This window comes from Aquimarina agarilytica ZC1, assembly GCF_000255455.1.
Taxonomy (GTDB): Bacteria; Bacteroidota; Bacteroidia; order Flavobacteriales; family Flavobacteriaceae; genus Aquimarina; species Aquimarina agarilytica.
This window is the reverse complement of sequence record NZ_JH621269.1, coordinates 1-57,671: the sequence shown is the minus strand read 5'-3', so window position 1 is coordinate 57,671 and position 57,671 is coordinate 1. Positions and strand designations below refer to the sequence as shown.

Genomic DNA, 57,671 nt, shown 5'->3' with positions numbered 1-57,671 from the left:
GACCTGTGATTGGTATTCCGTTAAAAGGTCGTACATAGACCTCTCCATCTGGATTTCGTTCGAAATAAGTATACTTTTTTTCGTCTCCAATTTGAGTACATCCTTTTACTCTAAGAATACTTTTAGGTAGTGTTTGACATATATAATTAATACAATTTAAGTTAGGTAAAGTAGGCAGATCACAAGAGCAAGAAGACCAATGTGCTTTTTGGTGGTTAAGTAGTTGGGCTTTATTTTTTGATGGTGTGAGTCCAGGAAGGATTGAAATGTCAATAGTATCCATTGTTAAAATTTTAGCAAAAGGATTAAGTTTTTTTAATTCTTTAATGACTTGTGTCTGCCTATTGGCTGTTGTTTTTTCAATATGAGTAAGGATAATTAATGAGGCTACTTGAATTTGGTTTGCTTCAAGTTCATTGTGCTTTTCTCGTTTTTGCCAGTTCTTAACATCAACTACTCCTATTTGTATCGGAGGTAAAAACCTATCATTTAGTCCAACACATAAAAATTCCATTAAAGAACAAGCATCAGAAGTACCATTAGCTTCAATCAAAGTGATTCCATTAGTTCGCTCTGGAATACGATTTACATAATTTCTTAATTCATTAATACCACTACAACAAATACAACTACCTGTAAGTGCTCTAATCCATTTAGGTTTAATTTTATCGGTTAATTGTAGTGCATCAAGGTTTGCGTTTTCGTAATCATTTAAAATTATGAAAGGATTCCAATTATTATTAATGTAATTGATTATTAAATGCTTTAATAATGTTGTTTTTCCAGCTCCTAAAAAACCAACAATCGTAATGATAGCTTCCATATTTTTATAGACGTAGTTTATGAATTTTATGAGTAAAAGAAAACACGTTGGATAATCATCATTTTTGTATTTATAGAGCTTGCTTATTAATAAGGTTTAAAAACTCATTTCGATTATTTTTTTCAGAAAAGCATCCGCCATATTCTAAAGTTGTTGTAAAGCTATTTTTATCTTTTATACCTCTGGAAGAAACACAAAGGTGCTTTGCAGAAATCATTACTATTACATCATCTGTTTCTAGTGTATTTTGCAAGTCTTTTAATATTTGTAGTGAAAGTCTTTCCTGCACTTGAGGACGATGTGCGTAATAGTCAACAAGTCTATTTATTTTTGAAAGTCCGATGACTTTATTTTTAGGGACATATGCTATATGAGCTTCTCCGGTTATTGGTAAAAAATGATGTTCACAAGAAGAATCAATAGTAATGTTTTGTTCTACTAACATTTTCTTATAACCATACTTATTTTCAAAAACAGATAGTTTTGGCTTGTTTTTGGGGTTTAAACCATAAAAAAGTTCTTTAACATACATTTTGGCAAATCTGTAAGGGGTTCCAGATAAACTATCGTCCGATAAATCTAAACCCAATTCTTCCATTATTTTTCCAAAATAAAGTTGAATATTTTTAATTTTTTCGTCGTCCGATTTTTCAAAGGCATCAGCACGTAAAGGGGTATCTACACTTGTTGAGATATGATTATTCCCTAATAGCTCCATTTTATTTTTATCCATTGTGAATACAACATTTATTCGTTTTACATTGGCAATATTTCATATTGTAAATATGCAATGCGGCTAATGAAAACGCAGTTACATAAATTGTAATTTCGGGTAATGAAACTAATCGAATTTTCTCATTGATAATTAATAAGAATAAAGTTACCCAATTTAGACCTAAGCCTAATTTCATATAATTTTTAGAAGTATTTTTGATTGAACGCAATACTGCTAAAAGTGAAATAATCAAAAAAATATAATCTAAATTTGACCACCAAATAGGATTTGTTTCATTAATAGCATGCGTATGAGCAATAAAAATTAGCGGAGTAGCTAAGCAATGGATAATACATAGTGTACTTGTAAGGATACCTAATGCATCTGATTTTTGCAGTATTAATTTGATCATTTTTATCTGGTTAATGTAATTAAGCTGTAAATGTACATATAAAACAAAGTTATTGCAACAATGTTGCAATAACTTTGTTTTATATGTACATTAAATTAGATCTATAGCTTGATAAAGCTAATGTTCATGTGATGATAGATAAATATTATTTTTTTAATAAAGTTTGCCCTTACTAAAATTATGAATATATCCAACTTTCTATTTATTGAATACGATCAACCTTTTTCTATTAAACATTATATTTTCTATACTTTAAAATAAAGTACCTTATTTTTTGTTTTAATTAGCTTATCAAGCTAACACACTTAAATTTTATTACTAATGTAATTTGTTAAAAATTAAATGAAACTAAATTTTCTTGTTTGTATTGGCATTATAATGCCTTTTATAATGTTAGGTCAATCAAAAGAAACGTACACTAATGAAATAAGTATTATAACGGATAATGATGTTTTTGTTGGTTGGCAGAGTAAAGATGAATTTTTTTCATTTGGAGTAGGAGCAAATTATAAATTTAAGTCAGATAAGTTTATAAAAGCACATTTGTTATTTCCTAAAAGTAAGGATCATTATTATTCATTTCGGTTTAAAATGGAAGCCTTTACACCTTCAAATCGGGATATACCTAAGGAAATTTTAGAAAAAAGATTATTTCGTTTTGATAGACCGTTTGCAGGTATTCTTTTTGGTCAATTAGGATTAACTACAACTTACAAACGATCTTTTTTAAAAACACATATTTTGTTAGGAGTAATGGGTGAAAATTCATTTGCAGAAAATACACAAGATTGGTTTCATAGTAGGGTGTTAGATGAACGCACGTTAGAAGGTTGGGAATTTCAATTACCGAATCAATTCTTATTTAATATAAACGCGACCTATGCTTATGATTTGACTCCTAAACTAAAAGGATTAGATTTTTACAGTAGTATTCAAACCCGTTTAGGTAACTTATATACAGATGCTTCTGCAGAAATGGCTATGCGTATTGGTTGGTTCCAAAAATTACCTGTATCTACAGCAGAAGGGAATCAACTTTTAGCTCCAAAAAATAATAAATTAGAGTTGTTTTATAAAGTGACTTTATTGGGTAGGTTAAATGCATTTAATGGAACAGCTCAAGGGAATTTGGTTGGAAATGATACTTTGTATGAAATAGAAAAACTAAGTGTTTTTGATAAACATATAACTCATGGCGTGTATTTATCATGGAAACATTTTTTTATTAATGCAGAATATGTGTTTACTTATGATAGGGTAGTACCTAATTCGAGTCATATTTATGGAACAATTCATATGGGGACAAGGTTTTAATTTTTATTGTATTAAGCACTTCGGTGAGTTATCTATCATCGTGCACAGTTTGAAATTACTATAATGAATTGCTCCTTTGTGGTGGTAGTTACTTTGGCAAAAAAAACTTTAATTACGATGATGTTATTTATTTTTCTATTTCAACTAAAGGAAAATTATCAATTTATTTTCCAATAATAGTTAAACAACCATAGCATAAATTATTGGTTCTAAAATATTTATTCTATTTTAGAATTTCTAACCTAAAAATTATCATTTATGCTTTTTGGAATTGTTTTGGCTTTTGTATCGGCAATATTATTGGGATTATATGCTTTGCCATCAAAATATACAGCCGGATTTGAGTGGGAAAATACCTGGGGCGGATTTTTCTTTTTTGCTAATCTTGTAATTCCAATAGTATTAACATTTACTTTAGTAGATGACCTATGGGGCATTTATGCTCAAATACCAACATGGATATTTTTTACCATGTTTGGATTAAGTTTTTGTTGGGGAATTGGTAATATGCTTTGGGGGTATAGTATTTCCTCTATTGGAATGGCTTTAGCTTTTAGTTTGTTTTTAGGGGTTATTACTTCAATTGATACTATTATGCCATTAATTTTAATACCCGATGGTCAGGAAAGTGTTTTAGGAACAACAGTGGGCAATATTATGCTTACGGGTATTTTTGTTATAGTTTTTGGAATAGCCTTAAATGGATATGCAGGTATTTTGAGGGATAAAGGAAGAGGAGTTTTAGGTAAAGAAAATAACACAAAAATAATACGCCAAGGAATACTTTTTTGTGTGTTAGGAGCTATTTGTGCCGCAGGATTTAATCTTTCTTATCATATTGGAAATAATTTAGGAAAGATAGGAGAGGTAGCTGAAATTCAATTTGGAAATGCACCTTGGATAGCTCGATTGGCTGTACTATTACCTATTTTTATGGGAGGAACTACTTCAACAATGCTTTTTTATGGATATCGATTGACAAAAAATAAAACATGGGGTAATTATACTAAAAAGGGAATTGTATTAAGTGTTTTATTAGTCATATTAATGGCAGTATTTCATGATACAGCTTTAGTCATTTATGGGTTAGCTGCATATCATTTAGGAGAGTTAGGAACATCTGTTGGTTTTGCTATTTTGGAAACAGGAGCTATTATGGTTGCTAATGTTAATGGAATTTTAACAAAAGAATGGAAAGGAGCTTCCAAAAAAAGTATAACTGTTTTAGCTGTAAGCCTATCCATATTAATTATAGGCGTATTGATAATTGCTAAAGGAAATTACATAAAAATAGAGAATGATAAATTGTCAGCGGTACATATTAAAAAATAGTAAAATAATGGATCATATATTTTAGTAGAATGTATTGTTATTATATCAATATGCTAGCTGTATTAAGAATCAGATTTTTAATCTGAAAATAAAGAAAACAGTTTTAATAGATCTGAATAGGGTGGATGATAGGCTTAAAAATCTATTTAAAAGTTAAATAACAGGAGATAGGAACCTAACAAATAATAAAATCCAACCACTCAACAGGCATAAACCACCTAATGGAGTCACTGGTCCCAAAATTTTGATTTTTGTTCCTTTAGCCGAAGAAATACACAAACCATAAATACTAAATGAAAATAAAATAACGCCAGTAACAAAGCACCAAGCCATAGCTTGTTCCAAATTAGTTTCAAATTTTAATTGTAGGCCAATAACTAACAAAACAATGGCATGATACATTTGGTATTTAACCCCAGTTTCAAAACTTTGCATTTGATCAGTAGTAAATATTTTTTTTAAAGCATGTGCACCAAAAGCACCTAAAATTATAGCTAAGGCTCCAAACAAAGTAGCAGAAAGTAATATAATTTGTGGGATCATTGATTTTAATAATTTTATAAGTCTGCAATATATGGTTTTATAAAATTATCCCTGACGATTTTTTTTGTATTGTAATTTATCAAATTTTCCTCAAAATGAAACATCTAAAAACAATGATACTCAAAATATTAATAGGTCCTTGTGATAGATATTTTGAAGCTTTTTACCTTCAACTTGATTGGATGATAATTCTAAGTATGTATTAACACCTTCTTTACCAGTATTAAATTTATAAATCATAATTCGATCGTTTATTTAGAATTTAGTTTTAGTATTCCTGCAGTTGTTCTTGGGTTGCCATATAATTTCCCAAATGTTTCATCAAATATCCAATCTTTAAGATTTTCTTTTGTAAACACTTTTAAGTCATATTTTGATCGTTTATTTAGGTTTTAAATGTTTTATAAAACTCATATTATTGCCTAGAATACGTACTACAAATATTTTTTCTTCTAGTGGATAAAAGAATATAGTATGCGCCTTAAATCTATATCTCGAAAGCATTTTATCTTTGATAGCAATATACTCCCTACCTATTTCGGGGTGTTTACCTAATTTATTTAGGATTTCTACTAAACTATCTCTATAAATTTCAGACTGTTGTATACCAAATTTTTTTATAGTAAATACCGCAATTTCTTTAAGATCAATAGAAGCTTTTACACTTAGTGTGTAATTAATTTTTTTCTTCATTCTCTTTTATAGCTTGATCCCAAATACTTTCAACGGTTTCTTTCGACACTCCACTTTCTATACCATCAAGTAAAGCGTCATATAAATCGACTCCATTTTTCCTGTTTTCTTGGTCTTTACGAATAATATCTCTTACGTATTCACTATCGTTAGTATAAAAACCTTTTTCTATCAAGCTTTTTATATATGTGTCTTGTTGCTCTGTAAATGTTATAGATTTTCTTACAACTCCCATTTGAACCAAAATTATTATTATTGATGCAAATTACTAATTAATTATTAATCAAACAATTATAAATTACTTTTTTTTGTATTTAATGTGTTTCGGACAATAAGCATTGTCTGGCTCTTGATTCTTATCCCAAAACAAGCAACCAAAACCCTCATATTTGCAGTTTCTACGTCCTTGTATAGTTAGATAGCTATATAGTGTTTTTTTAGACTTTATACCGGTTAAAGTAAGTATTTCCTTTACTGAAAGATTCTTTGTTTCATCCCTGTAATACGTTTCTGCTAAGATTGCCTTTTCCTCTGCTTTTTTGAAAGACCTCTTTATCTTCCAATTTTAACTCCCCGACGTCTAGCACTTTCTTGTCCTGCGATTGTTCTTTCAATAAGAATATTCCTTTCAAGTTCAGTTATCCCAGAAAATATTGTAAAAATAAATTTTCCATAAGGTGAAGTAGTATTTAAGAAAGGTTCTCTAATACTTCTTAAATCAATTTCATTTTCTTTGAAATTATTTACAAGTTGAGTAAGATGCCGAACGCTTCGTGTAATACGATCGAGCTTCCAAATAATAAGGAGATCTCCTTCTCGAAGTTTAGAAATTAACTTCTCTAAACTTTCACGATCAGGCTTGGCTCCAGATCCAGTATCGACAAAATATTTTTTTGTGGGACCCCATATTTTAACCGGGCATCAATCTGTAAATCAACACTTTTAGATTCTGTACTTTTCGTGCGTATCAAATAACATAGTAGTAGTAAAAAGTGTTGTTTGGTAATCTTGTAAATTAACCAATTTTTTACTACTGTTTATATATGATTGTTGTTCTTCTTAAGAAGGTTTCTAAAAACCTCCATTTTATTAGACTCGTAACTATTTCCCAATACAAAAATTAGCAAAAATATTACCCAATAATTCATCATTAGTAACTTCACCAGTAATATTGCCTAAATGGAAAAGCGCTTCTCTCAGGTCAATAGCAAGTAGATCTCCACTTAAATTACTTTGCATTCCAGCTTGTACCGTTTGTATTTCTTCGAGTGATTTAATTAAAGAATCGTAATGTCTGGAATTGGTAACAATAGTTTCATCATTACGTAAAGAGCCGTCATTAACAAAACTGAGTAGCTTGTCGGTAAGCTGTTCCACACCCGTTTTTTGTTTGGCTGAAATAAATAGCAAATTTGGTATTTCTGTAAGTATCTTTTTTTTAGCCTCGGGATCAATTTTATCTGCTTTATTTCCTATAATCAGTAAAGGTTTTTGCGGGTGCTTATTTTTAATTTGAGCAATTTCATTTTTAAAATCATCAAGTTGATCAATTACTAATTGCGTACCATCCATTAAATAGATAACCACTTGAGCTTGATTAATTTTTTCAAAAGTTTTTTGAATCCCAATACCCTCAACCACATCCTTGGTTTCACGTATTCCGGCAGTATCAATAAATCGGAAACGTAATCCACCAATACTAATTTCATCTTCAACGGTATCACGTGTAGTACCAGCAATATCCGAAACTATGGCACGTTCCTCGTTTAATAAAGCATTTAAAAGGGTAGATTTTCCTACATTAGGCGCACCTACAATGGAAACAGGAATACCATTTTTAATCACATTACCTATAGCAAAGGAGTCAATAAGTCTTTTTAATATGAGCTCAATTTTAGAGAGTAAAGAAACAAATTGAGTTCTGTCCGCAAATTCCACATCTTCTTCAGCAAAATCAAGTTCTAACTCTAGTAGCGAAGCAAAATTTAAAAGCTGGTCTCTCAAGTGTTTAATTTCATTACTAAAACCACCTCGCATTTGCTGAATAGCAATTTTATGAGCCGCTTCACTATCACTAGCAATTAAATCGGCCACAGCTTCAGCTTGACTCAAATCCATTTTCCCGTTAAGGAATGCTCTAAGCGTAAATTCACCAGCATCGGCCATTCTGCAACCTTTACGGAGTAATAATTGCAAAATTTCTTGCTGGATATAGGCACTACCATGGCAGTTTATTTCAATAACATCCTCGCCCGTATAGGATTTAGGATTTTTAAAAAGAGACACCAATACTTCATCTAATACCTTATGTCCATCTTTTATATGGCCCAAATGTATGGTGTGTGATGCTTGTTTATTAATATCCTTGTGGCTTTTAGCCATAAAAATAGAAGAAACAATAGCAAAAGCATCCGGTCCCGAAACTCTAATAATAGCAACAGCTCCAGCTCCAGCAGCAGAGGCTAATGCAGTAATCGTGTCGTTTGTCTTTCCAATCATAGGGCAAAGCTATTATTATATAATTTAAAAATTAAGCGAAGTACAAAAATTATTTAGTAAAAAATATATGGGCGTGACCACAAGGGTCGGGCTTTTCAATACAATTCCTCACACTTCCTAGCGTCAGGTTCCGGGATTTCCATTACAATCCCTCACGCAAAAAATTATCAAACCATATAATTAATTTTAAGATTAAAAATTGTCAAAATCGCATTAAAATATAGGTATAATTATATTGTAGGATAAATAGCTCATTATTCATTGAGTAAATGATAAAATTAGTTTTAATTTATTGTAAATCAATAACTAATTAGCTCATGAATTTTCAGATCACAAAAAAAATAGTACTAGGTATAGTATTATTTGGTTCAACATTACATGCACAAATTTTTCAAGATGCTCGAAATTGTAATCGTGTAAGAGCGGATAACAATGGAGGGAATGATGTATGTGTAAGAACTGCACCAAGTCCAACAGGCAATGCAAATGATATTAAAACATTGTTACGAAATGCGCAAATACCTACAACAGTTATAAATTCTCGACTCACAGATGGTTTATTTGCAAATCATATTGCAGGTATGGCAGCAGTAAGAGAGACTGCAGCTTCATTAGCTGCTCGACGAAATACATATACAGGTCAAGGAACTGTCATAACCCAATCTAATTTAGAACAGAACAGAAATGCCATAGCAAACAATGGCGGAACATTTATTTTTAGAGGAAATATTACGATTGATGCCATTTCAAAATTTATTCAAGTAGGTAGTAATACCACTATTTGGATTGATGGAACAGTAACCTATACCGGACCACAACCTAATGGAACTACGCCAGATCAATTTTCGGTGTCCGATGTAGTAAATGGTGTATTTGAAGTAAGAGGAACTAATAATGGAAACCGAAAAAACAATGTCAATTTCTTTGGGACCAAACGTGGTAAAGTAATTACAAATGGTCGTTGTGCAGGGGTGTATACCCGATTTGTAAGAAATCTAGAAATATCGGGAATTAATTTTGAACGTTGCCGTAATGTGTTATTTATTAACAATACTGTCGATAGTAAGTTGGAAGGAAACTTTATCTACAACTCCGAAAGGAGAGCCGTACACATTAAGGCTACAAATAATGTTGAAGTTTCCAAAAATTTAGTTTTTGAAGCCAAAGTAGATGGAATTGATGTTGATGCTTTTGCAAAAAATACCGATGTAATCAAAAATGTAGTTTGCCATACAGGAGATCGTTTTATGATTTGGACAGAAATTGCAGTGGAAAATACTTTAGTAGATCAAAATGTGGGAATGTTTATGCCTAATGCAGACAGACGCGCTTTAGCTTTTCAAGAAAATGGAAGTGAAACTACACAACCACCAACAAGAGACAATACCTATTCAAATAATCATGTTTTTTATGCCGATTTAAATAAAGGGAACAGAGGTTTTGTTTTAAATCCACGTAGGAGAATTGTTAGAGAAAGTATAACATTTAGAAACAATTACGTATGGCAATCAATAACCAGGAAATTACCTTACGAGGATCCTAAAACAAATACGTTTGATGATGTGTATTACTATACCCCTGGGACAAATAATAATCCAGCACCATCAAACCCGCCAGTTGTGGTTAACCCACCAACACCAACGCCAACTCCGCCAACAAATGGAGGGGAGTCAAATTTAGCAATAGGTAAAACCGTATCTCAGTCTAGTACGTATCTAAATAATAATGATTTCAATGCTCAAAGAGCCATTGATGGTAATACAAATGTATTTACACACACAAATAATGATGCTAATGCTTGGTGGGAAATTGATTTAGGAAGTGTATCTCAGATTTCAAATATTCAAGTATTTAATAGAGCCGATTGTTGTCAAAATAGATTACAACAATTTCATGTATTGGTATCGGATAATGCTTTTACTACTAAAAATTTAAACCAAACAATTAATCAATCTGGGGTAGGTAACTTTTTTACTGCTGGACAAGCAGCCAATCCAACAAATATTGGGGTAAATAGAAGCGGACGTTATGTACGAGTACAATTAGCAGGAACAAATTTTTTACATATAGGTGAAGTACGTATCAATGGTACAGCCAATACAGGTGGTGGTAATAATGGAGGAAATAATACAAATACTTTTGTGTTAACAAAGAGTAATGCATCTGGTTTTTCTATTGATGGAAACATAGGTGGAGCAAACGAACAGAATGTGTATTTATGGAATCGAAATACAGGAAATGTGAATCAACAATGGGAAGAAATTGACAGAGGGAATGGTTTTTTTAGCTATAGAAAGAAAAACACTAATTTTTGTCTTGATGGAGGTATAGGTGGAGCTAATGGACAAAATGTAAAACTATTTACTTGTGGTGCAAATAACCAAAATCAACACTGGCGAAAAGTGAATGTCAATGGAAATTTCCGATTAGAAAAACGTAATGCACCAGGTTTTTCAATTGATGGAGGTAATGGAGGAGCAAGAGAGCAGAATGTATACCTGTGGGCTAGTAGTAACACCAACCAAAATCAGCTATGGAGTTTTGCAAGTGTATCAGGAGCAAAATTGTTAGATAATAATGAGCCAGAGCTTGTTTTTTATCCAAATCCAGCACAACATACGGTATTTATAAATAACATAGCGGAATTTGATACCGTTACTATTTATACTATGCAAGGATCAAAAGTGTTAAGTAAGCCATTAAACACAAATGATATAGATGTAAGTACGCTGTCTAACGGGGCATATATACTAGAGTTTAAAGGGGATACTTTTAAAAGAGTAGAACGAATTGTTATTAATAATTAATTAATACGATTTAAGTAGGTTACTTAAGCGAAAAGAGGCTTTCCGAAAAGGAAAACCTCTTTTTGTATTTCAATAATAAAATCATCAATGTTTAATGCTGATCAATTCTAAAATCAGGATAAGCATCCATGCCATGTTCGTGTAAATCAAGACCTTCAACTTCTTCTTCTTCCGATACACGGATTCCAATAGTTTTCTTTAAGGTAAATATGATCACAAAAGCAGAAATGACACAAAATAGTCCAATAGATACAATACCAATCAATTGAGTAACTAATTGATCCATACCAGCTAAATTACCAAAAATACCAACCGCTAAAGTTCCCCATATACCACAAATTAAGTGAACTGCGATGGCTCCAACAGGATCATCTAATTTTAAACGATCGACTAAAGCAACTCCTGCAACAATAAGTCCACCGGCAATAACACCAATTAAAATAGCATCCGTAGGACTCATTTGATCGGCTCCAGCAGTAATACCAACTAGTCCACCTAAAATACCATTTAAAAACATGGTTAAATCATAGTTTTTGTAGGCTATTGTTGAAATAATAAAGCAGGAAACTCCTCCAGCTGCTGCGGCAAGTGATGTGGTAACTAATACAAGTGAAGTCAACTCAGGGTCAGCCGAAAGTACTGATCCTCCGTTAAATCCAAACCATCCTAACCAAAGGATTAAAACTCCAGCGGCTGCTAAAGGAATATTGTGTCCTTGAATTACTTGAGGTTTGCCATCATCTTTATTAAATTTACCAATTCTAGCTCCCAAGAGTGTTACAGCAACCAAAGCAGCCCACCCACCAACAGAATGAACTAGTGTAGAACCAGCAAAATCATAAAATGGAGTGTCGCGCATTTCTAGCCATCCGCCACCCCAATCCCATGAGCCAGCAATAGGGTATACTAAACCAACGTAGATAAGTGTAAATATCATAAAAGTACCAAGTTTAATACGTTCGGCTACAGCTCCAGATACAATAGTTGCAGCAGTAGCAGCAAACATTCCTTGGAAAAGGAAATCTGTCCAATACGTATAACCTTCGTTGTAAGTCAAATCAAGTGCACCTGTGGCAGTCCGTGGAGAATCTAATCCAAAACCTGCAAATGCAAAAAATCCAGAAGAACCTTCGGCAAAACCAGGATACATTAAATTAAAACCAGCTAAACAGTATAGTAGGAGTCCTACACATATGATAAATACGTTTTTAAATAAAATATTAATAGTGTTTTTTTGGCGGGTTAAACCAATTTCTAAAAAAGAAAACCCTAAGTGCATAAAAAATACTAGTGCAGTACATAGCATCATCCATACATTATTTGATAATAATGTAGTTGTTTCCATTATAAATATATATTGTTGTAAATTTTTTTAGTTAGTTTAATGTTTCTCCACCCTTTTCACCAGTACGGATACGATAAGCATCTTTTATATCTGATACAAATATTTTACCATCACCTATCTCGCCTGTACCTGCGTATTCAATAATGGTATCAATGGTTACTTGTTCAAATTCATTATTAACAACAATAGATATATAGCGACGTTGGATATCACTTGTGCTATAGCTCACCCCTCTGTATACGTGTCCTGTTTTTTCATTTCCAATCCCGGTTACGTCCCAATAAGAAAAGAAGTTTACGCCTTTTGTATGTAATGCATCTCGAACGGCACGATACTTCGATCTTCTAATAATTGCTTCAATTTTTTTCATAAAATAAGTTAATTGTTAGTATTATATATATTAAAAGTATATCAATTATAATAAGTAAGCAAATTAAATGAGTTTTATGAAAGGAATTGTCAATATAATGGGGGTGATTTTATGAAAAATAAAAAAGGTTGTCTTGTTAAAGACAACCTTTTAAGGTAATAAATATGTATAAGTTGATTATTCAGCTGTGTAAACTGAAATACCATGTTCATGAACATCTAATCCTTCAATTTCTTCTTTTTCAGAAACTCTAAGTCCCATTACTTTCTTAAGTATAAATAAGATAATGAAAGTAGTTACTACTGCCCATCCAATGTATGATAAAGAACCTAATGCTTGAACACCAAGTAACTTAGCTCCACCACCGTTTAATAATCCACCATCTAAAGCAAATACACCTACTAATACAGTTCCTAAGAAACCACAAGTACCGTGAACAGAAATTGCTCCAACTGGATCATCAATACGTAATGTTTTGTCGATAAACTCGATAGATAATACCACAGCAATACCACAAATTAAACCAATAGCTAAAGCTCCACCTGCACTAACTGCACCACAACCAGCAGTAATACCTACAAGACCAGCTAAACCACCATTTAATGTCATTGAAATGTCTGGCTTACCATATTTGATCCAAGTAAAGAATAAAGCAGCAATAGCACCAATTGCAGCAGCAATATTTGTGTTAATGATAACGCTACCAGCCGCAACAGTATCAGAACCACCCCATGCTAATTGAGATCCACCGTTAAATCCAAACCATCCTAACCAAAGGATCAATACTCCTAATGCACCAAATAATAAGTTGTGACCAGGAATTACATTTACTTTACCATCAACATATTTTCCAATACGAGGACCTACTAATTTAGCAGCAACTAATGCAGCACTACCACCTACAGCGTGTACTACAGATGAACCAGCAAAATCAACAAAACCTAAACCGTTTAACCATGCGTCATCATCAAATGGCCAGTACCAGCTACCAGATATTGGGTAAATAATTGTTGTTAAAATAAAAGAAAATACTAAGTAAGTCGTAAATTTAGTTCTTCCTGCAACAGCTCCAGATACAATAGTAGCAGCAGTAGCACAGAATACTGTTTGGAAAAATAAGTTATACCAGTCATCAGCATGGAAAAAGAAATATCCTTGCTCCGCAGAACTTGAACGCATAAATCCACCTAATAATACAGTATCACCATACATAAATGCATATCCTACTGCCCAGAACATAATTGAACCAATACAAAGGTCCATAATGTTTTTCATAATAATGTTACCCGCGTTTTTACCACGTGTAAAACCAACTTCCACTAAAGTGAAACCTGCTTGCATAAAAAATACTAATATTGCAGAAATGGTAATCCATAAGGCACCCATATCTCCATTGATGCTCGATATAGCAGCATCTAATGCTTTTTGTTGTACTTCATTCATAATAATGAGTTTTGTAATTTTTTAAATATAATTTTGGGGGTTAATTAGTTAAGTGTTTCGCCACCTTTTTCAGCTGTACGAATTCTGTAAGCTTCAGTAACATCAGAAACAAATATTTTTCCATCACCAACTTCACCAGTTTTGGCAGCTGATAAAATGCAATCAATAGCGATTTCTTCGAACTCATCATTTACAACGATAGATACGTATCTACGTTGAATATCACTAGTACTGTAGCTTACTCCTCGGTAAACATGACCTGTTGACTCATTTCCGATACCGGTAACATCCCAGTAAGAGAAGAAGTTAATCCCTTTGGAATGTAACGCCTCTTTTACAGCACGAAACTTAGATCTTCGGATAATTGCTTCTATTTTTTTCATAGAGTATAATTATATTGTTAGTATTTATTATATGGGGTCAAAAATATATTAACTAGTTAGTTTGAGCAAGAATTTACTTAAATAACTAAGTATTTTTGCGAAAAACTAACTATATTTTACTTAATAATATCATTATCATAATTATTTCTTAAAATAAGTTCTAAATACTACCTAGTTTGTAAGAATGACTTTACGTATGTATACTTAAAATACAATAAGTTTAATAGTTGTTTACATATAATGTGAATTTTCTTGTTTAACTTTATATTATTAGAATGAAACAAAATAATTTGTCGAGTTTGAAAAATGGATTGTATAATTCTTACATTTTTTGAGGAATTGGTAAGAATTAATAAAAAACAACCCCTAAAAATAGTTAACTCGCAAAAGAGACTATTATAATGCTATAAATTTTCGGAATCCTTAGCGTTTTCGTAATTTTGCAGCGGAAAAACTTAAGAGAAAATAGAATATGCAAAAACAAGGAATGTATTTGCCTGAATTTGAGCATGAAAATTGTGGGGCTGGTTTTATCTGTAACCTTAAAGGTGAAAAAACCAACCAGATTATTCATGATGCATTAGAGATTTTAGTAAAATTAGAACATCGTGGAGGTGTTAGTGCCGATGGTAAGACTGGTGATGGTGCCGGACTATTGATTGATATTCCACATGACTATTTTAAAAGAGTCTGTGATTTCAAATTGCCTGAGCAAAGACAATATGCTGTAGGGATGTTGTTTTTACCAAAGAACACTAATCAATACACTTTTTGTAAAAACGAGTTTGAAAAACAAATCAAAGCTCAAGGCTTAGCAATTTTAGGATGGAGAACAGTACCAGTTGATTCTTCACAATTAGGAGAAATAGCTTTGGCTTCTGAACCAAATATTGAGCAAATATTTATTGCTCAAGAAGATTTGGAGGAAAATATTTTTAGAGCTAAATTATATGCTGCGCGCAAAATTACGGAGCACGTAATTAGAAATTCTAAAATGTCTGAAGCAGACTATTTTTACTTACCTAGTTTGTCAAATACAACACTTATATATAAAGGTATAATAATGCCCGAGGATATAGGTCCTTATTATACAGATCTACAGCAACCTGATTTGGTAACACGTTTGGCGTTAGTACACCAGCGTTTTTCTACCAACACAATGCCTGCATGGGAGTTAGCTCAGCCATTTAGATTTTTATGTCAAAATGGAGAGATTAACACATTAAGAGGTAACGTATCTAGAATGCGTGTTCGTGAAGAAATTATGAAATCGGGGATTTTTGGTGATCAAATTGAAGAATTGTTCCCAATTATATTACCAGGTAAGTCGGATTCAGCTTCTATGGATATGTCTGTAGAACTGTTAACTTTAACAGGCCGTTCATTGCCAGAGGTAATGATGATGACCATTCCTGAAGCATGGGAGAAGCATGCTACAATGTCCGAGGAAAGAAAAGCATTCTATGAATACAATTCATGTATTATGGAACCTTGGGATGGACCTGCATCGGTTCCATTTACCGATGGTGATTATGTGGGTGCTTTATTAGACCGTAATGGATTAAGACCATCTCGTTATACGGTAACCAAGAGTGGTAAATTAATTATGTCATCGGAAGTTGGTGTAGTTGATATTGAACCTTCGGATATAGAAAGCCATGGTCGTTTAGAACCGGGTAAAATGTTCTTGGTAGACATGAATGAAGGTCGAATCATAGATGATGAGGAGATTAAAAATAAAGTTGTTTCGGAAAGACCTTATAAAAAATGGTTAAAAGAAAATAACTTACAATTAAAAGATGTGCCAAATAATAATGAAGCATGTCCAATTGAAACTTTAGACTTAAAAACAAGACAGCGCTTGTATAATTATACTATTGAAGATATTCAAGAGGTAATTGTACCCATGGCGCAAGTTGGAAAAGAAGCGCTAGGTTCTATGGGTATTGATACGCCTTTGGCTGTATTGTCCGACAGGCCTCAGTTGATTTCTAATTACTTTAAGCAATTATTTGCACAAGTTACTAATCCACCATTGGATGGTATTCGTGAAGAAGTAGTAACAGATATTAGTTTGGCTTTAGGTCATGACAAGAATATCTTTGATATTACTCCAGATCAATGTAAAAAGTTAAGAATTCAAAACCCTGTAATTTCTAATAATGATTTAGAAAAAATCAGAAATATTGATGTAGAAGGTTTTAAAGCCGAGACTATTGAGATATTATATGAGAAAGAAAAAGGAATGAATGGTTTGGAGGATGCTCTTGATACCATCATTACTAAAATTTCTAAAGCAGTTGATAAGGGGGTGAACATCATTATCCTTTCTGATAGGGGAGCTAAAGAAGGTTTAGCACCGATTCCAGCTTTATTAGCCTGTTCTTTTGTACATCATCAAATGAACCGTTTACGCAAGCGTTCTTATTTTGATATTGTTATCGAATCAGCTGAACCACGTGAGCCACACCATTTTGCTACTTTATTTGGATATGGAGCTTCGGCAATTAACCCGTATATGGTTAATGAAATTATCCGTTTACAAGTGCAAGAAGGTTTCATTGAAATGGATGAGCAAAAAGCGGTAGATAACTTTAACAAAGCAATTGGTAAAGGTATCTTAAAAGTGATGAATAAAATTGGAATCTCAACCTTACATTCATACAGAGGTTCACAAATTTTTGAAATCGTTGGTTTCAATTCTGAATTTGTAAATAAATACTTCCCATACACAGCTTCAAGAATTGAAGGTATAGGATTATATGAAATAGAAAAAGAAATTGATCAGCGCTACAAATATGCGTATCCAGATACTGAAATTGATAAGCGTTTAGGCTTAAATATTGGTGGAGATTACAGATGGAGACGTAATGGTGAACGTCACTTATTTAATCCAACTACAGTTGCTAAATTACAGCAAGCAGTTAGATTGAGTGATCAGGATTCTTATAATGTGTATAAAAATGACATTAATGAGCAATCTAAAAAACATTTAACTATACGTGGATTATTTGAGTTTAATAACTTGGATCCAATTCCATTAGATGAAGTTGAACCTTGGACCGAAATCGTTAAGCGATTCAAAACAGGAGCCATGTCTTATGGATCTATTTCAAGGGAAGCGCATGAGAATTTAGCTATTGCTATGAACCGTTTAGGTGGTAAATCTAACTCTGGTGAAGGTGGTGAAGATAGAAGACGTTTCCAACCAGATGCGAATGGAGATAATAAGAATTCTGCAATAAAGCAGGTGGCTTCAGGTCGTTTTGGAGTAACTTCTCATTATTTAAGTTCTGCAAAAGAGATTCAAATTAAAATGGCTCAAGGAGCTAAACCAGGAGAGGGTGGACAATTACCAGGAACTAAAGTATTGCCTTGGATTGCAGATGCTCGTAACTCAACACCATTTGTAGGCTTAATTTCTCCTCCTCCTCACCATGATATTTATTCAATTGAAGATTTAGCCCAGCTAATCTATGATTTGAAAAATGCGAATAGAGAAGCTAGAATTAATGTAAAGTTAGTATCGGAAGTTGGAGTAGGAACAATTGCAGCTGGTGTGGCCAAGGCTAAGGCAGATGTAGTATTGATTTCTGGTTATGATGGAGGTACAGGTGCATCACCATTAACATCATTAAAGCATGCTGGTTTGCCATGGGAACTTGGTTTAGCAGAGGCACAACAAACACTAGTATTAAATAATTTAAGATCTAGAATTGTAGTTGAATGTGATGGACAATTAAAAACGGGACGTGATGTTGCTATTGCTGCATTATTAGGTGCTGAAGAATTTGGTTTTGCAACAGCTCCTCTGGTAGCTTCTGGTTGTATTATGATGCGTAAGTGTCATTTAAATACATGTCCAGTAGGTATCGCAACACAAGATAAAGAGTTGCGTAAAAACTTTAAAGGGACACCAGAGCATGTAATTAATTTCTTTTATTACGTGGCAAATGAATTGAGAGAAATTATGGCAGAATTAGGATTCCGTACTATGGATGAAATGATTGGTCAAACTCAAAAAATTAATGCCAATAAAGCTATAGAACATTACAAGGCTAAAGGATTAGATTTATCTGCAATATTATACCAACCTGAAGGTTATAGTGAATTGCCGGTTAGAAATAGTGAAAAACAAGATCATAACTTAGGTGGTGTGATAGATTTCAAAATTTTGAAGGATGCACATGCGGCAGTTTTCAGAAAAGAGGTAACTCATTTATCTTATCCTATTAAAAATATTGATCGTTCCGTTGGTGCTATTATATCTAATGAAATTTCTAAAATTTACGGACATTTAGGTTTACCTGAAGATACATTACATTTAAATTTCAAAGGTTCTGCCGGACAAAGTTTGGGTGTATTTGGAGCTCACGGTATTACATTTACTGTTGAAGGAAATACCAATGATTATTTAGGTAAAGGATTATCTGGAGCTAAGATTATTGTTAAAAAACCAGAAGAAGCAGACTTTGTTGCCGAAGACAATATTATAGTAGGTAATGTTTGTTTATTTGGAGCAGTAAAAGGAGAAGCATATATTAATGGTATTGCAGGTGAACGTTTTGCTGTGCGTAATTCTGGAGCAACAGCAGTTGTTGAAGGATTAGGAGATCATGGATGTGAATATATGACCGGTGGTCGTATTGTGGTATTAGGTGATACAGGTCGTAATTTTGCTGCTGGAATGAGTGGTGGATATGCGTATGTATTAAATACTACAGGTAAATTTACTAAAGGATTATGTAACGAAGAAACCATTGATTTTGATCCTATCACAGCCGAAGATGCTGCTGAATTAAAAGGATTGATTGAAAATCACGTTGCTTATACAAATAGTAATAGAGGTAAAGAAGTTTTAGCAGACTGGGAAAATAACTTGACTAAGTTTGTTAAAGTAATGCCTAAAGAGTATAAAGTAGCATTAGAGAGAATTGCTAATGAAGAGCCTATGGTTGAAGAATTAACAGAAGCGTAATTATGGGAAAAGTAACTGGATTTAAAGAATTCGAAAGAAAAGACGAAGCTTACGAACCTGTAAAAGAGCGTTTGCAAGATTATAAAGAATTTACGATTCCTTTGAGTGAGAAAGAAATTACCACTCAAGGATCGAGATGTATGGATTGTGGTATTCCTTTTTGCCATAGTGGTTGTCCGTTAGGAAATTTAATTCCTGACTTTAATCACATGGTGCACCAAGGGGAATGGCAAAAAGCCTCATTAATATTACATTCTACAAATAATTTCCCTGAATTCACAGGACGTTTATGTCCTGCTCCATGTGAGCAAGCATGTGTATTAGGTATTATTGAAGATCCAATTTCTATTGAAAATATAGAAAAAAATATTGTGGAACGTGCTTTTAAAGAAGGATGGATAAAGCCTCAAGCTCCTAAAACACGTACAGGTAAAACTGTTGCTGTTGTGGGTTCTGGTCCTGCAGGATTAGCTACGGCACAGCAATTAAACAGAGCTGGTCACCTAGTGACAGTTTTTGAAAGGGATGATGAAGTTGGAGGATTGTTACGTTACGGGATTCCAAACTTTAAAATGGAAAAGGAGATTATTGATCGTCGTGTTGCCATTTTAAAAGCAGAAGGGATTACTTTTAAAGTAAATGCTAATGTTGGTAAAAGTGTATCGGTTGATGAATTAAAAGCCTTTGATGCCATTGTATTAACAGGTGGTGCTACTCAAAGACGTTCATTACCTACACCAGGTATAGATGCCGATGGAGTAGTTCAAGCTATGGATTTCCTAACACAGCAAACAAAAGTTGTGTTTGGAAAAGAGGTTAAAGATCAAGTATTAGCTACAGATAAGGATGTTATTGTTATTGGAGGTGGTGATACAGGATCTGACTGTGTGGGTACGTCTAATAGACAGGGAGCAAAATCGGTAGTTAATTTTGAAATTATGCCTAAGCCTCCAGGAGATAGAGCAGCAAGTACACCATGGCCTTACTGGCCATTAAAGCTTAAAACATCATCTTCTCATAAAGAAGGGGTAGAGCGTAATTGGTTAATTAATACGAAGGAATTCGTAACGGATAAAGATGGAAAATTAACGGCATTAAAAACCGTTAATGTTGAATGGAAAATTGTTCCAGGTCAACGTCCTCAGTTAATTGAAATTGAAGGAACTGAAAAAACTTGGCCATGTGATTTAGCATTACTGGCATTAGGTTTTACAGGGCCAGAAAACTATTTAGCGGAACAATTAGGTATTGAAACCGATGCACGTTCAAATTACAAGGCGGACTACGGTAATTATCAAACTAACGTACCTAATATATTTACTGCAGGTGATATGCGCCGTGGACAATCATTAATTGTTTGGGCAATTTCCGAAGGTAGAGAGGCCGCAAGACAAGTAGATATTTACTTAATGGGGAAATCTGATTTGCCATCTAAAAATGAAGAAGGAGATTTACCAGGAGTGTAAATTTATTAAATAAGTTTTTTCTAAAAACCTGATACATAAAAATATAGTATATGTATCAGGTTTTTTTATGGATAATTTTGGCTATTTTTATAGATATTATCAAATAACATGATTTACTAACAAAAATTCTACATCTATGTAGTTTCTTTTTCTACGATTCTTGCTTACAAAATGAAACCGAAGCCTAAGGTAATGCTTGATTTTTTGTCTTAGACTAGTAAAAAAATGAATCTGCATAGGTATACGAAATTCATACTAGTTAATTGTGTAAGTCATTTTGTATGTAATAAATCAATTGTAAACCAGATGCTTTTATTTGTATTTTGTGTAGCTTATAACTGTATTACTAATAATATTCTGTCTGTATAGTGTAATGATTTAGTGTATCTCAGTATCATATTGAAAAGTTTTTATGGTATAAATTGGTTTAGTCAATGTAAGTATTTTGTTGTTTTTGTTTGTTGTAAAAGAGTTTGAAAATGAAGGATATTCGAAAATTATATGAGACTTTTGGTGAATTAATTTATGTGATTGCAATGATTGATGGTGTAATCCAACCTGAAGAATTGAAAGTTATTGAAGAAAAATTAAGTGATCATCCTTGGGGAGAAGATATTAAATGGTCTTTTGATTATGAAGTATCTAGGGGGAGTACTGTTGATGAATTGTATAAAAAAGTAATTTCTTACTGCAAAATACATGGACCCGATCCAGAGTTTGATTTTTTAATTGATATACTTGAAGAGGTAGCAAAAGCCAATGATGGAGTTAATAGCGAAGAACAAAAATTAATTGATAATTTTTCAAAAGATTTATTAGAAAAATTTAAAATGGATTTGAGCGAAATTACTCAATAAGTTTGTTTATACCATTTGCCGTTTGAAAGTATTGTATAAGAAATTGATAATTTTTTTCTTGATACAAAACAGAAAGATAGACATAGATATAGTTAGGGTTTCTTTTTATGTTTAACTAGAAAGGAAAAAAGGGCGATTTATTACAGTAATTTCAAATGGTAAATGGTATTAGATAAATACAGATGTCATTAAAATAAAAAAATCCCATTTAATTAAAAATGGGATTTACAAGCAAGCTATTAAAAGCTTAGTTATTTTAAATTAAGAGCAGTAGAACTTACTAAATTGATACCATCAAATATATTTATGGTATACTTACCGCTTTCAAAAGATTCATTTTCTAAAGGTTCTACAAAATCACATACTGTCATAGCTTTCTTTTTGTAGCGAAATTTTGCAACTTTACTAAAATTAATAGATCTATTGTTTTCTTCATTCATGTAATAACGTCCACCAATGACTTGTTTTGATGGTGATACTACTTGAATATAAAAACTCTTTTCACCAGCTTCAGCAACTGTGTTAGCTTGTACGTCAAAACAAACTTCTAAACCTGAAGCCTTTTTAGCTTTAGTTACCGTTGATACTTTATTAGAGCCTTTTATTTTAACTGCTTTAGAGTCAACTTTAGAAATAAATAATTTTTGAGCTTTAGCTACTACTAATTCAAGGTTTTTCTTTATTTCATTAACCGAATCATAAACAACTAAGGCACTTGACAGTTCAGAAGAAATACTGTCCTTTTCAATAGCTAATAAGGCATTTTTTTCTTTTAACTCTTTATTTTCTAGTTTTAAACGTTTTAATTTAGCTAATAAATTACGTTTAACCCTTTGTAAATCATTTACTAGTGCTGTATTGGCCTTTAAGTCTTCAACAGAATCTAATACAATTTTTAAACGTTCATTAATTTCTAAAATTTCATCTTGATGAATTGAGTCATTCAATTGTAAATCATCATATTCTTTTTGTAAAGATTTTAATTCTGCTATTCGAACTGATTTTTCTGTTTCAAAAAACTGCTGGTTTTCCTTTAATTGAGAATAGTTAGAGAAGGCAAAATACAGCGCACCAATACTTAAAAGAATTAATGCTCCAATTATAATTTTCTGTACTTTAGATGATGAGCTAGGGGTCTCCGTCTTTTCCATATAGATTGTTTAGTTAAAATTTAAATTATTAAACTCAATACAACTTACATTTGTTGTGTTGAATGGTCACTTTTTTTAACTTTTTGCTAACTCTTTAGCTCTTTCAAAAGCGGCGTTAACTCCTTTTTGAATTTTTTTATCTAAATGATCACTTTTAAAACTAGTAAGAGCAGCATGAGTTGTTCCTCCTTTTGAGGTCACTTTATCTATCCATAATTGGGCATTGTCATCTGAATTTTCAAATAAATTAGAAGTGCCTAAAAAAGTATGTAATACAATCTCTTTTGCATCATTTTCCGAAAAACCATATGTTTTGGCTTGTTCCATCATTGCATTCATAAAATAAAATACATAAGCAGGTCCACTACCAGATAATGCAGTAATGGCATCAATATCATCTTCTTTATAAACACGTATAGCTTTGCCAGTAGCACTTAAAATATGCTGTATTTGTAGGGCTTCATTTTCGGAGATACTTTCGGAAATCATGTATCCGGTAACTCCTTTACCTAATTGGGCGGGTAAGTTAGGCATGGCACGTACAATTTTTGGAGCTTGTAATCCGTCCTTAATAGTTTCCATAGTTACACCGGCCATTATCGAAATAATTATTTTTTCAGGCGTGACAAGTTGAGCAATTTTTTCAAATACCAGTACAGCAGCTTGTGGTTTAATGGCTAACAATATTATATCGGCCGAAGCTAAACAATCAGCTTCTTTATTATAAATGGAAAAAGGGGTAGTATTTTTTAACTCAGTTATTTTATGTTCATCTTTTTCAAGAATGGAAATGCTAGCGTTGTCAAAATTTTTATGAATAGAAAGGGCATAGGTTAATCCCATATTACCTCCTCCAATAACAGTTATGTTCATGTTTATGGTATTTATTATACTATCTTCTATCTGGTTGGCGTCGTTTATCCCACTTAATATCACTTAATACCGAAGAGGAAATTCCAATATAGAAATTCCAAGAAGTGATGGTGCTAAATGGCACCCAGTTGAAACTCATTCTCCAACTTTCTAAATCTCGTTGGAATCGTAAGTTTGTGAATGTAAATCCTTTATTTACTATATCGTAACCCGAAGAAGCTCCGACCTTCCATCGGGGGGCTAATTCGATATCACCCGAAAAGGATAACGACTGTGATGAAATCTGATCTTGTCTAGCGTTATTTGAATAATTCACCGAGTAGGATAAGCGTAATGACCAAGGCATTTTATAATTGTAAAATGCTACGTCTGTTTTTTCAGCTTTCTCTTCATCAGTTTCATCTTCAAAAAGGCTACCATCTCTAAAATCAGTATGTGTTCCAAATAAATCGTCTGGTCGACCACCATTTCTAAAGGTCTCATTATTTATATCGTTGGGATCAGGCTCCTTTTCTTTTTTATTTTTAAAATCATTACTAGAAAAAGAATAGCCAAAATTTAAATTGGCATTAGTAAGTCTAAGCAAACTACCTCCATTGTCAATATTCCAACGATTAATTCTTCGGTTATTACTATTTAATGCATAAGGATCTAAGGTACCCCCAAAGTTTAATGTCAATTTTTTAACAACAGGAATGCTTCCTCTAACACTAATAGGTCTTAAATTTAAAGAATCGGCCCTAAAATCATAGCCACTACTAAAGTTTAATGAGTTTAATATTTTAATTTTTTTAGCCTCAAGTTTTGTTGTATCTCTGTCTGTAACTTTGGCTTCAAGTACGTTATTTATGGAGAAACTCATGGAACTGGATTCTCTATTACCCGGTGGGCTATAAAAACCTCCAGCAAATCTTGAATATTCAACAATTCGTTGTTCTCTGTTTAATGTAGCATCTGCAGGAATAATATATTCTTCATAAAATTGATCAAAAGAAGGCCCATAGCTGTAGCTTATATTTGGGCGGACTACATGTCTAATTGCTTTTATTTTAGCATCCTTTTTAAATTCTTTAGTACCATATATAGTAGTACCTAAGCTGGTACTAAAATTATAAGTTCTAAAACTATCAAATCCTTTAATTGTATCATTTAATACACCTGTATTCTGGTTACTTCTGGGATCATTGGGTTGGTAGCTTTGTTGTATGGTTTCAAAAACCCAACTTTCCGTAAAGGTCGTACTTGCCGAAGCGCTTAGGTGTTTTAAAATTTTAAAATTAGTACTTAAAGGAATATTATGACGAACACCAATATCAGCATCTCTAAACATTTGTGATTTTAAAAAATTATCATCATCGGTGTTAATTCTACTTTCTGCTTGAGTGGTTAGTTGTAGGTTTATATTTTGTAAAATTCCTTTTTTTGACCCTACTTTTGGAGCTAGTGGATAAATTCGAGCTACATTAATGTTTATTGGTGTAGTTATATTTATGGATTGATCACTGGTGTTTTGCCTTATACGTAATGCTGTATCAAAATTTATTTGTGGGTTAGTTGGAATAGTTCGACTGTAAGATATACCTGTGTTTAATTCAGTATTTAAACTGGATGCAACATTAGTAAGATTTCGTGATTGTCTAAAAAATTGACTACTACCAAAGTTTACATTTGCGCTAAAACGTGAATTAGGGCTTGCTTTTTGACTTTGAGTATGTGACCATCTAATATTATAATTGGTTGCTTTGGAAAAATCAGAAAAACCACGCTCACTTGTAATATTGTTTTCATAACGAATACTTACATTACCAGTAAATCGATATCTTTTGGCATAATCAGAATCAGCACGTATGGCAAAGCTATTGTTTGTTGAATAATCACCAACAAGGGTTAAATTCATATAATCACTTATGGCAAAATAATATCCACCATTTTGCAAGGTAAATCCCCTGTCATTACTGTCATTAAAACTGGGTATTATAAAACCAGATACCGCTTCTTCCTTCATGGGGAAATAACCAAATGGTAGTCCAAGTGGAGTGGGAACATCGGCGATATACATATTAACAAGTCCCGATACAATTTTCTTTTTAGGAACAAATTTTATACGTCGAGCGTAGAAGTAATATTCAGGATCATCTAGATTTTTTGAAGTGGTAAAACGCACATTTTTCATGTAAACTACCGAATCATTTTCACGTTTAGAAACTTCATTAATAATATTAAAACCACTTTGACTGGTTTTGGAATTATAAATTAGGGCTTTTTTAGTGTCAAAATTAAAACGAATAGTATCTGGTTCAACAACATTTTGTCCTTGAGTAAAAATAGGAGTCTGTGTATAAGCATCAGCAGTATCAACAATACCTTTGGCATATACTTCTTTTTTACTTTGGTGTATAATGATGCTCCCCGATTCAATATCCATGTCGGTATATTTTATTTTAGCATCATCGTATAAATACATTTTATTATTTCTACGATTTAAGCGCATATAGTTTTTTGCACTGTATACCACATTGCCTTGCAAAAATGATTTCTTTTTTAAACTATCATTTAATATGGAGTCTTGCTCAGTAAGATTGAGTTCAACGGGGTTCTTTAAGGTGTCGGTGACTCCTTTTTTAACTTCCTTTTGGTTTTCTGTAGATGGTTTTGACTGTGCAAAAGTAGTAGGCATACTACACCACAAAAGGATTAAAAAAAATATATAGCGCAATGTTGTTTGCAAATCTTATAAACTTATTTTTGTAGCAAGAAATAACATGTTACTTCAGCGAGCTAAATTACATTTATTTTTCAGCTTGGTATTGTTATTGTATTAAAAAAGTGATTTCCTTTTTTATTTTATTTTTGGTTTAATTGTACTCAATGGACGCAAAACTGAATAATGTGTGACGAAAAGTAAAATATATAGTAACGCTTTTAGTAAATTTAAATTATCTATGATTAAAATACATTATTTATATGTCACTTTATTAGCGGTTTTATCCACTGCTATTTTTACAAGTGCCATTCCCGTTAAGGATAATAAACCTTTTGTTGTTGTTTTAGATGCAGGTCACGGAGGACATGATTCGGGAAATAGAGGTAATGGCTATTTTGAAAAAAATATTGCCTTAGACATCATATTAAAAATTGGTGATATATTAAACAAATCGCCTAATATAAAAGTGATTTACACGCGAAAAACAGATGTATTTATCCCATTAAGTAAACGTGCGGATATAGCAAATAAAGCAAAAGCAGATTTATTTGTATCAATACATTGTAATGCACACAATAGTAATGCCTATGGAACTGAAACCTTTGTTTTGGGACTACATGCTAATGAACGTAACTTTAATATTGCCAAAAAAGAGAATGCTGTAATATTATTGGAGGATAATTATGAACAAGATTATGATGGTTTTGATCCTAATTCACCAGAATCGGTTATTGGGCTGACTTTAATGCAGGAAGAATATTTAGAGCAAAGCTTAAACTTAGCAAGTTTTGTTCAACAAAATTTTACAAAACAATTAAAAAGATTTGATAGAGGGGTAAAGCAAGCAGGATTTTTGGTATTGCACCGAACTTTTATGCCAAGTGTACTTATCGAAACGGGTTTTTTAACCAACAAAAATGAAGGAAAGTATTTAAATTCCAATAATGGAAAGCAGCAAATGGCTTTGTCAATAGCAAAAGCGATCAAGAACTATCAAAATACTGTGGTAGAATCTTATAGTGCAGTCGAAAAACCTTCGATTACGATGAACAAAGAAAAAGAGCAGTCTACTGAAAAGAATACTGAAACAATAAAAAAAGATAGTACCAAAGCTAGTCCGCAGATCATAGCAAAAGAAACTAATAAGGATTCAATTATTGAATTTAGAATACAATTAGCCGCAGGTTCTAGCAAATTGGATACTGCTCCAGCCAATTTTAAAGGCCTAGATGGTGTTTATTTTGAGGAAAGTGACGGAGTTTATAAATATTATTATGGTGTGGAAAAATCATATGATGATATAAAAATAGTAAAACAGTCAGCTGTTAAAAAAGGATTTTCATCGTGTTTTATAGTCGCCTTTAAAAACAAAAAGAAAATTCCATTATCGGAAGCTATAGAGTTTTAAAATTAGTATTGATTATTCAAAATTTATATTATGAATAAACGCTTAATTGTTATTTCTATACTTATATGATTTAAAAGGCAAACATTTTGATATGTTTGCATAATAAATTGGATTCATTAAAAATTAGATACGACATGTGCTTAGTTTAACATGAAGTCCCATTTAATTTGTTAAATTTGAATTTATAAAACAAACATCAATTTTGAAGATTACAAAAGAAGTTAAAGCATCAATATTAGTACTTTCTGCCATTGCTTTATTAATTTTTGGATATAGTTTTTTAAGTGGGAAAAACTTATTAAGAAACGATCGGGTATTTTATGCGATGTACGATAATGTTGAAGGACTTTCAACATCTTCTCCTGTAACTATAAATGGATTTAAAGTAGGAAAAGTACTAAAGATTGAGTTTGCAGATGCGAATGGTAAGTTAAAAGTAACTTTTAGCGTTGCTAATAATTTTGAATTTGGCAAAAATAGCGAAGCTAAAATTTATAGCATGGGCTTTGTAGCCGGAAACGGATTGGCTATTGTGCCCGAAAAAAATCCTAGTGTTTTTGCAAAAGATAAAGATTTTTTAAAATCCAACAAAGAATTAGGTATGATTGACTCCTTAACAAGTCAATTGTCGCCATTACAATCCAAAATTGAAACCGTTTTAACTAAAACAGATATTTTAATAGGTTCATTAAATAAAGTTTTAGATGAAGAAAATACGACGGTTATCAGTAAATCCTTAAAGGATTTATCTTCATCATTACAATCGTTAAAGTACACTACGGGTACAGCACAAACATTAATATCTGATAATCAACTTAAATTGTCGCAAACAATTACTAACTTTAATGAAGCTTCTGCAGGTATAAAATCATTATCAACTAAATTATCAAAAGCTCCTGTGGATGATTTGATTACTAAACTTGATGCTTCGGTAACTACATTTTCGGATATAGCAGCTAGTTTAAAATCGGGAAAGGGTAGTGCAGGTAAGTTTTTAAACGATGATAATGTTTATAATAATTTAGATAAGGCTACTCGTCAATTAGACATGTTGTTACAGGATATGAAACTTAACCCTAAGCGTTATGTTCATTTTTCTGTTTTTGGAAAAAAGAATAAAGATTACAGTAAGCCTAACGATTCATTACAATAAAAAATTAATGTTTATGCAATACATACCCAATATACTTTTTTTGTTGCTTTTAGCTGGTGGAGTTGGTTACTTTACGATGAATATTCGTAAACTTATCAGAAACATAAATTTAGGATTAGATGTTGATCGGACAGACCAAAAGAATGTTCGTTTAAAAAATATGGCTAAAATAGCATTGGGTCAAACCAAAATGGTTCGAAGACCCATAGCAGGTCTTTTGCATATTGTAGTATATGTTGGTTTTCTAATTATTAATATTGAGGTCTTAGAAATTATTATTGATGGTTTATTTGGAACACATCGTATTTTCGCTCCTTTAGGAAAAGTGTATAACATCCTTATTGGAAGTTTTGAAATTTTAGCCTTGTTAGTTTTAGTGGCTATTGTAGCATTTTGGATTCGAAGAAATGTTATTAAAATTAAGCGTTTCCTTAGTGCTGAAATGACGGGTTGGCCAAAATCTGATGGAAACAATATTTTATATTTTGAAGTAGTATTGATGCTGTTGTTTTTAACTATGAATGCAGCGGATTATAAGCTTCAATTGTTGGATGCGGCTCATTATGTTAAGGCTGGAGCTTTCCCTGTAAGTAGTTGGATGATTATGCCACTTATTGATAGCCTTTCCGAAAGCGCACTAATCATTGTTGAACGCAGTGCTTGGTGGTTACATATCGCTGGTATTTTAATATTTTTAAATTATTTATATTTTTCTAAACATCTACATATTTTATTAGCTTTTCCCAATACTTATTTTGCTAAACTTACCCCTAATGGACAGTTTACAAATTTAGAGTCGGTAACTAATGAAGTAAAATTAATGATGGATCCAGATGCAGATCCTTTTGCGGCACCCGATCCAACAACAGAAACTGAAGAAGTGGCTAAATTTGGTGCATCGGATGTAATGGATTTAAATTGGGTACAATTAATGAATTCATATACATGTACCGAGTGTGGTCGTTGTACTAGTGAGTGCCCAGCAAACTTAACAGGTAAAAAGCTATCTCCACGTAAAATTATGATGGATACCAGGGATAGGTTGGAAGAAGTAGGTAAAAATATTGATGCCAATAATGGAGAATTTAAAGATGATGGCAAACAATTATTAGGTGACTATATAACTCCCGAAGAGTTATGGGCTTGCACTACCTGTAATGCATGTGTGGAAACGTGTCCTGTTAGCATTGATCCGTTATCCATTATAAATGAAATGCGTAGGTACCTTGTAATGGAAGAAAGCGCAGCCCCAACAGAACTTAATAACATGATGTCCAATATAGAAAATAATGGCGCTCCATGGCCTTACAACCAAATGGATCGCTTAAATTGGGTAAAGGAGTAGTCTCTTAACTAAACATCTACTATTATGAGCGAAGAATTAAAAGTGCCAATTATGGCAGATTGTTTTGCAGCAGAGAAACAACCCGAAATATTATTTTGGGTAGGTTCCGCTGGAAGTTTTGATGATCGAGCCAAAAAGATAACTAGAGCATTCGTTAAAATTTTAAACAAAGCGAATGTTGATTTTGCTGTTCTTGGAACAGAAGAAAGTTGTACAGGTGATATTGCTAAGCGTGCTGGGAATGAATTCTTATTTCAAATGCAGGCAGTTACTAATATTGAAGTAATGAATGCTTATGGGGTAAAGCGAATAGTAACTTGTGATCCACATTCTTTTAATTGTTTAAAAAATGAATATCCAAGTTTAGGCGGTAAATATGAGGTATTACACCATACACAATTTATAGATGAGCTTATAAAATCGGGACGTTTAAAAGTCGATGGAAATACGTACAAAGGAAAACGAATTACGTTTCATGACCCTTGCTATTTAGGTAGATCAAATAATGAATACGATGCTCCTAGAAATGTGCTGGCTAATACCAAAGCTACTATTGTAGAAATGAAACGTAATAAGCAAACCGCATTATGCTGCGGAGCTGGGGGAGCACAAATGTTTAAAGAGCCCGAAAAAGGAGCTATGGATATTAACATTCTAAGAACTGAAGATGCTTTAGAAACGAGTCCTAGTATTATTGCTACCGGATGTCCTTATTGCAATACGATGTTAACCGATGGGATTAAAAATAAAGAAAAAGAGACTGAGGTTTCAGTATTAGATATTGCAGAATTGATTGCGAATTCCTAATAAATAGTCTTTTTATATTTTCAATAATAATTTTAGTAAGTAACTTTTTCTTTTTAATAAAAAGAGAGCATTTTTATAAGTCAATAAGAATAATCATTGTTACCTGTTGACTGTACAAATTTTAACTATGAGTAAAGAAATTTTCCTTTTAAATATTTCGGGACAAGATAAACCGGGATTAACCTCTGCTTTAACAGATGTATTGGCGCAATACAATGCCAAAGTTTTAGATATTGGACAAGCGAATATACATGATACATTATCCTTAGGTATTTTATTTGAGATTGAATCTGGGGAAAAATCTGCAGCAGTTTTAAAAGACTTACTTTTTAGAGCTTATGAATTAGGAATAACCGCTAAATTCAAGCCTATTAGTTCTAGTGACTATGAAAATTGGGTAGATTTACAAGGCAAAGACAGATATATTGTTACCCTTTTAGGTGAAAAATTATCTGCAGAACAAATATCTGCGGTTACAAAAGTTGTTTCAGAAAAAAAATTAAATATAGATTCTATCAAAAGATTGACAGGTAGGTTATCTTTAGTTAAAGAAGATGAATATCCTAGATCGTCAATACAATTGTCTATAAGAGGTAAAATTGAAGATAAAACAGAGTTTACGGAAAAATTCATGCAAATCTCCCGAGATTTGGATGTAGATATTGCTTTTCAAGAAGATAATATATACAGAAGAAATAGACGTTTAGTTTGTTTTGATATGGATTCTACCCTAATTCAAACCGAGGTAATAGATGAATTAGCTGAGTTAGCAGGAGTAGGTGCGCAAGTAAAAGCTATTACAGAATCTGCTATGCAAGGTGAAATAGATTTTAATGAAAGTTTTAAAAGGCGTATGTCTTTGTTAAAAGGCTTAAGCGAAGAAGTGCTTCAAAATGTAGCTGTCAATTTACCAATTACCAAAGGAGCTCGAAGATTGATAGATACGTTAAAAAGCTATGGTTATAAAACAGCTATTTTATCTGGTGGTTTTACTTATTTTGGACATTATTTACAAAAAGAACTAGGCATTGATTATGTACATGCAAATCAATTAGAAATTAAAGATGGTGCCTTAACAGGAGGCTATATAGGAGAGATAGTTGATGGAAATAAAAAGGCCGAATTTTTAAAAGAAATTGCGAAAAAAGAAGGCATTGCTATTGATCAAACTATTGCAGTAGGTGATGGCGCCAATGATTTACCTATGTTAAATTTAGCAGGTTTAGGAATTGCATTTCACGCGAAACCTAAAGTAAAAGATAATGCGCAGAGTTCTATATCAAGTATTGGTTTAGATGGAGTACTTTACCTATTAGGCTATCATGATAAATATATTGATAATTTGATTGAACTTGAATAAAAATAATTTAGATGAAATTATTATATTCTGTTAAAAAAAGTTAATTAATATAAAAATATTAGCCTAATCTAAAATTAAATTATGAAAAATGTATGTTTAAGTTTTTTAACTATAGTTTTATTGTTATCATGTTCGAAAGAAAGGATAGGAGAAAGCGAAGTATTAAATAAGACTAAAGTTCTGAATTATAAAGTAGAGGATACTCAGTTAACTTTTCATCAGAAAAAAGAAATTTAAAGCAAATATTATCTACATCAGTAATATCAAATAGTCTTGAACCTGGAGAATTTCTTAAATTTCCATCAAGATGTATAGACAAAACACCTGCGAGTGGATTTACTAGAGCATCTAATGATGGTAGATTTTTTTTAATATTTGAGTCAAACGGAGAGTTAAATTTGTACCATAATAAGTCAGGAAAACCAAGAATGTGGAGTAGTAATACTAATTCTTTTTTCTCAGAAAAGTCCCAAGGTTATAATTGCATTATGCAGTTAGATGGTAACCTTGTAATTTATGATATTTTTGATAGAGCAGTATGGGCTTCAAATACAAGTGGTAATGAAGGAGCTAAATTAGTTTTACAGGATGATGGTAATATGGTGATTTATAGTGTTTCAAATAAACCGTTATGGTCTTCTAATACTTGTTGTTTGTAAAAAAAAAATCTTATGAGCGAAGTAATAAAAGTGCCTACAATGGCTCAATATATGGCTGATGGTAAATTACCAGAAGTGTTATTTTGGGTTGGCTGTGCGGGTAGTTTTGACGACCGAGCTAAAAAAATTACTAAAGCTTTCGTGAAGCTACTTCATAATGCAAGAGTTGATTTTGCTGTTTTAGGTGCCGAAGAAAGTTGTACAGGAGATCCGGCTAAAAGAGCTGGAAATGAGTTTTTATTTCAAATGCAAGCCCTAGCTAATATTGAGCTGTTAAATGCCTATCAAGTAAAAAAGATAGTTACTGCCTGTCCTCATTGTTTTAATACTTTAAAAAATGAATACCCTAATTTAGGAGGGAATTATGAGGTAGTACACCATACTCAATTTTTAAAATCATTACTAGATGAAGATCGTTTAAGGGTAGCGGGAGGTAAGTTTAAAGGAAAACGAATAACTTTTCACGATCCTTGTTATTTGGGTAGGGCTAATAATGTTTATGAAGCCCCCCGAGAATTACTTAAAAAGCTAGAAATTGCGCTGGTTGAAATGAAAAAGAGCAAGCGTAATGGATTATGTTGTGGGGCAGGTGGGGCCCAAATGTTTAAAGAACCCGAAAAAGGAGAAGAGGATATTAATATTGAACGCACCAATCAAGCTTTAGAAGTTAAACCAGATATAATTGCTGCCGGTTGTCCATTTTGTAATACCATGATGACGGATGGTGTAAAAAGTAAAGAAAAAGAAGGAATTGTTGAAGTTTTGGATATTGCTGAAATGATTGCAAATGCTCAAGATTTATAATGCTTTTTAACTAAAAATAGCTGTCTCGGAGGTTATTTCAATTTTATCATCTATTGAAAAATCACCAAAATTAATGGGTTCAAGGTAAATACCAAAATTAACCGATTTATCTTCTTTTTTATAAGTGGCTAAGGTTCTTAAAGGCTCTTGATTTTTATTTTTTTGTAATGATTTAGGATCAATAGTAATCATTGAACAACGCGCAGTTTTGGAAACGACTTTAAATTTACAAGTTCCTATTTTTAGTGTTTTCCATGATTCTTCCTCATAGGCTTCACCACCAGAAATGACTATGTTGGGTCTAAAAGAGTGAGCTGTAAATGGATTTTTTAGTTTGTTATTTAAATCATTTAATGAAGCTTCTGAAATTAAATGTATAGGAGAAACATCATTAAAAGCTTTATTTTTTATGCTATTTTCAATAGTGGAAAATTTCACTAGTTTGCATTGTTCTCCTAAATATTCGGAAAGCTGATTGTTAATATAGTGCTCACTACTTTCAGCCTTAACTATTTCATTAAATAACTGTACTGTTATGATTTGATCGGAAAATAGGTTGTGATCAATTTGGAAAGTTTCATTTTCCAAATGAATACTTAGTTTAGACTTTTTTAATAATGTTTCTATTTTTAAAAGCTTGGGATATTCTCGAGCTGTAATTATGGTATTATTCTTATTGATAACAGCAAAATTGCGGTCATATTTTAATCCATTATTGTCAACGGATATTTGAATAACATCCGTTCCTCCACAAGATTTTAAGGGATAAATAAATAGGCTTTTTATTTTTAAAGAATTCAAATGAACTATTTTTTAATATGAGATTTACAAGTGATTTAGGACTATTGAATATAAGCAGTACTTTATTTTTAAAAATACCCTCTAGTTTTTAGGATTCCTTCTTTTTTAAGTAGAAATAAGTCATTGGCATAATTCCCATAAATTACTTTAGCTTTAGATTCATTTATTTGATAATACGGTGATGGGAAATCAATTCTGGCTTCTTTTAAAGGATAATCTCCAAAATCTATAACTATCTCATCTTTAAATTCTATTATTTCTGGTTTTATTTTAGAGCTAATTTTATTTCTTTTTCTATAATCACGAGTCGGATATGGGCCAGCCCAACTATCATTTATGGTTTTAAAGACAGGATTATATAGGTATTTACAATGTATGTACTTATTATCTATTTTTTTTAGGTAAAGTATGACGTGTTTAAATTTAGAAAATGCAGGTTTACCATAATGATCAAAAGCAGTAAATACAATAGTGTCTACTTTAATTTCACCGTATATCGTTTTTAAAACTTTGTATTTTGAAATATATTTTTCATCAAAGGCAAAGTCATTCTTAGCTATATCCTTTTTTAATTCTATTTTTTCACCAATAAATACTTTTAAATCAGCTCTGGAATTATCTAATCTATAACGTTTAATAAAATCTGGTAAACTATCTTGGCTTTGACCAAAGGCTAAATAGTTTAGCATCAATATTAATACTAATAGATTTTTTTTCATTTAAACTATAATCAATTATTAAATACAACCCGTATAAATGTGTTGAACATCGGCAGAATTCAAATATTCTGGGAATAATTCTTCAAAAATCACAAAATACTCTGCATCAGATTTTAAGGCAGTTTCTAAGTAGAAATTTGCTTTGTTTAAATCTTGTTTTTTATAATACAGTCCCGCGAGTCTAATAAATAATTCATTATTATCGGGAAAAAGTTCTAGGGCTTGATTTACACAGACAATAGTAGCATCAATTTCACCTAATTGTAATAATAAATCAGTGCGTTGTATCCAGGTATTAATTTCATAATCACCAAATTCAAGAGATTTTCTGTAACCTCTTTCAGCTTCTTCTAAATAGCCTAATCGTAGATTTATTTTGGCATAACGCTTCCAATAATCTATGTTTTCAAAGTCTATTTCTATAGCTTTATTAATATAATATAGTGCTTTTTGGTAGTCTTTTTTAGCATTATAAAAATCAGTAATTGCAATCCAACCTTTATCCAGTAAAGGATCCTCATTCACTGTTTTTTTATAATAATGCAGGGCATTAGTTTGGTCTCCAAGTTTTTCAAAACTTTTTCCAATATGTAACAGAGCAAATGACGTAGGGTCTTCAAGTTCCAGAGTAATGGAATAATTTTCAATAGCATCATTATAGCGACCTAACTTTTCAAGTACTTTCCCTTTTTCAATATAAGCACCAACAAAAGTATCATCACTTATAATAGCAAAATCAAAAGCAGCTAAGGCTTTTTTCAACTCTTTTATATCACAATATTGCTTTCCTAATTGATGCCAAGCTATTTCGCAATAAGGGTTGGTGTCCAAGTATGTTGTTAAAAAATTGATAGCCTCTTCCGGTTGTTCCAAAAAGTTAAAACAATTGATACTATTATAAAGTGACGAGTAGTCATCGGGATCAATTTTTAGACATGCTATAAATTGATTTTTTGCATTTTCAAATTCATCCATGAACAGGTATTCCATACCAAGTAATGAATGTACATCTGCTTTGTCTTGAGTTATTTTTAAAGCTGTTTGTAGTAACTCAATAGCCTTTTCATGGTTATTTCGTTTAGAAACAATTGAAGCTCTTTGTATAAAAATTTCATCATTTTCGGGTTCTAACGCCTGAAGTTGATTTAACAGGCGTTCTGCATTATCTAACTCATCTTCAAAAACCATAATTTCTACATTTAGTAGTTTTAAATTAGTTGATGAAGGGTGTTGTGTTAGGCCTAATGCTATTGCTTTTTTAGCATTAGTTAGTTTGCCATTATCCAAATAGAAATGAATGATGTTTTCAAATTCATTAGAATCAAAGAAAATAACTCTATTAGATTTAAGCATGGCTTCATACTTATCTAATGCAACATTATCATTATTGTCGTGATGGCTTAAATACATATGACAGTTTTTTTACCTTCTCAAAAGGTTTTAATTCTATGAATTTACCAGTAAAACAACCTGTTTTTTAGTAGACTCATTCTGTAAAAAACGCTATTAACGTTAATTAAATCAATTTACAATCTATATTGATACCTTTTAAAAAAGTTCAATTGTATTGTTAACATAGTAATTAACAAATTTAATACCGAGTTTATGATTTGCAGCTTATTTATTTTAGAAATTTCTGTTTAAATAATTGCTAATATCCTTTTATTTAGTCGTAGTTATACAAAACAAATTTCTTAATTTATAACTGCTTTAATACTCATTACATAGTTAATTCATTAAGTGTTTCAATAATTATATTACATCCTTTTTTAATTTCATCTGTGCTAATAGTTAGTGGAGGTGTTATACGAATAGCTCTTTTTTCAAATAATAAAAAGAAAAGAATTAATCCTTTTTCTTTACATTTCATCACAAGCTCAACAGCCAATTCGGGAGAGGGGAGTAGTGCTATTAGCATTAAACCAATGCCTCTTACTTCTTTAATTAATGGATGTACGAGTAAGCTTCTAAATAATTGTTCCTTTATTAGTGTGTTGGGCATTATGTCCGATGATGTGACTGTTTGTAGTGTGGCCAAACATGAAGCAGCTATTACGGGGTTACCTCCAAAAGTGGTTATATGTCCAAGCATAGGATTATCCATTAGTAAATCCATATGTTCTTCCGAGGCAGTGAATGCTCCTACAGGTAATCCACCTCCAAGTCCTTTACCAGTGACAACAATATCAGGAATTACATTGTAATTTTCAAAACCAAATAATTTTCCAGTACGACCAATTCCTGGTTGGATTTCATCTAAAATTAATAAGGCACCAACGTCATCACAACGCTTTTTAACCTTAGTAAGGTAGTCGTTTATAGGCTGTATAAATCCAGCACCACCTTGAATAGTTTCTAATATTACTCCAGCTGTTTTACGGGTTATTTTTTCTAAATCTAACTCGTTATTAAATTCAATAAATTGAATATCGGGGATTAAAGGTCTAAAAGCTTGTTTGCGCTCTTCGTACCCCATAACACTTAATGATCCCATGGTATTGCCATGGTAGGCTTTATTAGCAGCTATAATTTCACTACGCCCTGTGACTCTTCGAGCTAACTTGAGTGATCCCTCTATGGCTTCGGTACCTGAGTTAGTTAAGTATGTTTTATTTAAAGGGTTTGGTAAATGTTTGGCAATTAGTTTAGTTAACTCCACAGCAGGTTGCTGAATGTATTCACCATAAACCATAACATGTAAGTATTGATCTACTTGACTTTTTATGGCTTTCACTACATTAGGATGACAGTGTCCTAGACTACATGCCGGCAAACCCCCTGCCACAAAATCCAAATGCGCATTTCCTTTGGTGTCATATATGTAGCTTCCACTTGCATGAGAAACTTCCATAGCTAACGGAAAAGGAGTTGTTTGAGCTTGATATGTGAAGAAGTCTTTTTTCAATTTAATATTTGTTTATATAAAATATAAATTTTGGGTTAAATTATTTTATTATTGATTTGTCTTTTTATGATCTGTCCCGTTCTAAATAATCATTACAGGTTATTTAGAACGGGACAATCTACTAAGAATTACCAATGTTAAAAGGCTTTAACCTTTTTCTGAAAGCAGCATTGGAAGGTGATAAAAAATATAAACCTATTTCCCGATTAACCCTAATTCAATTCCTTCTGAGTAAGCTACTTGAACGTTATTTTCGCTAAAAATTCTTTTTATGGTTTCATGAGTATCAAAAGTAGCAACCCAATAATTGTCGGGTAAAACAAAAGGACGAATGGCTAACTGTACGTTGTGAGTGTCAAAGGTTTCAATTCCTATTTCGGGTGTTGGTTCATTAAGTACAGAAGGCAACAAAAGTAATTCCCTTTCTATAATACTTTTCACTTTTGGAAAATCTTCGCTGTAGGGAATGTGTACATTAAGTTCAAGGCGAACGACTCCTTTTTTTGAAAAGTTAGTCACCACTCCATCCGTAATCTTTGAATTAGGAACGATCAATGTTTTATTTCCTGGCGTAATCATTAGTGTACTAAAAATACCAATTTCCTCAACTTTCCCAAATTTTTCATCTACTTCAATCCAATCATTTACTTTGTAAGGTTTTAAAAATAGGATGAGTATTCCGGAAGCAAAATTTCCTAAACTACCTTGTAATGATAAGCCAACAGCAAATCCCATAGCAGCAACAATAGTGGCTAATCCAGATAATTCGGCACCAAGTATAGATACTGCAATAAGCAATAAGGTTATTTTTAAAATAGTAGAAAGTAGTGAAAGAATAAAAGGTCGCATAGTATCTGAGACTTGAATTTTAGTCAAGCTTTTACCGACAATTTTATCTACCTTTTTAATAAGTTTAAATCCAATCCATAATAGGAGGGCAGCTACAATTATTTTAGGAGCAAAAAAAACAATTTTATCTGTTACAATTTCTATATACTTATTTACTTTATCCATTTAGATACTTTAATTGTTATTCTATAAAATAACCCCTGTACATTTTAACTACAAGGGTAAAATTTTTGATTGTAAATAAAGGTATAAAAAAACTTATATTTTGAAAGCTTGTTAAGGCTTTTTTCTTACAAAATAAGAAATTTAGGTTAGTGCAAGTTTGTATGTAGATAGACAGCGTTCTCGAGCCATTTTATGATCAACCATTGGTGTTGGGTAAGTGAGTTCATTTAAATCCTTTACCCAACGTTTAATATAAATATGTTGTTTATCAAATTTTTGTATTTGAGTTGTAGGGTTAAAAATTCTAAAGTAAGGAGCTGCATCTACTCCAGTTCCAGCGACCCATTGCCAATTGCCAATATTTGATGAGAGTTCATAATCTAGTAATTTTTCGGCAAAATAGGCTTCGCCCCAACGCCAATCTATAAGTAGGTGTTTGCATAAAAAGCTTCCTACAAGCATACGTACTCTATTATGCATGTATCCAGTAGTATTTAATTCGCGGATACCTGCATCAACTAAAGGATAACCGGTCTCACCTTTTTTCCATTTTTCAAATTCCATTTCATTATTACGCCATTGAATGCGATCATATTTAGGTTTAAAACATGCGTGTTGCGTATGTGGAAAATGCCAAAGAATTTGCATGAAAAATTCTCGCCAAATAAGTTCAGACCAAAAAACCTCATTTTTTTGGGCAATGGCTTTTTTGATCATTTCACGTATGCTTACTGTTCCAAAACGCAAATGAGGTCCAAGTTTTGAGGTACCATTTTGATTGCTTGGAATATTTCTAGTGTCTTCGTATCCTTCAATTAAGCTTGGTGTGGCTGTAAAAGGGAGTACTTTTATATCAGATTTTTCAAATCCAAGTAGTTCTAAGCTTAGGCTAGTATAATTAAAATGTTCGTATATATTTGCTAAGTAATCTTCACTTGGATATTGAATAAATTCTGTAGTTTTAAATAGATCTTTCCATTTGTTTTTGTACGGAGTGTAGACCATGTAAGGAGAGCCATCGGCCTTTACAATTTCATTTTTTTCAAAATAAACTTGGTCTTTATACGTTTTAAAAGGAATTCCATTGGTATTTAAAAAATCAGCAATTTCTGTATCACGATTTTGAGCATAAGGCTCGTAATCATGATTGGTATATACCGAGGTGATATTAATTTCCTTACATAGTTGTTTAAAAATATCCAGTGGTTTGCCATGGTAAAGTGAGATTCCCTTATTTTCTTTATTCAGTTGTAAATTGATTTCTAATAAAGAATCATATATAAAATTTAACCGAGCATCTTTTTTAGGGAGGCTATTAAGAATTTCTGTATCAAAAATAAAAATGGGCAATACATTTTTGTTTTCGCTTAACGCGAAGAAAAGTCCTGTATTATCAGTTAAGCGTAAATCTCTTCTGAACCAAAAAATTGTAATATCTGTCATTTGTTAACTCAAATTAAGTGTACTCGTACCACCATCTACACCCATTACTTGCCCGGTAATCCATGATGATTTATCGGAGAGTAAAAAGCTTGCCATATGGGCTATATCTTCACTTTGGCCTATGCGCTTTAAAGGGTGACGTTCATTCATTTTTTCAATTTTGGCTTCATTTGAAACCAAACGTTTTGCCAAAGGTGTATTTGTTAATGAAGGAGCAATGACATTAACTCTTATTTGAGGAGCCCATTCCGCTGCCAATGACTTGGAAAACCCTTCTAAAGCTCCCTTTGCTGCAGCAACCGAAGTATGGAAAGGCATACCAACTTTAACAGCAACGGTACTAAAAACAACAATACTTGCTTGAGTTGAAGCTTTTAGTTTAGGGTGTAATTCTTTTAAAATTTTGACTAGTGACAAAAAATTTAGCTGTAAATCACTTTCAAAAACTTCAGGTTTTAACATACTAAAGGGTTTTAAATTGATGGTACCTGGGCAATATACCAGTCCATCAATAACTTCGGGTAGATCAATTTCTAAAATAGAATTTTTTGCAGCGTCAAAAGGGATATGAGTAACATCCTCTGGTAAATCATTATTAGTTCTCGAAGCTACAATTACGTTAGCTTCGGCTTTCATCTGCTTAGCAATTTCGTTTCCTATTCCATAGGATCCACCAATTAAAAGTATATTTTTCATAGCATGTTTAATTAAAAAGACTAGTTATATTTTTTGTTCTGTATTCAAATATCTTATCCAGTTTAGGTTTGATAATTATGGGATGTAATAAACGGCCTATAATACCGAAAGGGACCTGATAATGGATAACATCTGTAATTAATGTACCGTTAGAGGTTTCTTTTAGAAAATGTTTGTGATGCCAAAGTTTGTAGGGCCCTTCCAATTGTGTATCAACAAAAAAATGTGGTTTTTTAATGTGATTTATTTCTGATAACCATGTAGTTTTAAAAAAGGCTAATGGAGTTACCGTATATTGAATAACTTGACCAGGAAAAAGCGGTAAGCTAGCCCCTTCAATAACTTCAAACTTCATACTTTTAGGCATTATTTTGGTCAGATTGTTTGGATTTGAAAAGAAATCCCAAGCTTTTTCAATAGAAATAGGCAATTCAATTTCAGCTTCAAGTTTATAAGTTTTCATAGATTCAAAAATACTCTTATTTTGTTTAATATATTAATGTAAATTGTTAAACAATATAAAATTTTTATGAATTGGACTTTTTTTATTGACCTCAGGAGTAGTTAGAACTATGCACTTTAGTGCATTTCGCTTTTAGCTTCTAAAAATAGGGCAAAGAGCCATTGGCAGTTAGCTTTTAACTCTTGGATTTTTATATATTTATTAAATTAATAGATAAGAGTAAAAATGGATGTTAAAAATATGGTGACTTTCAGTAATAACAGAAACTATGGTACTTTAAGTTTATAGTGGTTCATTTATTTAATGATTAATTTTTGATTAAAACTTGATTTTCCATTCTTGATTTTTAAAAGATATAGTCCACTAAGTAAGTTTTCTGTTGGTATGGATTGTATTTTTCGGTTTGAAAGTTTTATCGTTTTAATTAAATTTCCCGAAGTAGTGTAGAAATCGATGCTATTTTCATTATTCTTATTTGTATCCACTAGTTCAACAGTAAATTTATCAAAAGCAGGGTTAGGAGTTATGCTAATTTTTTGAGTTACTTTTGAAGTGGACGCATTATTTACTTCAAATTGTAGGTTGAATTTTTTTAAAATTATAGCGTTTTCTGTATTTGTAGATTTTATGGTTAGAATCCAATCTCCTTTTGTTGGACCTATTAACTTTTTTAAAGAATCAAAAGGGTTTCTGTAACCTGAAACTATTTCATCACATACCTCGCCTCCATGAATGGATGTTCCCCAAGGAATGATTTGTTCAAGATCTTTAAAAGTAAGGTCAATATGTTGTTCGTTTGAACAATTTTGATTCCATAAGGTTACTTTTTGTTTTGCTGGGTTTTCAATACTAATGATGAGATCATTAATCTTTGCATGTGTTAGTTGTAATTGGATTTGTAAATCCTGTGGATTAAAATCTTCATCGACATGTATTATTTCTTGAATTAGTTTTTTTTGTTTAATATCTTCTAAATCATTCAAAGTGAATTTTTTGATACTAATGTCTTTGCCTATTGAAAACATTTTTTTGTTAAGGCAGTAAAAGATATTATCTATTGATTTTATCTTTATTCGGCATTCATTTGATTGAATATTAGAAGGAACACTAATAGTAGCTTCTCCATCATTGGGGGTACTTTTTAAAAGTGTTTGGAAAGTTTTTCCATTATCAGTTGATAAAAGAATACATACATTTTTAGTATGAATAGGAGCGGAGTTGGTAGTACCTACATTCCAAGTAATTTTTTGTATGCTGTTAGTTTTCCATGTAATATTGTTCGTATTCTGTGAGATTGCTTCAAATTTAGGACTATCGGTTACGGTAACATTAAATTTTTGAATAGATGTTCCTTGCTGTTTAGGTGTTGTGTTTCTTGCAGAAGCAATAAAAGAATAGTTACGTGGAACTGTAGCTAAAACTCCATATTTTGAAGAATTATGGTTATTGATTACGAGGTCCTTTTTAGGAAAGGAAATAATATTATGAATATTTGGAGGCTGAGATGTAAAAATGGGGCCATTTTTTGCTTCACTTAATGGGGGGAATATTGTTGGTGCAATATCAATTTGTTCACAAGTAAAACTAATGAAATCATTTTTAGGGATAGTGGTATTCAATTTGATTTCAAAAGGTGTTTCCAAAGGAATAGAATAATTGGGTATAGGCTTTAAAATATTCAAAGAATTGGTTCCGATATCTATTTTTGATTTTAAATAGGTATGAACTTGTTCAATACTTTTACTATGAAAGTAAGGTTTTGAGGTAGTTGAAATATTACTATTGGGGAGATTACAAATGCCAGCATAGCTCATAATGGTATGTCCACTTCCTGGTTCAACAGCGCTTTGTTTATCTCGAGAACAATTGCTGTTTTGAGTATGCGTTGCACCTAATTGATGTGCTATTTCATGGGATAAATAATCAATATTGAATAACTTACCCTCAGGTATTGGATAGCCTGTAATTCCATTAGCTTTTCTGTTGGTAAATGCCACGCTACGTGAACTAATACCTCCTTTAAAGGTTCCTAAAGTTTGTGCTATATCGTAGTTACTTTCGTGTATTAAAGATTTAAGTTTCAAAGGGGCTTCTAAAATAAGTTTACGTTGGTTGTTATTGCTTAATCCATCAGTCTCAGGGTTTATAAAAATTAATTGGTCGTTATTTTTAGTTAATATGAGTTGTATTCCTAAATCTCGATTAAATATTTTGTTAATTTCTTTGAGACTATATTCTATAGCGTTCAGAACAATTTCTTTTTGTTTATTTCTAGGTAATAGTTCAGCATGATGCTTTTTTATGTGATACTGAGCATATTCCCCTGTTGTCATTATAGCAATCCTTACTTTAATAAGCTCCGTAAACGGACTATTATTTAATCTAAATCTGTTAGATGAAGCATGCTTTAAAGTGTTTTTTTTTGATTTTACTTTAAAAATTTTAGCCTTACAGCTATTAGATTTTTTTTTTGGAAACGTGATTAATAAAGGAGTTTGTGTTAGTATTTCTTTTGTTTTTGAGGTTATTTTTTTAGTAAATAGTTGATTTTTAGAATTTTGATTATTTTTTTTTGGCCATTCAAATTTTTCATGAGTTATTCTGCTCCAGTGGTTGATTAGGACTGGATTATTTACGCCAAAAGCGAAAATCAGAATCATGATATATTGAAGCATTTAACCTCAGTTAGTAAATGGTAGTTATGATTTATTACAATTGTACCATTTGATGTTTCTTTCAATAAATAAAAAACTTACACATAAAAGGATTAATATAATATGTTTTATAAAGAGTATGTAAATTGTTTTTAATAGTATTAGCCTTAAATTATATTTTAGGAATATTTTTTTAAAATCAAATAAACTTATTTAGTGTGTGTGTTGACATTGTAAATAAATATTTATGTAAGTTTATTCCTCTAATATATAAAAATTATTTAAAAAATTAATTTATTAAGTATTGATTTTTAGGTAATTGACTTTTTTTAAGCCTAAATTTAGAGTAGTTTGAAATGATTTAATACTATTATGTGGAAAGATAATTATTAACTCTAGGGTTAATTGTGCTACCAGAGTAGTGTTGTTTAAATAATTGTTTTTTAGTGTTTTATGATGGTGTTATAGGCGTTATTGTTATTTGAAAGAATTTACCTTCTTAAATTGTGATAAATGTCAATCAATCACAATTTTTCGAATGGCATTTTCACCATTAATAGTGACACTTAAAATATAAAGTCCTGGGGAAAGAGAGTTTAGGTCTAAGGTTTCTATTTGAGTTAAAAAAGAATACTCAAATAATGGTTTTCCTTCTAAATTATAAATAACAGCTTCATAACCATTTAAGGGAATGGTTAATATCTCTAGAGTAACTTTACCATTTGAAGGATTAGGGTATACAATAATATTTTCTTTTATGTCTAGTTGTTTTTTAGCTAGTGTTCCTATACTTGTTAGGTTAGGATTACTTACACCTTCAGGAATGTTTAAGACTAATTTTATTTTATCTGGATCGTTAATTCCGGAAGAATTAGTTAAAGGTAAAGCAATAATAAGCTCATCAGAATTTGCAGGTAGTGTGACAAAGTCTTCGTTTACATTTTGATAACTATCCCCACCATCGGTTGAAAATTTAACTTTTCCGCTAAAGTCGATCACTTCATTAGAAGGAACAGCTTCGAATGAATAAAATATTTTTACAGGATCAGTAACTTTTTCAGATGTTTTAATTCTAAAAATTAATAGGTTATCTTTTTTACGTTGTCTACTAGAAACTCGTGCTTCGGGAACTAATGGTAAAACCACATCGCCAATATTAAAATCACTTTTATTCACAGCATAAAATATGTGTTTTAATGCGCTAACTCTAATTCTAGCTTGTGAAGTTGTAATCCCTTCTGGTATGCGAATATTTTCGGATCCATCATTAGGAGTTGATTCTGCAAGGATAGTAGGATATGTAACTCCTCCATCAAACGATATTTCTATTTTAACATCACTAACATCTATTCCATTAGCAGTTGTACCGGCAACATTCCATGTCACCTCTTGAATACTATTTTGGTCATAAGAAACATTTGAATTTTGAGAAGTAATTTCAAATATACCAGCTCCAGTATCAATAGCATTAACAGTAACTTTTAAAAAGGAAACACCTCCGGGTTTGCCATCACGAACAGTAAGGCCGAAATTCATAGCTCTTGGAACACTAGGTAATACTTCCCATTTGGTACTTACTCCTAGTTTTTCTGGGAAATCCCTTCTAGGAGATGGGTTAGGAGGTAAGGATCTAAACAGTGGACCTACACTTGATGATGATACAGGAGGTGCAATAGCACGATCATTATCTATCTGTTCCCATGTATATGTTAATCTATCTTCATCACGGTCATTAACAATGGCTTCGAGAGCAAAAGCAGTACTAACCGGTATATTAAATTCTTTTAAAGGTTCAATTGAAGGTAATTTATTAGTGATAGGTTGTGTAGGAATGCAACTAGCTCCAAATTCGATATAAGTTTTTATTTCTTGTATACTTACATAATGAAAATAATCATCACTTGATTTTTGAATAACTACAGCGGGTACATCACATGGGCCACCTGCATATCCCATTATCGTTGTTCCTTCTCCTGTTTCAACAGCTGTGGCATCGTCTCTTTGACAAGGATAGTTTTGTGTATGGTGAGCACCAAACTGATGTCCTAGTTCATGCGCAAAAAAAGTGATATCAAAAAAATCCCCTTCAGGTTTATTAAACCCAGTAACACCTACACCTTTCCCATTACCACATAATGCACCAATCCTTGCAAGTCCACCTAACACATGTGTGGTTAATAAGTGGCCAATATCATAATTATCTTGACCAATTATTTCATCAATCACAGTGTCAGATAAGTCGCTTAACTCATCAAAACTTTTGGTAGTAAATCGATCAGGTTGTGTGTTTAAAAAAATAATATCATCATTGTTAGGAATAAGTTCTAGACGTATTCCTAAATCTCGTTCGTAAACAACATTTATTCGATTTAATGAAGCTACGATTCCTCCAAGAGCAGCAGCTTTTTTTTGATTTTCACTTCCATTAGTTACTCCCGCTTTGCTACTAAAAAACCTAGTATAATCATCAGTTACTGCTATGGCTGTTCGTAATACTCTAAGTTGCTTATCTCCAATTTTGGCAGCTTTTTTCTTTTGCTGTATTGTTGCTTTAAAATCATTTTTAGTATCACTATGATTTGCAGCTTTACAATCAAAGATTGGGTTTGTAGGAATTGTTTCCTTTGAAGTGATAACGTGATATTCTGATTTATTTTTTCCTTCTTTTATATGCCATGTTTCGTCTTTGTGTATTAAAGTTGCTGTAATACCAGTCTCGGTACAGGTAAAAATAAGTTGAAGCTCTGGGTTATTTATGGATATCCCTTTGTAGGAATGAATTAAAGGGAATTTTTTTTGTAATTCTTTAGGAAGTACAGCATTGTCTTCAATAATAAAGTCAACCAGTATTCCATGCTGATTAGGGAAACTAATCCTTATTTTAGTTTTTGTTTCCTTTGAAACATGTTTTAGTGCATTTGCAAGCTTTTGTGTGTCAAGTAAAAAAGTATTATCAACTGTTTTTTGCCACACGATATGTTGTGCATTTAATGTTCCTGTTAAAATAAATATAAAACAAGTAAATAAGTAAACGATACGTAAATTCATTTAAAGCAATTTTCTTTTTTATTTAGCAATCAGCACAGCAATTGTCATCTTTTACCCACTTGCAACTTAACACAGCTGTTATAGCACCCAATATAGGAGCAGTTAAATATAGCCATAAATTAGCAAAATTTAAACTAACTATAGCGGGAGCTAAGGACCTAATAGGATTCATTGAGGCATTTGTCATAGGTCCTGCAAAAAGGGCTTCTAACATTACTACACCTCCAATAGCCATACCAGCCATTATACCAGTCTCTTTTGATCCAGTTGAAACATTAATAATGACTAACATTAAAAAAAATGTTAGTAAATATTCAAGTACAAACGCTTTAAATGGGGGTAAAATTGTCTGAGTACCACCAAGAGTTTTACTTTCGGGAAATAAATACCAAACCAATAAACTTGCTATTATGGCTCCAATAAATTGAAAAAACACATATTTTGGCACTTCTTTCCATGGAAATTTTTTGGCATAGGCAAAAGCTATAGTTACCGCAGGATTAAAATGTGCACCCGATATTTCACCAAAAGCATAGATCATGGCAATTACTATAAATCCCCAAGTAATCCCCACACCAACATGCGTTACAGCTCCTTGAGTAATTTCATTTACAGCCATGGCAGCTGTACCACAAAAAACCAAAGTAAAGGTTCCTAAAGCTTCAGCAATGTAATTTTTGTTGTTCATTTAAATAGCTTTTCTATATGTTTTTCGTTCTTTATGTTGTTTGTGAACGTAATCTTTCCAAAGTGCTTGAATTGCTTTGTTCTCTATAAGTTCTGGATTAGTCTCCACTTTTTTTATTCCATTACGAAGAAATATTTCATTCATTTCTTTAAAAATCAACGCAGCTACACCTTTATTTTGATATTCTGGATCAACTCCTATCAAATAAAAAGCAGCAGTATCATTTACGCGTTGCGCTTTTAAAATATGTAAAAAACCAAAAGGGAAAAGTTTTCCCTTTGCTTTTTGTAATGCTTTGGAAAAAGAGGGCATTATTATAGAAAATGCGATGACTTCATTATGTTCATTAGCTACACACGTAATGTAGTCAGGATTTACAAATGGCAAATATTTCTTTTTGTAATGATCAATTTGATACTGTTGAATAGGAACAAATGTTTGTAATGAATCATAGGTTTTATTCAGTAATTCGAACATACGATTAACATAAGGTAAGATTTGCTTAACCTTGTTAAATTTAATAATTTTTAGTTTATATCGCGTTTGAATGATATTAGCAACTTTAACTACTTTGGGTCTGGTTTCAGTAGGGATATCAATTTTGTATTCGACCCAAGTAGCGGCATCTTCAAAACCAAGTTTTTTAAGATGTTCACTGTAGTAGGGGGCATTGTACCAGGTGATCATAGTATTAAGTTCGTCAAAACCTTTAGTCAACATACCCGCTTTATCCATGTTTGAAAAGCCTACAGGTCCCTCGATAGTATTGAGGTTGTGTTTTTTTCCATAGGTAATAACCGTATCAATTAGAGCTTTGGTAACATTTATATCATCAATTACATCAAACCAACCAAAACGAACTTTAGATTTATGTAGTTCCTTAATTTCAATCCAGTTTACAATGGCAGCAACTCGACCAACAATTTTATTGTTTTGATAAGCTAAATAAAAAGAAGCTTCAGCATTATTATAGACGGGGTTATCTCCTTTTCTAATCGCGCTTAGTTCCTCCTTAGTTATGGCAGGCACATAACAAGGATTATTTTTATAAAGTATATTTGGGAAGTTTACAAAATCCAAAAATTGCTTTTTTGTAGTAACCTCTTTTATTGTAATCATATATTAAAATAAAGCTAAAATTTAAAGGCAAAAATATCAAATATTTATGTTGTATAATAACTAAAAAAGGAGGTATTTCTTAACTTAAGTACCTCCTTTTTTATGATAATATTACCATTCTTCATCATCTAAATCATCTTCTTTTCCTTTTTTCTTTTTCTTCTTGGACTTTTTCTTTTTTTCTTTCTTTTTTTTCTTCTTTTTGGGTTTTTCTCCTATTTCTTCATCTTCAGCTTGTTTTTCAAGTAACTCAATTTCAGCTTCAAGATCTTTGAGTTCTTGCTCTTCTCTTTTTAAACGTTCTTTCTCTTGATCTTTGTCACTTTTTTCTGTTTCAAAATTAGAGTCATTTTTATTTTCTTTTTTAGCATTCGAATCCTTAGGAGTGTCTATAGAATCAAAATCACTATTCTCATTAAATCTGCCTTTATTTTTCTTATTCTTTTTTCGGGCTTCTTTTTCTAATCTTTTTTGTTCTCTCTTTTTATCTCTAGCAGATTGTTCAATTTCAATATCTCTTTCAAGATCTGCTATTTCATCTTCAAAACTTCTAAGCTCTTTTTCTTGTTTTTTTGCAGCTTTAATTTCTTTTCTACTCATTCCTGTATAATCAGGCTCTGGGTAAGGTTCTCCTGTTTCAGGATTTATCCTTGGCTCATTCTTTTTTCTTCTTTTCTTTTTCTTTTTGGCATTTCGCTCTTCAATTTCAGCCAATTCTTCTTCAGTTCTTTCTTCTGGAGTAATATCTTCTTGCTTTGATTTTATAAATTCATCATCAACAAAATCACTCATTCTTCCACCAGAACCTAAAACGGGCTTTGATGATACAGTTGTAGAAGTAGAATCATTTAGTTCTTCTTTGCTTCTTCTTTTGGCATCACGCCTAGCTTTTCGAGCTCCACTTCCTTTCCAGAATTGGAACCACTTACGCTTTTTTGGTACTTCTACATCTTCAGCGTCTTCAAAATCTTCATCAAAGTCTTCTTCTTCGACTTCTTCATCAACATATTCTTCCAAGTCAACTTTTCCATCTAGTTTACCGGTCATTACGCTTTCATCCAAATAGCCTTCTTCAATATCTTTTTTAATTTGCTCAATGGTTTTATCCAATTCACGTTGTTCGGCAGTTTGTATGCGTTCGTAATCTTGTAATTTATGGTAATCCAAACGATAGGATGCTCCAAAATTAAGTGCAAATCGCGAAGGTGTATTTTTTAAATTTTTTAGTACGTGAGCGTCAATTGCAAAATCTTTGTATATAAGGTATGATCCTCCAAATCGAAGTAAATGATCTTTATATACTTTGCTATTTGCGCCTTCGTATTCACCAAAAATGGACCACTTATCATTTAAATTATAAGTGGATGTTAAAATAAAGCGAAAATCAGGAAACTCTGAAGTTAAACGATCAGCAACAATATTAGCCACAAACACCCAATTGTAGGCCCAATTGTTTTGAGCAGCAATAATTACCTTAGGTGTAATATCAGCTTGTTGTTCTGTAGCACGCGTATCAGGATTATTTTGAAAAGCAAAATCACTTGAGGAGGATGAAAAATTAGCTCCCACATAAGCGGAAACCGCAGGGATAAGTTTTTTCCATTGAAAACTATTGTTTTCCTTCCAGCTGTATAAATTCTCACTTTTTTCACGCTGGTATTTATATGGATCGTAAACTAAATATTTAGCTCCAATCACATTTGAAGGAAAACCCTTATCCGTAAAAGAGCTTTGATCACCAACTAATTCGGATACTTTATTGCTTAAATAACTTCCTTGAATGCTAAATTCTAGCTGTTCTTTAAATAATCCAGCTCTAAAATTGTATTCAAATTCGGTAGATTTAGTTTTATTATTGAAAATATCATGCCTTAGCCTACCAAAGGTTAAGCCACTTTCAATTTGCACCACATTTTTTCCTACAGAAAATGCTCCCTGAGAAGCCCCTGGTCTGTAGGTATTTATAATTTCTGTATGCTGGCACGTTACACCTATACTTACAAAAAATATGGTTAAAAATGTTAGTATTTGGGGATACTTCATTTGAAATTTATTTATGCCAAATATAGCGGATTTTATCATTTTTTTTATTTAGCAATCAAATAATCTGGTGAGTTCCTTATTTTTGGATCAAGTTATTACAGAAACAAAATGAAAACACTTCTCATTATAATAGCAATTATATACCTGTTAAAGCTATTAACGAGGTATTTGGGTCCCTTATTGCTTTTATTTATTTCAAAAAAAATAGCAACAAAATTTGGGGCACAATTTGAAGCTAAATTTAACCAGCAAGGTACAGAAAATCAAAATAATAAAACAAATTCTAATGCTAAAATACCAAAATCAAAAAAAGTAGTAGGCGAGTATATTGATTTTGAAGAAATAGATTAAACGCAATAAAAAACCCACAAAAAACACTTTCAAGTGAGCATCAACTTAAAAAAAATAGTACCATTTTTACTAGCCATTATTGGTTTCTTACTAGTTTCTCTAGCTTATTTTTCACCGGTTTTACAAGGTAAAAAAATTGTTCAAAGTGATATTGTTCAATATATAGGAATGGCAAAACAGCAAATAGATATCCGGGAGCAGACTGGCGAGGAAATGTATTGGAATGATCATGCCTTTGGAGGGATGCCCACTTATCAGCTAGGCGCTAAGTATCCCCATAATTATATTAAAAAATTAGATCTTTTTCTTCGTTTTTTGCCACGACCTGCGGATTATTTATTCTTATATTTTATTGGCTTTTTTATTTTATTAATATGTTTAAAAGTAAAACCATTATTGGCCTTTTTTGGAAGCTTAGCCTTTGGATTTTCAACTTATCTTATTATAATTATAGGAGTTGGACATAACGCAAAAGCTCATGCTATTGGTTATATGCCATTAGTACTTTCTGGTTTTTTGTTAGTGTATGCCAAAAAATACATCAAAGGTGGTTTATTATTTTGTATTGCTATGGCATTAGAATTGGTGGCAAATCATTTCCAAATGACTTATTATCTAATGCTTTTATTATTTGTAATCGCTATTGTTTATTTAAAAGAAGCCATTGTAAATAAAACTATTTCTGAATATGTAAAGGCATCTGGAATAATTATTATAGGGCTTCTGCTAGCGATAGCATTAAACGCCACTTCTATTTTGGCTACGCAAGAATATGCTAAGTTTTCTACACGTAGTAAATCAGAAATTTCAGTAACACCAGGTGGAGAACAAGTTGAACGAAAAGGATTAGATAAAGACTATATTTTGAGTTATAGTTATGGCCTTACAGAAACTTTTAATTTATTGATCCCTCGTTTTATGGGAGGCTCAAGCGCCGAAAATGCAGGGAAAGATGCTGCTATAGTTAAGGAATTAGTCCGTATGGGTTATCCGCTTAAAGAGGCCAGAGGAGTAGCTAAAAGTGCTCCAACTTACTGGGGAGAGCAACCTATTGTAGGGGCTCCAGCATACATAGGAGCTGGTATTATTTTTCTATTTGTATTAGGGCTATTTTTAATTAAACATCAATTAAAGTGGTGGGTGGTTTCGGGTAGCATTTTAGCTTTATTCCTTTCTTGGGGAAGTAATATGGAATGGTTTTCGGATTTGTTTATTAATTATGTTCCATTTTATAATAAATTTCGAGCTGTTACTTCAATACAAGTAATTATTGAATTGTGTTTGCCAATAATGGCTATTTGGACACTACATTCTTTTTTTACAGGGAATTATTCTAAGGTAGTAAAACAACAGGCTTTATTAAAATCAACAGCAATAACTGGAGGATTATTACTGGTTTTTGTATTGTTAAAAAAGACATTATTTTCATTTTCAACCTCAAATGATGAACAATTAATTCAAAGTGCAGGAATGCGTTTTGTAAGTGCTTTGCGCGAAGATAGAGTGCGTATGTTTACTAATGATACGTTACGAAGTTTATTTTTTGTACTAACAATTGCTGGACTATTGTTTGTTGTTACTAAAGAAAAGTTATCCAAGCAATTAAGTATTATTATTGTTGGGACACTTTTGGTTGTTGACTTAGTTATGGTAGATTGGCGTTATGTAAATACGAGTGATTTTGCACCTAAAACAGTCATGGATAAACCTTTTTCGCCTACAGAAGCGGATAAACAAATTATGAAGGATACTTCGCATTATAGAGTGTATGATCTTACTGGGAGTCCTTTTAATTCGGCAAGAGCTTCATATTTTCATAAAGCTGTTGGTGGCTATCATGGAGCTAAACCGGCCAGAATTCAAGATTTGTTTGAATTTTATATAGCTCAAGGGGAACAGTCTATTTTAGATATGTTAAATGTAAAGTACTTTATTTTTGAAGATAAAGAAGGAGGCGTACAAGTGCAACAAAATGATAAAGCTATGGGAAATGCCTGGTTTGTCGAAAATATTGAAAAAGTAGCCTCTGCCAATGATGAAATTTTAGGTTTAAAAACCTTAGATGTAGCCAAAGCCGCTATAGTAAATGAAAATTCGGCAATTGAAACTTCAAAATTTATTACAGATAGTTTAGCAACAATAAAATTAGCATCTCAAAAGCCCAATCGACTAATTTATAGTTCGGAAAATTCGAATACAGGTTTTGCGGTTTTTTCAGAAATGTATTATAAGAATGGTTGGAAGGCTTTTATAGATGGTGCCGAAACTCCAATACATAAAACAAACTATGCGTTACGGGGGATAACAATACCTAAAGGGAAGCATCAAATCGAATTTGCATTTGAACCTCAAGTAGTAAAAACAGGAAGTATTATAACATTAATTGCTTCATTAATTTTTATGCTATTATTAGGTGTAGGATTTTGGAAGGTGAATAAACAAGAGCAAATTTAATCCGTTGAAAAAAGTACTACTAATATCATATTATTGGCCCCCAGCAGGAGGACCAGGAGTACAACGTTGGTTAAAATTTGTTACCTATTTAAAGGATTTTGGAGTGGAGCCTATTGTATATGTTCCCGAAAATCCAACTTATCCTATTGTTGATAAAGAATTATTAAATGAATTACCCAATGGAATTGAAATTTTAAAACATCAAATTTTTGAGCCTTATGCTTTGGCAAGTAAAATAGGTGGGAAGTCATCTGATACTATTAGTAAAGGGATCATTCCACCCGAAAAAAATCAGCGTTGTATTCAAAAAGTATTACTTTGGGTACGCGGTAATTTATTTATCCCAGACGCACGTAAATATTGGGTAAATCCTTCTGTGAAATTTCTAGCTAAAGTGATAGAAAAAAAAGAGATTAATACGATCATAACCACAGGGCCTCCACATAGTATGCATTTGATTGGTAGTATATTAAAGGAGCGTTTAAACATAGAGTGGATAGCTGATTTTCGAGACCCTTGGACGAGCATAGGGTATCATAAAAAACTATTATTGACTAAATGGGCCCAAAAAAAACATATAGACTTAGAGCAACTGGTATTAAACAGTGCTGATAAAATTATTGTAACAAGTGAAGGAACAAAACGAGAATTTACACAAAAAACAACGCAACCGATTTACGTAGTAACTAATGGTTTTGAGCCTCTTCAATTACATGATATTGTATTAGATACTAAGTTTAGTATGGCTCATATAGGATCATTGTTATCTGAACGAAACCCTAAAAATTTATGGAAAGCTATAGCAGAATTAATTCAAGAAAATAAGATTTTTGAAGCAAATTTTGAACTTAAATTAGCGGGAGTAGTAAGTGAAACTATTTTGTCAACATTAAAAGCAATTGGCCTAGAAAAATACACCCGAATATTGGGTTATGTTTCACATAATGAAGCACAATTAATGCAACGACAATCACAAGTATTATTACTTATTGAGATTGATAGTGAAGAAACTAAAATGATTATCCCCGGAAAACTGTTTGAATACCTACAGTCTAATAGGCCTATTTTAGGAATTGGCCGCAAAGGAGCTGATTTTTCAACTATTTTAAAGGAAACTAATACAGGTGTTTTTTATGAGTATCATGAAATTGAAGCTATTAAAAAACAACTAATGAGCTATTTTGAGTTGTATTTAAAAGGAAATTTGTCAGTTATTCCAAAACATATTGAAAATTACACCCGTAAATCGTTAACAGGTAAATTAGCAGCTATTATAAAAAAATAATCTATGGGAGTTGTGGCAAAACAATCAATATTGAATACGTTTATAACGTATTTTGGCTTTGCCTTTGGAGCAGCTAATACGTTATTTTTGTTTACCAATATTTTAGGAGAAGAGGAATATGGGGTAGTATCTTACTTATTGGCATCCTCAAACCTGTTATGGCCATTGTTAGCGTTTGGATTACCTAATACACTAATTAAATTTTATAACACCTACACTAATAAAATGGAATCGGATCGTTTTTTTAGTTGGTTGTTACTGGTCCCATTAGTCTTGGTTAGTGTAGTTTCTATAGTGTTTACTTTGTTTTATGAACAATTAATGGAACAATATACCCATACAAATCCCATTGTAAAGCCTTATTTATGGATAGTCATTGTTTTGGGTTGTGCTTCGGCTTATTTTGAATTATTTTACGCCTGGGCAAAAGTGCATTTGCAAACGGTAAAAGGAAATTTAATTAAAGAATTATTTCATAGAGTAGCCATTACTGTATTATTGATTTTGGTCTATTTTAAATTGATAACTGCTCACCAGTTTATTTACAGTCTAACCGCAGTTTTTTTAGCAAGAACTTTATTAATGAAATGGATAGCCTTTGGAATTAAAAGGCCTAAGTTTTCTTTAGGAAAGTTAAAAAATGAAAATGAGTTAGTGGTGTATTCTACTTTGATATTAATTTCGGCTACAGTATCTGTTTTTTTGTTGGACTTAGATAAAGTAATGATTGAAAATTTAGCACCACCAATTTCGAATGTTGCTAAATACAGTATTTGTGTGTATATGGCTTCGGTAATTGGTGTACCAGTTCGTGCTATGTTGCAAATAACAAATCCGTTAACAGCACAATTATTAGTAAAAAAAGAAACCAAAGCATTAAACGAATTAAATAAAAAAAGTAGTGTTACAGCCTTGATAGCTACAGTATGGGTTGGCTTAGTGGTTGTTTGCAATGTGCATTCAATTTTTGAGTTGGTACCACCAAATTATCAACTGTATATTGAGGTAGTTTTTTTAATAGGTATAGTAAAATTATTTGATGCAAGTTTGGGCATTACAAACGCTATTTTATTTAATTCCAATAGTTACAAATGGATTCTATTTTTTGGTGTTGCTATTTTAGGATTAGCTTATGTATTTAATAGTATTTTTATTCCTAGCGAGGGTATTGTAGGTGCTGCCTTTGCTACTTTTTTAGCTTATTCATTATATAATATAGCAAAACTATTGTTTGTGTTATTTACTTATAAAATTCAACCATTTAGCAAACAAACTTTTTTAATTATTGGTTTTGCTACTAGTATTTGGTTTGTGTTTTATTATTGGTATATCCCCAATATTAATGCTATTGCAAGTATTCTTATCAAAGGGAGTTTAATTACAGTTTTTTATTTTGTAATTATTTATTTATTAAAGCTTTCGCCAGAAGTAAATAAAGCTATAGATAGAGTTGTTTTTAGAAGAATATAAAATCACCCTTAAGCGTTAAGTCTAAGGGTGATTTTTATTTTACAAATTATTCAAATTTTATCTTCTGCGATAAGCACCTCCAGAAGAACTAGTAGAAGCAATTGTTCTATTATTAGAAGATGTAGCTCTTAGGTTAGTGCTGCTTCTATTAGTTGTACTTCTAGGGGTATAACTTCGGTTATTACTTTTTGCGGTTCTTGACGTATAACTTCTGTTATACGATTTTAATTTAATATTTTCGCATAAAAGCATTAATATAATGGTGATTGCTAGT

At 31.9% G+C, this 57,671-nt stretch carries 45 protein-coding genes and 1 pseudogene (1 of these 46 running past the window's edge); 17 read left to right on the top strand and 29 right to left on the bottom strand.

The window, feature by feature from the left end; genetic code table 11:
• The 3 genes from KQA_RS0212735 to KQA_RS0212725 form a co-directional block, all read right to left on the bottom strand.
• Positions 1-823, bottom strand: the 5' portion of a protein-coding gene (locus tag KQA_RS0212735; protein ID WP_010181730.1) for a GTP-binding protein. The gene continues 74 nt to the left of window position 1, outside the view; 823 of the gene's 897 nt are visible here — the first part of the coding sequence; it begins with the start codon at positions 821-823; the stop codon falls past the left edge of the window.
• A gap of 70 nt (positions 824-893) precedes the next feature.
• On the bottom strand, positions 894-1,556 hold the full coding sequence (gene folE, locus KQA_RS0212730) for a GTP cyclohydrolase I FolE (protein WP_010181728.1): 663 nt from the start codon (positions 1,554-1,556) through the stop codon (positions 894-896).
• A complete protein-coding gene (locus tag KQA_RS0212725) occupies positions 1,549-1,950 on the bottom strand; it encodes a MerC domain-containing protein (RefSeq protein WP_010181727.1) in 402 nt (133 codons plus the stop codon). Before KQA_RS0212725 ends, folE begins: the two co-directional genes overlap by 8 nt.
• 342 nt (positions 1,951-2,292) lie before the next feature.
• Between KQA_RS0212725 and KQA_RS0212720 the strand changes: the two genes are divergently transcribed.
• Both KQA_RS0212720 and KQA_RS0212715 read left to right on the top strand, forming a co-directional pair.
• Positions 2,293-3,264 carry a lipid A-modifier LpxR family protein gene (locus KQA_RS0212720; RefSeq protein WP_010181725.1) on the top strand — a complete coding sequence of 324 codons (972 nt, stop codon included), beginning with the start codon at positions 2,293-2,295 and terminating at the stop codon, positions 3,262-3,264.
• A gap of 258 nt (positions 3,265-3,522) precedes the next feature.
• Positions 3,523-4,596: an L-rhamnose/proton symporter RhaT gene (locus KQA_RS0212715; protein WP_010181723.1), complete on the top strand. Its 1,074-nt coding sequence runs from the start codon at positions 3,523-3,525 to the stop codon at positions 4,594-4,596.
• Positions 4,597-4,749: 153 nt separating this feature from the next.
• On the opposite strand, the gene KQA_RS0212710 is transcribed toward KQA_RS0212715, so the two are convergent.
• The 5 genes from KQA_RS0212710 to mnmE all read right to left on the bottom strand — a co-directional run bounded on the left by KQA_RS0212710 (position 4,750) and on the right by mnmE (position 8,331).
• Positions 4,750-5,139, bottom strand: a complete 390-nt coding sequence (locus KQA_RS0212710; protein ID WP_010181721.1) for a DUF423 domain-containing protein — start codon at positions 5,137-5,139, stop codon at positions 4,750-4,752.
• A gap of 381 nt (positions 5,140-5,520) precedes the next feature.
• Entirely contained in the window at positions 5,521-5,832 is a 312-nt protein-coding gene (locus KQA_RS0212695) for a type II toxin-antitoxin system RelE/ParE family toxin (protein WP_010181719.1), read from the bottom strand.
• Positions 5,816-6,067 carry a type II toxin-antitoxin system ParD family antitoxin gene (locus KQA_RS18965; RefSeq protein ID WP_010181717.1) on the bottom strand — a complete coding sequence of 84 codons (252 nt, stop codon included), beginning with the start codon at positions 6,065-6,067 and terminating at the stop codon, positions 5,816-5,818. The genes KQA_RS0212695 and KQA_RS18965 overlap by 17 nt, the downstream gene beginning before the upstream one ends.
• Before the next feature lie 317 nt (positions 6,068-6,384).
• A complete protein-coding gene (locus KQA_RS21025) occupies positions 6,385-6,741 on the bottom strand; it encodes a recombinase family protein (protein ID WP_081483266.1) in 357 nt (118 codons plus the stop codon).
• Positions 6,742-6,933: 192 nt separating this feature from the next.
• On the bottom strand, positions 6,934-8,331 hold the full coding sequence (mnmE, locus tag KQA_RS0212680; RefSeq protein WP_010181715.1) for a tRNA uridine-5-carboxymethylaminomethyl(34) synthesis GTPase MnmE: 1,398 nt from the start codon (positions 8,329-8,331) through the stop codon (positions 6,934-6,936).
• 317 nt (positions 8,332-8,648) lie between these two features.
• Here mnmE and KQA_RS0212675 point away from each other — a divergent pair, with 317 nt between their 5' ends.
• Positions 8,649-11,138, top strand: a complete 2,490-nt coding sequence (locus KQA_RS0212675) for a galactose-binding domain-containing protein (RefSeq protein WP_010181713.1) — start codon at positions 8,649-8,651, stop codon at positions 11,136-11,138.
• Positions 11,139-11,229: 91 nt separating this feature from the next.
• Here the strand turns inward: KQA_RS0212675 and KQA_RS0212670 are convergent, their stop codons facing one another.
• From KQA_RS0212670 to KQA_RS0212655, 4 genes are all read right to left on the bottom strand, one after another.
• On the bottom strand, positions 11,230-12,483 hold the full coding sequence (locus KQA_RS0212670) for an ammonium transporter (RefSeq protein ID WP_010181710.1): 1,254 nt from the start codon (positions 12,481-12,483) through the stop codon (positions 11,230-11,232).
• 31 nt (positions 12,484-12,514) lie between these two features.
• Positions 12,515-12,853, bottom strand: coding sequence for a P-II family nitrogen regulator (locus KQA_RS0212665; RefSeq protein ID WP_010181708.1), 339 nt, complete (start codon positions 12,851-12,853; stop codon positions 12,515-12,517).
• Positions 12,854-13,030: 177 nt separating this feature from the next.
• Positions 13,031-14,296, bottom strand: coding sequence for an ammonium transporter (locus KQA_RS0212660; protein ID WP_010181706.1), 1,266 nt, complete (start codon positions 14,294-14,296; stop codon positions 13,031-13,033).
• 44 nt (positions 14,297-14,340) lie between these two features.
• Positions 14,341-14,679, bottom strand: a complete 339-nt coding sequence (locus tag KQA_RS0212655; RefSeq protein WP_010181704.1) for a P-II family nitrogen regulator — start codon at positions 14,677-14,679, stop codon at positions 14,341-14,343.
• A 472-nt stretch (positions 14,680-15,151) separates the two neighbouring features.
• On the opposite strand from KQA_RS0212655, the gene gltB reads away from it, so the two are divergent.
• The 3 genes from gltB (at position 15,152) to KQA_RS0212640 (ending at position 21,980) form a co-directional block, all read left to right on the top strand.
• Positions 15,152-19,657, top strand: a complete 4,506-nt coding sequence (gltB, locus tag KQA_RS0212650) for a glutamate synthase large subunit (RefSeq protein ID WP_010181702.1) — start codon at positions 15,152-15,154, stop codon at positions 19,655-19,657.
• 2 nt (positions 19,658-19,659) lie between these two features.
• The gene (locus KQA_RS0212645; protein WP_010181700.1) at positions 19,660-21,123 is read left to right on the top strand and encodes a glutamate synthase subunit beta; all 1,464 of its coding nucleotides are present in this window, start codon (positions 19,660-19,662) and stop codon (positions 21,121-21,123) included.
• Between the two features lie 479 nt (positions 21,124-21,602).
• Positions 21,603-21,980 carry a tellurite resistance TerB family protein gene (locus tag KQA_RS0212640; protein WP_010181698.1) on the top strand — a complete coding sequence of 126 codons (378 nt, stop codon included), beginning with the start codon at positions 21,603-21,605 and terminating at the stop codon, positions 21,978-21,980.
• A gap of 251 nt (positions 21,981-22,231) precedes the next feature.
• Here the strand turns inward: KQA_RS0212640 and KQA_RS0212635 are convergent, their stop codons facing one another.
• The 3 genes from KQA_RS0212635 to KQA_RS0212625 form a co-directional block, all read right to left on the bottom strand.
• Positions 22,232-23,131, bottom strand: coding sequence for a hypothetical protein (locus KQA_RS0212635; protein WP_010181696.1), 900 nt, complete (start codon positions 23,129-23,131; stop codon positions 22,232-22,234).
• 75 nt (positions 23,132-23,206) lie between these two features.
• Positions 23,207-24,004 (bottom strand): pyrroline-5-carboxylate reductase, encoded by a 798-nt coding sequence (proC, locus tag KQA_RS0212630; protein ID WP_010181694.1) that lies wholly within the window; start codon positions 24,002-24,004, stop codon positions 23,207-23,209.
• A gap of 19 nt (positions 24,005-24,023) precedes the next feature.
• A complete protein-coding gene (locus KQA_RS0212625; RefSeq protein WP_010181692.1) occupies positions 24,024-26,681 on the bottom strand; it encodes a putative LPS assembly protein LptD in 2,658 nt (885 codons plus the stop codon).
• Positions 26,682-26,946: 265 nt separating this feature from the next.
• Between KQA_RS0212625 and KQA_RS0212620 the strand changes: the two genes are divergently transcribed.
• The 7 genes from KQA_RS0212620 (at position 26,947) to KQA_RS0212585 (ending at position 34,244) form a co-directional block, all read left to right on the top strand.
• A complete protein-coding gene (locus KQA_RS0212620; RefSeq protein WP_010181691.1) occupies positions 26,947-28,116 on the top strand; it encodes an N-acetylmuramoyl-L-alanine amidase family protein in 1,170 nt (389 codons plus the stop codon).
• A 202-nt stretch (positions 28,117-28,318) separates the two neighbouring features.
• Complete coding sequence (locus KQA_RS0212615; RefSeq protein ID WP_010181688.1) at positions 28,319-29,269, top strand: MlaD family protein; 951 nt, start codon at positions 28,319-28,321, stop codon at positions 29,267-29,269.
• A gap of 13 nt (positions 29,270-29,282) precedes the next feature.
• Positions 29,283-30,614, top strand: a complete 1,332-nt coding sequence (locus tag KQA_RS0212610) for a (Fe-S)-binding protein (protein WP_010181686.1) — start codon at positions 29,283-29,285, stop codon at positions 30,612-30,614.
• Positions 30,615-30,638: 24 nt separating this feature from the next.
• A complete protein-coding gene (locus KQA_RS0212605; RefSeq protein ID WP_010181684.1) occupies positions 30,639-31,421 on the top strand; it encodes a (Fe-S)-binding protein in 783 nt (260 codons plus the stop codon).
• Between the two features lie 127 nt (positions 31,422-31,548).
• A complete protein-coding gene (serB, locus tag KQA_RS0212600) occupies positions 31,549-32,781 on the top strand; it encodes a phosphoserine phosphatase SerB (RefSeq protein ID WP_010181682.1) in 1,233 nt (410 codons plus the stop codon).
• Positions 32,782-33,179: 398 nt separating this feature from the next.
• Positions 33,180-33,440, top strand: a complete 261-nt coding sequence (locus tag KQA_RS20330; RefSeq protein WP_157366694.1) for a hypothetical protein — start codon at positions 33,180-33,182, stop codon at positions 33,438-33,440.
• A gap of 12 nt (positions 33,441-33,452) precedes the next feature.
• A complete protein-coding gene (locus KQA_RS0212585; protein ID WP_010181678.1) occupies positions 33,453-34,244 on the top strand; it encodes a (Fe-S)-binding protein in 792 nt (263 codons plus the stop codon).
• Between the two features lie 6 nt (positions 34,245-34,250).
• On the opposite strand, the gene KQA_RS0212580 is transcribed toward KQA_RS0212585, so the two are convergent.
• The 13 genes from KQA_RS0212580 to KQA_RS0212520 all read right to left on the bottom strand — a co-directional run bounded on the left by KQA_RS0212580 (position 34,251) and on the right by KQA_RS0212520 (position 51,837).
• Positions 34,251-35,045 carry an MOSC domain-containing protein gene (locus KQA_RS0212580; RefSeq protein ID WP_010181676.1) on the bottom strand — a complete coding sequence of 265 codons (795 nt, stop codon included), beginning with the start codon at positions 35,043-35,045 and terminating at the stop codon, positions 34,251-34,253.
• A 68-nt stretch (positions 35,046-35,113) separates the two neighbouring features.
• On the bottom strand, positions 35,114-35,764 hold the full coding sequence (locus KQA_RS0212575) for a hypothetical protein (RefSeq protein WP_157366693.1): 651 nt from the start codon (positions 35,762-35,764) through the stop codon (positions 35,114-35,116).
• Positions 35,765-35,782: 18 nt separating this feature from the next.
• On the bottom strand, positions 35,783-37,174 hold the full coding sequence (locus tag KQA_RS0212570; RefSeq protein ID WP_010181673.1) for a tetratricopeptide repeat protein: 1,392 nt from the start codon (positions 37,172-37,174) through the stop codon (positions 35,783-35,785).
• Between the two features lie 310 nt (positions 37,175-37,484).
• On the bottom strand, positions 37,485-38,669 hold the full coding sequence (locus tag KQA_RS0212565) for an aspartate aminotransferase family protein (protein WP_010181671.1): 1,185 nt from the start codon (positions 38,667-38,669) through the stop codon (positions 37,485-37,487).
• Between the two features lie 195 nt (positions 38,670-38,864).
• On the bottom strand, positions 38,865-39,683 hold the full coding sequence (locus KQA_RS0212560; protein WP_010181669.1) for a mechanosensitive ion channel family protein: 819 nt from the start codon (positions 39,681-39,683) through the stop codon (positions 38,865-38,867).
• Between the two features lie 141 nt (positions 39,684-39,824).
• The gene (locus KQA_RS0212555) at positions 39,825-41,126 is read right to left on the bottom strand and encodes a cryptochrome/photolyase family protein (RefSeq protein WP_010181667.1); all 1,302 of its coding nucleotides are present in this window, start codon (positions 41,124-41,126) and stop codon (positions 39,825-39,827) included.
• A gap of 3 nt (positions 41,127-41,129) precedes the next feature.
• A complete protein-coding gene (locus KQA_RS0212550) occupies positions 41,130-41,822 on the bottom strand; it encodes an SDR family NAD(P)-dependent oxidoreductase (protein ID WP_010181665.1) in 693 nt (230 codons plus the stop codon).
• A gap of 7 nt (positions 41,823-41,829) precedes the next feature.
• The gene (locus KQA_RS0212545) at positions 41,830-42,285 is read right to left on the bottom strand and encodes an SRPBCC family protein (protein ID WP_010181664.1); all 456 of its coding nucleotides are present in this window, start codon (positions 42,283-42,285) and stop codon (positions 41,830-41,832) included.
• A gap of 296 nt (positions 42,286-42,581) precedes the next feature.
• Positions 42,582-44,960 carry a reprolysin-like metallopeptidase gene (locus KQA_RS0212540; protein ID WP_232285899.1) on the bottom strand — a complete coding sequence of 793 codons (2,379 nt, stop codon included), beginning with the start codon at positions 44,958-44,960 and terminating at the stop codon, positions 42,582-42,584.
• Positions 44,961-45,455: 495 nt separating this feature from the next.
• Positions 45,456-47,987 carry a zinc-dependent metalloprotease gene (locus KQA_RS0212535; RefSeq protein WP_010181660.1) on the bottom strand — a complete coding sequence of 844 codons (2,532 nt, stop codon included), beginning with the start codon at positions 47,985-47,987 and terminating at the stop codon, positions 45,456-45,458.
• A gap of 22 nt (positions 47,988-48,009) precedes the next feature.
• The gene (locus KQA_RS0212530) at positions 48,010-48,675 is read right to left on the bottom strand and encodes an MIP/aquaporin family protein (RefSeq protein ID WP_010181658.1); all 666 of its coding nucleotides are present in this window, start codon (positions 48,673-48,675) and stop codon (positions 48,010-48,012) included.
• Complete coding sequence (locus KQA_RS0212525; protein WP_010181656.1) at positions 48,676-49,794, bottom strand: GNAT family N-acetyltransferase; 1,119 nt, start codon at positions 49,792-49,794, stop codon at positions 48,676-48,678. It lies immediately after the preceding gene.
• A gap of 111 nt (positions 49,795-49,905) precedes the next feature.
• The gene (locus KQA_RS0212520) at positions 49,906-51,837 is read right to left on the bottom strand and encodes a transporter (protein ID WP_232285898.1); all 1,932 of its coding nucleotides are present in this window, start codon (positions 51,835-51,837) and stop codon (positions 49,906-49,908) included.
• A 108-nt stretch (positions 51,838-51,945) separates the two neighbouring features.
• Here KQA_RS0212520 and KQA_RS18955 point away from each other — a divergent pair, with 108 nt between their 5' ends.
• From KQA_RS18955 to KQA_RS0212500, 4 genes are read left to right on the top strand one after another with little or no spacing between them, the layout of a single operon-like run.
• Positions 51,946-52,188, top strand: a complete 243-nt coding sequence (locus tag KQA_RS18955; RefSeq protein ID WP_232285897.1) for a hypothetical protein — start codon at positions 51,946-51,948, stop codon at positions 52,186-52,188.
• 33 nt (positions 52,189-52,221) lie between these two features.
• Complete coding sequence (locus tag KQA_RS0212510; protein WP_010181650.1) at positions 52,222-54,642, top strand: YfhO family protein; 2,421 nt, start codon at positions 52,222-52,224, stop codon at positions 54,640-54,642.
• Positions 54,643-54,646: 4 nt separating this feature from the next.
• Entirely contained in the window at positions 54,647-55,927 is a 1,281-nt protein-coding gene (locus KQA_RS0212505) for a glycosyltransferase family protein (RefSeq protein WP_010181649.1), read from the top strand.
• A 3-nt stretch (positions 55,928-55,930) separates the two neighbouring features.
• The gene (locus tag KQA_RS0212500; RefSeq protein ID WP_010181647.1) at positions 55,931-57,397 is read left to right on the top strand and encodes an oligosaccharide flippase family protein; all 1,467 of its coding nucleotides are present in this window, start codon (positions 55,931-55,933) and stop codon (positions 57,395-57,397) included.
• A 57-nt stretch (positions 57,398-57,454) separates the two neighbouring features.
• On the opposite strand, the pseudogene KQA_RS20325 reads toward KQA_RS0212500, so the two are convergent.
• Positions 57,455-57,671: pseudogene (locus KQA_RS20325) on the bottom strand (hypothetical protein); the annotation flags it as partial.

Coding starts and splice junctions, on each gene's coding strand:
- KQA_RS0212715 (WP_010181723.1), top strand. CDS start 3,523: ATGCTTTTTGGAATTGTTTTGGCTTTTGTATCGGCAATATTATTGGGA.
- KQA_RS0212525 (WP_010181656.1), bottom strand. CDS start 49,794: ATGATTACAATAAAAGAGGTTACTACAAAAAAGCAATTTTTGGATTTT.
- serB (WP_010181682.1), top strand. CDS start 31,549: ATGAGTAAAGAAATTTTCCTTTTAAATATTTCGGGACAAGATAAACCG.
- KQA_RS0212625 (WP_010181692.1), bottom strand. CDS start 26,681: ATGCCTACTACTTTTGCACAGTCAAAACCATCTACAGAAAACCAAAAG.
- KQA_RS0212655 (WP_010181704.1), bottom strand. CDS start 14,679: ATGAAAAAAATAGAAGCAATTATCCGAAGATCTAAGTTTCGTGCTGTA.
- KQA_RS0212635 (WP_010181696.1), bottom strand. CDS start 23,131: ATGGAAAAGACGGAGACCCCTAGCTCATCATCTAAAGTACAGAAAATT.
- KQA_RS0212560 (WP_010181669.1), bottom strand. CDS start 39,683: ATGGATAAAGTAAATAAGTATATAGAAATTGTAACAGATAAAATTGTT.
- KQA_RS0212535 (WP_010181660.1), bottom strand. CDS start 47,987: ATGAATTTACGTATCGTTTACTTATTTACTTGTTTTATATTTATTTTA.
- KQA_RS0212540 (WP_232285899.1), bottom strand. CDS start 44,960: ATGCTTCAATATATCATGATTCTGATTTTCGCTTTTGGCGTAAATAAT.
- KQA_RS18965 (WP_010181717.1), bottom strand. CDS start 6,067: ATGGGAGTTGTAAGAAAATCTATAACATTTACAGAGCAACAAGACACA.
- KQA_RS0212695 (WP_010181719.1), bottom strand. CDS start 5,832: ATGAAGAAAAAAATTAATTACACACTAAGTGTAAAAGCTTCTATTGAT.
- KQA_RS0212605 (WP_010181684.1), top strand. CDS start 30,639: ATGAGCGAAGAATTAAAAGTGCCAATTATGGCAGATTGTTTTGCAGCA.
- KQA_RS18955 (WP_232285897.1), top strand. CDS start 51,946: ATGAAAACACTTCTCATTATAATAGCAATTATATACCTGTTAAAGCTA.
- KQA_RS0212710 (WP_010181721.1), bottom strand. CDS start 5,139: ATGATCCCACAAATTATATTACTTTCTGCTACTTTGTTTGGAGCCTTA.
- KQA_RS0212610 (WP_010181686.1), top strand. CDS start 29,283: ATGCAATACATACCCAATATACTTTTTTTGTTGCTTTTAGCTGGTGGA.
- KQA_RS0212550 (WP_010181665.1), bottom strand. CDS start 41,822: ATGAAAAATATACTTTTAATTGGTGGATCCTATGGAATAGGAAACGAA.
- folE (WP_010181728.1), bottom strand. CDS start 1,556: ATGGATAAAAATAAAATGGAGCTATTAGGGAATAATCATATCTCAACA.
- KQA_RS0212620 (WP_010181691.1), top strand. CDS start 26,947: ATGATTAAAATACATTATTTATATGTCACTTTATTAGCGGTTTTATCC.
- KQA_RS0212555 (WP_010181667.1), bottom strand. CDS start 41,126: ATGACAGATATTACAATTTTTTGGTTCAGAAGAGATTTACGCTTAACT.
- KQA_RS0212545 (WP_010181664.1), bottom strand. CDS start 42,285: ATGAAAACTTATAAACTTGAAGCTGAAATTGAATTGCCTATTTCTATT.
- KQA_RS0212570 (WP_010181673.1), bottom strand. CDS start 37,174: ATGTATTTAAGCCATCACGACAATAATGATAATGTTGCATTAGATAAG.
- KQA_RS0212640 (WP_010181698.1), top strand. CDS start 21,603: ATGAAGGATATTCGAAAATTATATGAGACTTTTGGTGAATTAATTTAT.
- KQA_RS0212660 (WP_010181706.1), bottom strand. CDS start 14,296: ATGAATGAAGTACAACAAAAAGCATTAGATGCTGCTATATCGAGCATC.
- KQA_RS0212645 (WP_010181700.1), top strand. CDS start 19,660: ATGGGAAAAGTAACTGGATTTAAAGAATTCGAAAGAAAAGACGAAGCT.
- KQA_RS0212530 (WP_010181658.1), bottom strand. CDS start 48,675: ATGAACAACAAAAATTACATTGCTGAAGCTTTAGGAACCTTTACTTTG.
- KQA_RS0212665 (WP_010181708.1), bottom strand. CDS start 12,853: ATGAAAAAAATTGAAGCAATTATTAGAAGATCGAAGTATCGTGCCGTT.
- KQA_RS0212725 (WP_010181727.1), bottom strand. CDS start 1,950: ATGATCAAATTAATACTGCAAAAATCAGATGCATTAGGTATCCTTACA.
- KQA_RS0212675 (WP_010181713.1), top strand. CDS start 8,649: ATGAATTTTCAGATCACAAAAAAAATAGTACTAGGTATAGTATTATTT.
- gltB (WP_010181702.1), top strand. CDS start 15,152: ATGCAAAAACAAGGAATGTATTTGCCTGAATTTGAGCATGAAAATTGT.
- KQA_RS0212520 (WP_232285898.1), bottom strand. CDS start 51,837: ATGAAGTATCCCCAAATACTAACATTTTTAACCATATTTTTTGTAAGT.
- KQA_RS0212500 (WP_010181647.1), top strand. CDS start 55,931: ATGGGAGTTGTGGCAAAACAATCAATATTGAATACGTTTATAACGTAT.
- KQA_RS0212670 (WP_010181710.1), bottom strand. CDS start 12,483: ATGGAAACAACTACATTATTATCAAATAATGTATGGATGATGCTATGT.
- KQA_RS0212720 (WP_010181725.1), top strand. CDS start 2,293: ATGAAACTAAATTTTCTTGTTTGTATTGGCATTATAATGCCTTTTATA.
- proC (WP_010181694.1), bottom strand. CDS start 24,004: ATGAACATAACTGTTATTGGAGGAGGTAATATGGGATTAACCTATGCC.
- mnmE (WP_010181715.1), bottom strand. CDS start 8,331: ATGATTGGAAAGACAAACGACACGATTACTGCATTAGCCTCTGCTGCT.
- KQA_RS0212585 (WP_010181678.1), top strand. CDS start 33,453: ATGAGCGAAGTAATAAAAGTGCCTACAATGGCTCAATATATGGCTGAT.
- KQA_RS0212575 (WP_157366693.1), bottom strand. CDS start 35,764: ATGAAAAAAAATCTATTAGTATTAATATTGATGCTAAACTATTTAGCC.